59 protein-coding genes and 1 riboswitch (2 of these 60 cut by a window edge) are annotated in these 54,657 nt (G+C 68.0%); of the genes, 25 read left to right on the top strand and 34 right to left on the bottom strand.

Translation table 11 applies throughout. The features are described from left to right. Nucleotides 1–482, top strand: the 3' portion of a protein-coding gene (locus ACAG20_RS16655) for a hypothetical protein (protein WP_370493363.1). 553 nt of this gene lie to the left of the window's left edge; 482 of the gene's 1,035 nt are visible here — the last part of the coding sequence; its start codon lies off the left edge, out of view; its stop codon occupies nt 480–482. 4 nt (nt 483–486) lie between these two features. Here ACAG20_RS16655 and ACAG20_RS16650 read toward each other — a convergent pair whose 3' ends face one another. Both ACAG20_RS16650 and ACAG20_RS16645 read right to left on the bottom strand, forming a co-directional pair. Beyond that, nucleotides 487–633 (bottom strand): hypothetical protein, encoded by a 147-nt coding sequence (locus ACAG20_RS16650; RefSeq protein ID WP_013828086.1) that lies wholly within the window; start codon nt 631–633, stop codon nt 487–489. 24 nt (nt 634–657) lie between these two features. After that, the gene (locus ACAG20_RS16645; RefSeq protein WP_370493362.1) at nt 658–1,242 is read right to left on the bottom strand and encodes an HhH-GPD-type base excision DNA repair protein; all 585 of its coding nucleotides are present in this window, start codon (nt 1,240–1,242) and stop codon (nt 658–660) included. A gap of 223 nt (nt 1,243–1,465) precedes the next feature. On the opposite strand from ACAG20_RS16645, the gene ACAG20_RS16640 reads away from it, so the two are divergent. Both ACAG20_RS16640 and ACAG20_RS16635 read left to right on the top strand, forming a co-directional pair. Further along, nucleotides 1,466–1,729, top strand: a complete 264-nt coding sequence (locus ACAG20_RS16640; RefSeq protein ID WP_370493361.1) for a hypothetical protein — start codon at nt 1,466–1,468, stop codon at nt 1,727–1,729. A 139-nt stretch (nt 1,730–1,868) separates the two neighbouring features. Next, nucleotides 1,869–2,165, top strand: coding sequence for a DUF732 domain-containing protein (locus ACAG20_RS16635; protein WP_112687067.1), 297 nt, complete (start codon nt 1,869–1,871; stop codon nt 2,163–2,165). Here ACAG20_RS16635 and ACAG20_RS16630 read toward each other — a convergent pair whose 3' ends face one another. Beyond that, on the bottom strand, nt 2,166–2,339 hold the full coding sequence (locus ACAG20_RS16630; protein WP_013828083.1) for a DUF5302 domain-containing protein: 174 nt from the start codon (nt 2,337–2,339) through the stop codon (nt 2,166–2,168). Between the two features lie 46 nt (nt 2,340–2,385). Next, the gene (locus tag ACAG20_RS16625) at nt 2,386–2,829 is read right to left on the bottom strand and encodes a PPOX class F420-dependent oxidoreductase (RefSeq protein ID WP_112687065.1); all 444 of its coding nucleotides are present in this window, start codon (nt 2,827–2,829) and stop codon (nt 2,386–2,388) included. Nucleotides 2,830–2,881: 52 nt separating this feature from the next. Between ACAG20_RS16625 and ACAG20_RS16620 the strand changes: the two genes are divergently transcribed. Both ACAG20_RS16620 and ACAG20_RS16615 read left to right on the top strand, forming a co-directional pair. Further along, the gene (locus ACAG20_RS16620) at nt 2,882–3,400 is read left to right on the top strand and encodes a DUF1697 domain-containing protein (protein WP_370493360.1); all 519 of its coding nucleotides are present in this window, start codon (nt 2,882–2,884) and stop codon (nt 3,398–3,400) included. A 24-nt stretch (nt 3,401–3,424) separates the two neighbouring features. Further along, a complete protein-coding gene (locus ACAG20_RS16615) occupies nt 3,425–4,246 on the top strand; it encodes a class I SAM-dependent methyltransferase (protein WP_370493359.1) in 822 nt (273 codons plus the stop codon). Here ACAG20_RS16615 and ACAG20_RS16610 read toward each other — a convergent pair. Further along, on the bottom strand, nt 4,243–4,626 hold the full coding sequence (locus ACAG20_RS16610) for a GntR family transcriptional regulator (RefSeq protein WP_112687061.1): 384 nt from the start codon (nt 4,624–4,626) through the stop codon (nt 4,243–4,245). The genes ACAG20_RS16615 and ACAG20_RS16610 overlap by 4 nt on opposite strands. Before the next feature lie 28 nt (nt 4,627–4,654). On the opposite strand from ACAG20_RS16610, the gene ACAG20_RS16605 reads away from it, so the two are divergent. Continuing rightward, entirely contained in the window at nt 4,655–5,374 is a 720-nt protein-coding gene (locus ACAG20_RS16605) for an NAD-dependent deacylase (RefSeq protein WP_112687059.1), read from the top strand. Nucleotides 5,375–5,402: 28 nt separating this feature from the next. On the opposite strand, the gene ACAG20_RS16600 is transcribed toward ACAG20_RS16605, so the two are convergent. Beyond that, the gene (locus ACAG20_RS16600) at nt 5,403–6,041 is read right to left on the bottom strand and encodes a class I SAM-dependent methyltransferase (protein ID WP_370493358.1); all 639 of its coding nucleotides are present in this window, start codon (nt 6,039–6,041) and stop codon (nt 5,403–5,405) included. Nucleotides 6,042–6,307: 266 nt separating this feature from the next. Here ACAG20_RS16600 and ACAG20_RS16595 point away from each other — a divergent pair, with 266 nt between their 5' ends. Next, entirely contained in the window at nt 6,308–6,433 is a 126-nt protein-coding gene (locus ACAG20_RS16595; protein WP_272937721.1) for a hypothetical protein, read from the top strand. 260 nt (nt 6,434–6,693) lie between these two features. Here the strand turns inward: ACAG20_RS16595 and ACAG20_RS16590 are convergent, their stop codons facing one another. Genes ACAG20_RS16590 through ACAG20_RS16580 form a run of 3 tightly spaced genes read right to left on the bottom strand, consistent with a single transcriptional unit; the run spans nt 6,694 to nt 9,612 of the window. Further along, nucleotides 6,694–7,692 carry a nitronate monooxygenase family protein gene (locus ACAG20_RS16590; RefSeq protein ID WP_112687055.1) on the bottom strand — a complete coding sequence of 333 codons (999 nt, stop codon included), beginning with the start codon at nt 7,690–7,692 and terminating at the stop codon, nt 6,694–6,696. A gap of 41 nt (nt 7,693–7,733) precedes the next feature. After that, nucleotides 7,734–8,486 carry a 3-hydroxyacyl-CoA dehydrogenase gene (locus ACAG20_RS16585; protein WP_370493357.1) on the bottom strand — a complete coding sequence of 251 codons (753 nt, stop codon included), beginning with the start codon at nt 8,484–8,486 and terminating at the stop codon, nt 7,734–7,736. 40 nt (nt 8,487–8,526) lie between these two features. Beyond that, complete coding sequence (locus ACAG20_RS16580) at nt 8,527–9,612, bottom strand: CaiB/BaiF CoA transferase family protein (RefSeq protein ID WP_370493356.1); 1,086 nt, start codon at nt 9,610–9,612, stop codon at nt 8,527–8,529. Between the two features lie 51 nt (nt 9,613–9,663). Between ACAG20_RS16580 and ACAG20_RS16575 the strand changes: the two genes are divergently transcribed. Beyond that, nucleotides 9,664–10,473, top strand: coding sequence for an enoyl-CoA hydratase (locus tag ACAG20_RS16575; RefSeq protein ID WP_112687051.1), 810 nt, complete (start codon nt 9,664–9,666; stop codon nt 10,471–10,473). An 89-nt stretch (nt 10,474–10,562) separates the two neighbouring features. Here ACAG20_RS16575 and ACAG20_RS16570 read toward each other — a convergent pair whose 3' ends face one another. From ACAG20_RS16570 to ACAG20_RS16555, 4 genes are read right to left on the bottom strand one after another with little or no spacing between them, the layout of a single operon-like run. Next, entirely contained in the window at nt 10,563–11,282 is a 720-nt protein-coding gene (locus ACAG20_RS16570) for a lysostaphin resistance A-like protein (RefSeq protein ID WP_370493355.1), read from the bottom strand. Between the two features lie 46 nt (nt 11,283–11,328). Next, nucleotides 11,329–11,847 carry a gamma carbonic anhydrase family protein gene (locus tag ACAG20_RS16565; protein ID WP_112687075.1) on the bottom strand — a complete coding sequence of 173 codons (519 nt, stop codon included), beginning with the start codon at nt 11,845–11,847 and terminating at the stop codon, nt 11,329–11,331. 5 nt (nt 11,848–11,852) lie between these two features. After that, a complete protein-coding gene (locus ACAG20_RS16560; protein ID WP_112687047.1) occupies nt 11,853–12,644 on the bottom strand; it encodes a crotonase/enoyl-CoA hydratase family protein in 792 nt (263 codons plus the stop codon). Further along, nucleotides 12,641–13,786: an acetyl-CoA C-acyltransferase gene (locus ACAG20_RS16555; RefSeq protein ID WP_370493354.1), complete on the bottom strand. Its 1,146-nt coding sequence runs from the start codon at nt 13,784–13,786 to the stop codon at nt 12,641–12,643. The genes ACAG20_RS16560 and ACAG20_RS16555 overlap by 4 nt, the downstream gene beginning before the upstream one ends. 106 nt (nt 13,787–13,892) lie before the next feature. On the opposite strand from ACAG20_RS16555, the gene ACAG20_RS16550 reads away from it, so the two are divergent. From ACAG20_RS16550 to ACAG20_RS16535, 4 genes are all read left to right on the top strand, one after another. Beyond that, complete coding sequence (locus ACAG20_RS16550; protein ID WP_370493353.1) at nt 13,893–14,543, top strand: SDR family oxidoreductase; 651 nt, start codon at nt 13,893–13,895, stop codon at nt 14,541–14,543. A gap of 54 nt (nt 14,544–14,597) precedes the next feature. Beyond that, nucleotides 14,598–14,795: riboswitch (cobalamin riboswitch) on the top strand. Nucleotides 14,796–14,912: 117 nt separating this feature from the next. Continuing rightward, nucleotides 14,913–17,207 (top strand): 5-methyltetrahydropteroyltriglutamate--homocysteine S-methyltransferase, encoded by a 2,295-nt coding sequence (metE, locus tag ACAG20_RS16545; RefSeq protein WP_370493352.1) that lies wholly within the window; start codon nt 14,913–14,915, stop codon nt 17,205–17,207. A gap of 92 nt (nt 17,208–17,299) precedes the next feature. Next, nucleotides 17,300–18,178 (top strand): crotonase/enoyl-CoA hydratase family protein, encoded by an 879-nt coding sequence (locus ACAG20_RS16540; RefSeq protein WP_370493351.1) that lies wholly within the window; start codon nt 17,300–17,302, stop codon nt 18,176–18,178. A 291-nt stretch (nt 18,179–18,469) separates the two neighbouring features. Continuing rightward, nucleotides 18,470–22,477, top strand: coding sequence for an HAD-IC family P-type ATPase (locus tag ACAG20_RS16535; protein WP_370493350.1), 4,008 nt, complete (start codon nt 18,470–18,472; stop codon nt 22,475–22,477). 5 nt (nt 22,478–22,482) lie between these two features. On the opposite strand, the gene ACAG20_RS16530 is transcribed toward ACAG20_RS16535, so the two are convergent. From ACAG20_RS16530 to prpD, 5 genes are read right to left on the bottom strand one after another with little or no spacing between them, the layout of a single operon-like run. Continuing rightward, nucleotides 22,483–24,216 (bottom strand): DUF3556 domain-containing protein, encoded by a 1,734-nt coding sequence (locus ACAG20_RS16530; protein ID WP_370493349.1) that lies wholly within the window; start codon nt 24,214–24,216, stop codon nt 22,483–22,485. Nucleotides 24,217–24,265: 49 nt separating this feature from the next. Further along, the gene (locus ACAG20_RS16525; protein WP_370493348.1) at nt 24,266–25,426 is read right to left on the bottom strand and encodes an acyl-CoA dehydrogenase family protein; all 1,161 of its coding nucleotides are present in this window, start codon (nt 25,424–25,426) and stop codon (nt 24,266–24,268) included. A gap of 27 nt (nt 25,427–25,453) precedes the next feature. Beyond that, complete coding sequence (locus ACAG20_RS16520) at nt 25,454–26,572, bottom strand: bifunctional 2-methylcitrate synthase/citrate synthase (protein WP_370493347.1); 1,119 nt, start codon at nt 26,570–26,572, stop codon at nt 25,454–25,456. After that, nucleotides 26,569–27,486, bottom strand: coding sequence for a methylisocitrate lyase (gene prpB / locus ACAG20_RS16515; RefSeq protein ID WP_370493346.1), 918 nt, complete (start codon nt 27,484–27,486; stop codon nt 26,569–26,571). Before prpB ends, ACAG20_RS16520 begins: the two co-directional genes overlap by 4 nt. After that, entirely contained in the window at nt 27,483–28,988 is a 1,506-nt protein-coding gene (gene prpD / locus ACAG20_RS16510; protein WP_370493345.1) for a 2-methylcitrate dehydratase PrpD, read from the bottom strand. Before prpD ends, prpB begins: the two co-directional genes overlap by 4 nt. 119 nt (nt 28,989–29,107) lie before the next feature. Here prpD and ACAG20_RS16505 point away from each other — a divergent pair, with 119 nt between their 5' ends. Continuing rightward, complete coding sequence (locus ACAG20_RS16505) at nt 29,108–30,547, top strand: short-chain fatty acyl-CoA regulator family protein (protein ID WP_370493344.1); 1,440 nt, start codon at nt 29,108–29,110, stop codon at nt 30,545–30,547. On the opposite strand, the gene ACAG20_RS16500 is transcribed toward ACAG20_RS16505, so the two are convergent. From ACAG20_RS16500 to ACAG20_RS16480, 5 genes are read right to left on the bottom strand one after another with little or no spacing between them, the layout of a single operon-like run. Beyond that, on the bottom strand, nt 30,517–31,029 hold the full coding sequence (locus ACAG20_RS16500) for a DoxX family protein (protein ID WP_013828020.1): 513 nt from the start codon (nt 31,027–31,029) through the stop codon (nt 30,517–30,519). The two genes, ACAG20_RS16505 and ACAG20_RS16500, sit on opposite strands and share 31 nt — an antisense overlap. A gap of 10 nt (nt 31,030–31,039) precedes the next feature. Further along, a complete protein-coding gene (locus tag ACAG20_RS16495; protein WP_370493343.1) occupies nt 31,040–32,275 on the bottom strand; it encodes a DUF1298 domain-containing protein in 1,236 nt (411 codons plus the stop codon). A gap of 23 nt (nt 32,276–32,298) precedes the next feature. Then, nucleotides 32,299–33,189, bottom strand: a complete 891-nt coding sequence (locus ACAG20_RS16490; RefSeq protein ID WP_370493342.1) for an alpha/beta fold hydrolase — start codon at nt 33,187–33,189, stop codon at nt 32,299–32,301. Nucleotides 33,190–33,201: 12 nt separating this feature from the next. Then, the gene (locus ACAG20_RS16485; protein ID WP_370493341.1) at nt 33,202–33,675 is read right to left on the bottom strand and encodes a hypothetical protein; all 474 of its coding nucleotides are present in this window, start codon (nt 33,673–33,675) and stop codon (nt 33,202–33,204) included. Next, nucleotides 33,672–34,175, bottom strand: coding sequence for an Mce protein (locus ACAG20_RS16480; protein ID WP_370493340.1), 504 nt, complete (start codon nt 34,173–34,175; stop codon nt 33,672–33,674). Before ACAG20_RS16480 ends, ACAG20_RS16485 begins: the two co-directional genes overlap by 4 nt. A 25-nt stretch (nt 34,176–34,200) precedes the next feature. Between ACAG20_RS16480 and ACAG20_RS16475 the strand changes: the two genes are divergently transcribed. Next, nucleotides 34,201–35,046 carry an alpha/beta fold hydrolase gene (locus tag ACAG20_RS16475; protein ID WP_370493339.1) on the top strand — a complete coding sequence of 282 codons (846 nt, stop codon included), beginning with the start codon at nt 34,201–34,203 and terminating at the stop codon, nt 35,044–35,046. After that, complete coding sequence (locus ACAG20_RS16470) at nt 35,047–35,871, top strand: adenylate/guanylate cyclase domain-containing protein (protein ID WP_370493338.1); 825 nt, start codon at nt 35,047–35,049, stop codon at nt 35,869–35,871. Here the strand turns inward: ACAG20_RS16470 and ACAG20_RS16465 are convergent. After that, complete coding sequence (locus tag ACAG20_RS16465; protein WP_370493337.1) at nt 35,868–36,026, bottom strand: hypothetical protein; 159 nt, start codon at nt 36,024–36,026, stop codon at nt 35,868–35,870. The genes ACAG20_RS16470 and ACAG20_RS16465 overlap by 4 nt on opposite strands. 22 nt (nt 36,027–36,048) lie before the next feature. Here ACAG20_RS16465 and ACAG20_RS16460 point away from each other — a divergent pair, with 22 nt between their 5' ends. Beyond that, the gene (locus ACAG20_RS16460; protein WP_370493336.1) at nt 36,049–36,741 is read left to right on the top strand and encodes a guanylate cyclase; all 693 of its coding nucleotides are present in this window, start codon (nt 36,049–36,051) and stop codon (nt 36,739–36,741) included. 9 nt (nt 36,742–36,750) lie between these two features. Here the strand turns inward: ACAG20_RS16460 and ACAG20_RS16455 are convergent, their stop codons facing one another. Beyond that, nucleotides 36,751–37,074, bottom strand: coding sequence for a putative quinol monooxygenase (locus ACAG20_RS16455; protein WP_370493335.1), 324 nt, complete (start codon nt 37,072–37,074; stop codon nt 36,751–36,753). After that, nucleotides 37,071–37,592 (bottom strand): OsmC family protein, encoded by a 522-nt coding sequence (locus ACAG20_RS16450; protein WP_370493334.1) that lies wholly within the window; start codon nt 37,590–37,592, stop codon nt 37,071–37,073. Before ACAG20_RS16450 ends, ACAG20_RS16455 begins: the two co-directional genes overlap by 4 nt. Before the next feature lie 85 nt (nt 37,593–37,677). On the opposite strand from ACAG20_RS16450, the gene ACAG20_RS16445 reads away from it, so the two are divergent. Next, nucleotides 37,678–38,031: a Fe-S protein gene (locus tag ACAG20_RS16445; protein ID WP_370493333.1), complete on the top strand. Its 354-nt coding sequence runs from the start codon at nt 37,678–37,680 to the stop codon at nt 38,029–38,031. A gap of 25 nt (nt 38,032–38,056) precedes the next feature. On the opposite strand, the gene ACAG20_RS16440 is transcribed toward ACAG20_RS16445, so the two are convergent. Next, entirely contained in the window at nt 38,057–38,455 is a 399-nt protein-coding gene (locus ACAG20_RS16440; protein WP_370493332.1) for a VOC family protein, read from the bottom strand. A 154-nt stretch (nt 38,456–38,609) separates the two neighbouring features. On the opposite strand from ACAG20_RS16440, the gene arr reads away from it, so the two are divergent. Further along, a complete protein-coding gene (arr, locus tag ACAG20_RS16435) occupies nt 38,610–39,020 on the top strand; it encodes an NAD(+)--rifampin ADP-ribosyltransferase (protein ID WP_370493331.1) in 411 nt (136 codons plus the stop codon). Here the strand turns inward: arr and ACAG20_RS16430 are convergent. After that, nucleotides 39,013–39,270: a hypothetical protein gene (locus tag ACAG20_RS16430; RefSeq protein ID WP_370493330.1), complete on the bottom strand. Its 258-nt coding sequence runs from the start codon at nt 39,268–39,270 to the stop codon at nt 39,013–39,015. The two genes, arr and ACAG20_RS16430, sit on opposite strands and share 8 nt — an antisense overlap. A gap of 232 nt (nt 39,271–39,502) precedes the next feature. Then, nucleotides 39,503–40,576 (bottom strand): redox-regulated ATPase YchF, encoded by a 1,074-nt coding sequence (gene ychF, locus ACAG20_RS16425; protein WP_370493329.1) that lies wholly within the window; start codon nt 40,574–40,576, stop codon nt 39,503–39,505. 64 nt (nt 40,577–40,640) lie between these two features. Here ychF and ACAG20_RS16420 point away from each other — a divergent pair, with 64 nt between their 5' ends. Next, a complete protein-coding gene (locus ACAG20_RS16420; protein ID WP_370493328.1) occupies nt 40,641–41,753 on the top strand; it encodes a DUF6542 domain-containing protein in 1,113 nt (370 codons plus the stop codon). A 34-nt stretch (nt 41,754–41,787) separates the two neighbouring features. Here the strand turns inward: ACAG20_RS16420 and ACAG20_RS16415 are convergent, their stop codons facing one another. Next, nucleotides 41,788–42,792: a 4-hydroxy-3-methylbut-2-enyl diphosphate reductase gene (locus tag ACAG20_RS16415; RefSeq protein WP_370493327.1), complete on the bottom strand. Its 1,005-nt coding sequence runs from the start codon at nt 42,790–42,792 to the stop codon at nt 41,788–41,790. A 97-nt stretch (nt 42,793–42,889) separates the two neighbouring features. Between ACAG20_RS16415 and ACAG20_RS16410 the strand changes: the two genes are divergently transcribed. From ACAG20_RS16410 to ACAG20_RS16390, 5 genes are all read left to right on the top strand, one after another. After that, nucleotides 42,890–43,510, top strand: a complete 621-nt coding sequence (locus tag ACAG20_RS16410; protein ID WP_370493326.1) for a lipid droplet-associated protein — start codon at nt 42,890–42,892, stop codon at nt 43,508–43,510. Beyond that, nucleotides 43,507–44,748 (top strand): exodeoxyribonuclease VII large subunit, encoded by a 1,242-nt coding sequence (gene xseA / locus ACAG20_RS16405; protein WP_370493325.1) that lies wholly within the window; start codon nt 43,507–43,509, stop codon nt 44,746–44,748. Before ACAG20_RS16410 ends, xseA begins: the two co-directional genes overlap by 4 nt. Beyond that, complete coding sequence (locus tag ACAG20_RS16400; RefSeq protein ID WP_370493324.1) at nt 44,738–44,980, top strand: exodeoxyribonuclease VII small subunit; 243 nt, start codon at nt 44,738–44,740, stop codon at nt 44,978–44,980. The genes xseA and ACAG20_RS16400 overlap by 11 nt, the downstream gene beginning before the upstream one ends. Before the next feature lie 53 nt (nt 44,981–45,033). Next, nucleotides 45,034–46,143 (top strand): NAD-dependent epimerase/dehydratase family protein, encoded by a 1,110-nt coding sequence (locus ACAG20_RS16395; RefSeq protein WP_370493323.1) that lies wholly within the window; start codon nt 45,034–45,036, stop codon nt 46,141–46,143. Nucleotides 46,144–46,216: 73 nt separating this feature from the next. After that, nucleotides 46,217–49,441, top strand: coding sequence for an adenylate/guanylate cyclase domain-containing protein (locus ACAG20_RS16390; protein WP_370493322.1), 3,225 nt, complete (start codon nt 46,217–46,219; stop codon nt 49,439–49,441). Here ACAG20_RS16390 and ACAG20_RS16385 read toward each other — a convergent pair. Both ACAG20_RS16385 and ACAG20_RS16380 read right to left on the bottom strand, forming a co-directional pair. Then, nucleotides 49,438–50,985: a PE-PPE domain-containing protein gene (locus tag ACAG20_RS16385; RefSeq protein WP_370493321.1), complete on the bottom strand. Its 1,548-nt coding sequence runs from the start codon at nt 50,983–50,985 to the stop codon at nt 49,438–49,440. The genes ACAG20_RS16390 and ACAG20_RS16385 overlap by 4 nt on opposite strands. 52 nt (nt 50,986–51,037) lie before the next feature. Then, nucleotides 51,038–51,688: a hypothetical protein gene (locus tag ACAG20_RS16380; RefSeq protein WP_370493320.1), complete on the bottom strand. Its 651-nt coding sequence runs from the start codon at nt 51,686–51,688 to the stop codon at nt 51,038–51,040. A 122-nt stretch (nt 51,689–51,810) separates the two neighbouring features. Here ACAG20_RS16380 and ACAG20_RS16375 point away from each other — a divergent pair, with 122 nt between their 5' ends. Next, entirely contained in the window at nt 51,811–51,996 is a 186-nt protein-coding gene (locus ACAG20_RS16375) for a hypothetical protein (protein WP_370493319.1), read from the top strand. A gap of 213 nt (nt 51,997–52,209) precedes the next feature. On the opposite strand, the gene ACAG20_RS16370 is transcribed toward ACAG20_RS16375, so the two are convergent. Together ACAG20_RS16370 and ACAG20_RS16365 are read right to left on the bottom strand one after the other, a co-directional pair. Then, the gene (locus ACAG20_RS16370) at nt 52,210–52,371 is read right to left on the bottom strand and encodes a hypothetical protein (RefSeq protein WP_370493318.1); all 162 of its coding nucleotides are present in this window, start codon (nt 52,369–52,371) and stop codon (nt 52,210–52,212) included. Between the two features lie 119 nt (nt 52,372–52,490). Beyond that, nucleotides 52,491–54,657, bottom strand: the 3' portion of a protein-coding gene (locus ACAG20_RS16365; protein WP_370493409.1) for a LuxR C-terminal-related transcriptional regulator. Its footprint extends 452 nt past the window's final position; the window shows 2,167 of its 2,619 coding nt (coding positions 453–2,619); the start codon falls outside the window, past its right edge; the stop codon is at nt 52,491–52,493.

Here is a 54,657-nt window from a genome sequence, read left to right as displayed (position 1 = left end):
CCGAAGCCGTCCCGGCCGATGCTGCCGCGCCCGAGGCGTCCCCGGCCGCCACCAATCCGGGATTCGGGCCGGACGCGCCGCCGACCCAGGACTTCATGTATCCGTCCATCGGCCAGAACTGCCTGGCCGACGGCGGCAACGTCATCGCCACCGCGTTGTCGGTGGCCGGCCCGGCCACCATTCCGACCCCGGGCCCCAAGGCCGGTCAGACCGCTTACGTGTTCACCGCGGTCGGCACGCCCGGGCCCGCCGAGATCCAGAAGCTGCCGTTGAACGTCACCTGGGTGAATCTGACCACCGGTAAGTCCGGCAGCGCGACCCTGCAACCTCGCTCAGACATCAACGCCGAGGGGCCGACGACGCTGACCGCGATCGTCGACACCGGCTCGGGCAGCATCATGTCGACGATCTTCGGGCAGGTCAGCACCAAGGATCACCAGTGCAACTTCCTGCCCACCATCGGTTCGACGGTGGTGCCCTGAGCCGTCAGTAGGCCATGAACAAGATGGCGTCCCGGTCGTAGCTCATCCCGGGGTGCGCATCGGCGAGATGCTTCTGGGCCAGGTCGACCAGGTCGTCTTCGTCCTTGCCGACGATGGCCTCGCCACACGGGCAGTTCAGGTGGGTCTTCATTGTCGCCGCCTTTCCGTTGCGTTCTCAGCTGTCCCGGGCTTGCTTTGCAGCCTGCTTCTGGGCCTTCTTGGTGGACCGCACCTGTTGCAACGACGCCTCGTCGACGACGTCGGCGATCGACAGATGAGTGCCCGCCTCACCGTAAGCTCCTGCGGCGTCCCGCCAGCCCGGCGGGGTCACGCCGTACTGCTTGCCGAGCAGCGCCAGGAAGATCCGCGCCTTCTGCTCGCCGAAGCCGGGCAAGGCCTTGAGCCGTTTGAGCACCTCGGCCCCATCGGGCTCACCGGCCGTCCACAGCGCGGTGGTGTCGCCGCCGTACTGGTCGACGACCGCGCGGGCCAGGGCCTGGATCCGGCCCGCCATGGATCCCGGAAACCGGTGCACCGCAGGTTTTTCCGCGCACAGTGCGGCGAACTCCTCGGGGTCGCGGCCGGCGACGTCGTGCGGGTCCAGCCCACCCATCCGCTCGGCGATCTTCCGCGGGCCGGCGAACGCGACCTCCATGGGTATCTGCTGGTCGAGCAGCATGCCCGTGAGCAGGGCGAACGGATCCATCGAGAGGAGTTCGTCGGCCTCGGGGTCTTGAGCGAGGCAGAGTTTCGGCGTCATTGAGCCTCCTCTCTGCCGAAGCGGGCGATGCCAGCGCCCGCGTTACACCCACTGCGGAGAGCGTAACCCGTGATGCCCCGCGGGCCGATGGCCGGAGCCGCCCGCCAGTGCGGCCATCGGATCAAACTCCCGACCGAGTTCGTTCTCGAAGCGATCTCAGCCAGTTGTCGGCCCAAGAGTGGAGAATCAACCCGTGCACTCGAGAGCGAAAGAGACCCGCCAGATGCTTAAGGCGATCGCAGCCCTGTTGTTCACCGTTGGGGGCCTGGTGATTGTGCCGGCCCCGCGCGCCGACGCGGTGCCGTGTCTCCACCGAGGCCGGCAGCATGTCGTGCAGCACATGAACGGCAACCTCGACGCCGACTCTCGGTGGCACGTGCTGCGGGGAGAACAACCGACGTGCGACACCGCCGGCGGTTCCAAGAGCACCGAGGACACCTGGGAGCGTCGTCAGGAAGCCATAGACCGGGAGCGTCACCGGTGGTGATCTACACGTCGCGACCGCGGGGCCGGCTGCGGCTTCGGCACGAGTGCCCGTGTAGAACGAACCCGATTCTGCGGTGCCTACGTCTGTGTCGGTGGACTGTGGAACGGTATTAACGACAACCGACTTGCAGGAGGCAGCCATGAGACGTGTAGTGACAGCTCTCATCGGAGCGATGGTTACCGCGCTCGCCTTTGCCGCCACGGCCGGCGCGATACCGGACCAGGGCACGCCCGAGTTCGACACCTACATGCAGGGCCTGGAACGCAACGGGTTCAACTTGAATCCCGATACGGCATGGCGTGTCGCCCATCAGGCGTGCGAAGGCGGCCTTCCCGGCTTGATCGGATGGGAACTGGTCGCTCAGGGCGTCATCGGCCCGGGCGCGGACCAGCGCCTGATGGATGTGGCCCGCAAGTACGCCTGCCCCGTGCAGTAACTACCCGCTCTTACGACGGAACTCCCGGCGGCTCTCCAACGGACCGTGCGACCGGGACTGCTTGGCACCGGCGTCCTTGTGCTCAGAACCCCCCGCCGATTTTGCGTTCTTGCGCTCCAATGCTTCGCGGAACTTGCGCTTGTTCTCGGCTGCGGCGGAATCTGATTCGGGCATGCCCGGAGCCTAGCGCTCGCGGCGGATCGCTGTCGTCGAACCGGCGTCAGCGCATGCCCGGCGGCATGCCGTACAGGTGGGTGATCGGCAGCGTCAGCAACACGCGGCGATCGGTGACCATCGCCTGGCGGTATTCGTCCCAATCCGGGTGTTCGCCGGCGATGTTGCGGTACAGCGCAACGAGCGCCTCGACGGTGTCGTCGTCGGGAGCGGCCGCCGGCGGCGTCAACGCAGCGTCGCCTTCGGCGACGGCATAGGACCACCCGTCGTCGGAACTGACCAGAACCGACGCCCGCGGGTCACGCCGCAGGTTGCGGGTCTTGGCCCGCGGTTCGGTGACCGACACCTGCACCGCCACCGTGCGGGGATCGAAGTGATACTGCACGTTCGACAACTGAGGGCGGCCATCGCGTTTGATGGTGGCAAGCACGCCGAGCGAGTTTCCGCTGATCAATGCCAGCAACTTGTCGTCAAACACCCGGCGGCCCATCCCCGAAGCGTACCGATTGATGCGGGGGCGCGCCGTGGTTACGATCGCGCAGATGGCGGCGTACGCGGCGTTTCTGCGGGGAGTGAACGTCGGCGGAGTCAACCTCAAGATGGCCGACGTCGCCGCCGCGCTGACCCGAGCCGGATTCGTCGGGGTCCGCACCGTACTCGCCAGTGGCAACGTGCTACTCGAATCGCCGAACGACGCCCAGGCGGTGCGCGCCACCGCCGAAGCCGCGCTGCAGGAGCGTTTCGGCTACCCGGCCCGGGTGCTGGTCTACGACGTCGAGGCGGTGCGCGAGATCGTCGCCGCTTATCCGTTCGAACCGGAAGTGCCCGGGGTGCACTCCTATGTCACGTTCGTCGCCGACCCGGCGGTGCTGGCGGAGTTGTCCACGTCGGCCGGGCTCGGCCCGGACGAGAAGATCGCGCCCGGCGACGGGGTCATCTACTGGCAGATCCCCAAGGGCGACACGTTGGGGAGCACGTTGGGCAAGACGATGGGCGCCAAGCGGTACGCGTCCTCGACGACCACCCGCAATCTGCGCACCCTCCGCAAGGTGCTGCGCTGAGCTGCCAACGGTAAAGTCGCCCAGGTGAGCCAGGCGCAGAAAGTTTCCCTGACCGGTGTCTCCGAGACCGCGTTGCTGACGCTGAACGCACGGGCAACCGAAGCCCGCCGTCCCGACCGCATCCTCAACGATCCGATGGCGGTCCGGCTGGCGGATTCGATCGACTTCGACTTCGCGAAATTCGGCTCGACGCGCCAGGACATCGCCGTGCGCGCGCTGGGCATCGACGCCCAGGCCCAGCGCTTCCTTCGGCAACACCCGACGGGCACCGTGGTGGCGCTGGCCGAAGGCTTGCAGACCAGCTTCTGGCGACTCAGCGAAGCGGCGCCGGATCCGCAATTCCGGTGGCTCACAGTGGATCTTCCCCCGATCATCGAGATCCGCCGGCGACTGTTGCCGAAGGAGCCGCGGGTGTCGGTGTGCTCGCAATCGGCATTGGACTACAGCTGGATGGACCAGGTCGACAAGTCCGACGGCGTGTTCATCAGCGCCGAGGGCCTACTGATGTACCTGCAGCCCGAACAGTCGCTGGGGCTCATCGCCGAGTGCGCGCGCCGCTTTCCGGGCGGCCGGATGATCTTCGACCTGCCGCCGGCCTGGATAGGCTGGCTGATCCGCCACGGCGTGCCGACATCGCTGCGCTACCGGGCGCCGGCAATGCCGTTCACACTGTCTGCTGCCGACACCGCCAAGCTGGTGGACACCGTGCCGGGCATCCGGGCGGTCCACGACCTGCAACTGCCGCGCGGCCGCGGGTGGTTGTTCAACACCGTGCTGCCCAACGCCTACCGACTGCGATTCCTGGCCGATGCGCGGCCGTCGCTGACGCTGCTCGAATTCGGCTAACGACCACTTGTCTCGGCGTTGTCGAACGCCGCGTCGAGGTAGCGCAGCGCGTCGGCCTTGGCCAGGCCGACCGCGCGGGCCGCGGCGACGAAGGCAGCGGCGGCGGTCGTCATGGCCGCATCCGCCGGATCGCTGCTCGCCACGAAAGTGCCGAAACGGCCGCGAGTTTCGACGATGCCGGCGGCCTCGAGTTCCCGGTAGGCCCGCGCCACCGTATTGACCGCCAGACCGAGCTGCCCGGCCAGCTCCCGCACGGTCGGCAGTCTGGTTCCCGCCGGTAGGGCTCCCTGTCGGACCGCCTCGATCAGCTGAGTCCTGACCTGCTCGAACAGCGGCCCGCCCGGCCGCGTGTCGATCCGCAGCAGCTTGGTGAAGTCCATTCGCCCAGTATCCAGCTATGTTGGTGGCGTGCAGGTGGCGGTGTTCAGCGGTGCGGGGATCTCAGCGGAGAGCGGGGTGCCCACTTTTCGTGATGACGAGAAGGGGTTGTGGTCGCAGTACGACCCCTACGAGGTGTCCAGCATCGACGGCTGGAACCGGCAGCCGGAACTGGTCTGGGGCTGGTACCTGTGGCGCTGCCAGCTGGCCCGCCGCGTCGAACCGAACCTCGGTCATCGCGCCGTCGCCGACTGGGAGCAGCACGCCGAGGTCGACGTCATCACCCAGAACGTCGACAATCTGCATGAGCGCGGCGGCAGTTCCAGGGTCCACCACCTGCACGGCCGGATGTTCACCTTCCGTTGCGGGGATTGCGATCAGCCGCACGACCCGGAGGTGCCGGTGATGACCGAGCCGGTACTCGAGGTGGCGCCGCCGGTGTGCGAGTGTGGCGGATTGGTTCGCCCGGACGTCGTCTGGTTCGGCGAGAACCTGCCCGAGGAACCGTGGAACGCCGCGGTCGAGGCCATCGACAACGCCGACGTGCTGGTCGTGGTGGGCACCTCCGGCGTGGTCTATCCGGCAGCCGGCCTGCCCGAGCGGGCGTTGGAGCTCGGCAAAGTCGTCATCGAGGTCAACCCCGAGCCGACCCCGCTGTCGGAGCGGGCCACGGCGTATTTGCGCACCACCGCGTCGGCGGCGTTACCGGGGATGGTGCAGCGGTTGCCGTTCCTGCTGGGCCAGCGCTAGCGCGACTCCGGGTCGGTGTCAGCGCGGCTCAGGCCGGCCGGCTGGCGCAACCCAGCGCGAACTCCGAGACCGGCACCGGCGCCCACACCGGGAACTGATGCCCGCGCCGCGACGTGCCGACGGTGAAGCCGGCGGCGGTGATCATCGCCTCGGTGTCACGGTGGGTATGACAATTGCCGAACAGCCTCGGCCAGAAGGTGGCGTCGGCCAGCCGCTGCAGCCCGCCGCGTGCGCCCCTGCTGGCGACGTGCTCGAAGTAGCGCAGCTCGCCGCCGGGCTTGAGCAAGGTGTACAGCTGGCGCAGCACCTGCTCAGGCTGATCGACCGAGCACAGCACCAATGAGCAAACAATCGCGTCGAATTGTTCGGCGGCGTCCAGGGCCTCGACGGTGCTCGCGACGACCGTCACCGGCACCGGCGCGGCAGCGGCGGCCTCCCAGGCGGCCTCGCGCAGTCGCGACTCCGGCTCGGGGGCCACCACCTCGGTCACGGTGTCGGGGTAGAAACCGAAGTTGCTTCCGGTGCCGGCACCGACTTCCAGCACTCGCCCGGAAAGCCCCTCGAGGTTCTCCCGGCGCCGGTCACGCAGCCAGTCGGTCTCGCGGCTGGACATGAAGGTCCAGATTCGAGCGAACAGCGGGTTGTCCAGGGTTACCGGTGATGCCATGCGGCCACCATAGCGGTGATCGCGAGCGCGGCGGAGCCGGGCGAAGCGGGTCACCGCCACGGGCTCAGCGGTGATCGCGAGCGCGGCGGAGCGGTCACCGGCACCGGCCCACTACCGACCGATGTGACACCGATCACACCGCCAGTCAGCCAATCGGGCCGGTTTCAGCCGAAAAGTCTGGCAAACGCTACTCGTCAGTAGGATTGCCACCATTTCCCGAAACGTGACTCAAAGATCCCTTAATAGTTACCCATACGCTCAGGGTCATGTGGATCGACGACTCAAGTGCCGACGTGATCAAGGTTGACTTCGAGGCTCTCTACCACGGCGACCTTCTGGTCGAGGGCGACACCTCGGAGCAGCTCGAAGACTGGCGTCCGCTCGCCAGCTGACTGATCGGCGCCGCGTAACCGGCGCCTTTCACTAGCGCGCCCCTCCGCGACGGCGGCCGCCCGAATCCCGGCAGCCGCGATCCCCAACTCATCCTTTTCCTGCATTCAGCGTTGGGCCGCTGCATGCCCTCGGCAGCAACACCGGGCACCACAACGCCGAACGTGCAACCACCGCGAACGATCACCGAAAATTTCGCAGTGACTACACGCTCGGCGTGCGCCGTCGAACCCTCAGGCGGACGGGCCTGGCGCTATCGCGGTCAGGCGACGTTCTCCTCGTCCTCTTCCTCGAGCATGCCGGCCAGCCGACCGGAGATCAGCTCCTCGGCCTCGGACACGATCCGCGACACCAACTCCCCGACGGTCGGGATGTCGTTGATCAGCCCCATCGCGGTGCCCACCGACCAGATCCCGGCCTCGACGTCGCCGTCTTCGAAGACCTTGCGGCCCCGCACGCCGGCCACCAGCTCCTGCACGTCGGGGAACTGGCCGCCCTTGTCCAGGATCTCGACGACCTCACGCGAGACGGTGTTGGACGCCACCCGGGCGGTGTTGCGCAGCGGCCGGAAGATCAGCTCGGTGCCGCGCTCGTCGCCGGCGACGATGGCTTCCTTGACATTTTGGTGGATGCAGGACTCCACCGTGCACATGAACCGCGACCCCATGTTGATGCCGTCGGCGCCCAACGCCAGTGCGGCGACCAGGCCGCGGGCGTCGGCGAACCCGCCGGAGGCGATCATCGGGATCTCGATCTGGGCGGCCGCGGCCGGAATCAGCACCAGACCCGGGATGTCGTCCTCGCCGGGATGCCCGGCGCACTCGAAGCCGTCGATGCTGATGCCGTCGACCCCGAGGCTCTGCGCCTTGACCGCGTGGCGCACCGAGGTGCATTTGTGCAACACCTTGATGCCGTTGTCGTGAAACATCGGCAGGTGCGGCGCCGGGTTGGACCCGGCCGTCTCGACGATCTTGATACCGGCGTCAACGATCACCTGGCGGTACTCGTCATAAGGCGGCGGGTTGATCGTCGGCAGGATGGTCAGGTTCACCCCGAACGGCTTGTCGGTCAGATCCCGGGTCTTGGCGATCTCGTTGGCCAGATCCGCCGGGGTCGGCTGGGTGAGCGCCGTGAGAAACCCGAGTGCACCCGAGTTCGCCACCGCTGCAACGAGTTCCGCGCGGCCCACCCACTGCATCCCACCTTGGGCGATGGGATGCTCGACCCCGAAGACCTCGGTGAATTTCGTCGTGATGGTCATATCGGCTCCTTAGCTCTGCTCAAAACTCGTCGCGCACGCACTCATCGGGGCGCCATGCGGATCGCGCCGTCGAGGCGGATCACCTCGCCGTTGAGCATAGGGTTGCTGATGATGTGCTCGGCCAGCGCGCCGTACTCGTCGGGGTCGCCGAGGCGCGCCGGGTGCGGCACCTGCCCACCGAGCGAGCGCTGCGCCTCCTCGGGCAGCGAACCCAGCAGCGGGGTCTTGAACAGACCGGGCGCGATGGTGCAGACCCGGATCAGCTCGCGGGACAGATCGCGGGCGATCGGCAGCGTCATGCCGACCACGCCGCCCTTGGACGCCGAGTAGGCGGCCTGGCCGATCTGTCCTTCGAACGCGGCCACCGAGGCGGTGTTGATGATGACGCCGCGCTCCTCCCCGACCGGCTCGGTCTTGGCGATCCGCTCGGCGGCCAGCCGCACCACGTTGAACGTGCCGATCAGGTTGACCTGCACGACCTTGGTGAACTCCTCCAGCGGGAACGCACCGTTCTTGCTCAGCGTCTTGATCGCGTTGCCGATGCCGGCGCAGTTGACGTTGATGCGCAACGGGCCCAGCGATTCGGCGACGTCCAGGGCCGCGGTGACCGCCTCGGCGTCGGTGACGTTGGCCTCGGCGAACCGGGCCCGGTCACCGAGTTCCGCGACCACATCGGCGCCCCGTAGGTCGATCACCACCACCTGCGCACCGGCGTCGAGCAGGCGTTTCGTCGTCGCCAAGCCCAGCCCGGAAGCGCCTCCGGTGACTACTGCCACCGCATCCTTGATCTGCACGTGCCATCCCTTCGTCGACCAACCACCTAGTTGGTCGGGACTATACCCAGTCCCCCAGGATGGTGTCGTTGTCGGTCCCCAGTACCGCCGGCGGCGTCGGGACGTCGGGAACGCTGCGGGAGAACCGCGGCGCCGGCATGGGCTGCAGATAACCGTCGACGTCGTAGAAGGTGTCACGTTCGGCGATGTGCGAGTCGGCCAGCACCTCGCCGAACGCCAGCACCGGCGCCACGCAGGCATCGGAGGTGGCGAACACCTTCGCCCAGTGGTCACGGTCGTGCGCGGCGAACGCCTTGGTGAACACCTCGCGCAGTTCCGGCCAGCGGCTGGTGTCGTTCTGCGCGGGCAGCTCCGCCGGGTCCAGCCCCAGCTTGGCCAGGAGTTCGGCGAAGAACTGCGGCTCGATCGCGCCCACCGACATGTAGCGACCGTCGGAGCACTCGTAGGTGTCGTAGTAGGGAGCACCGGTGTCGAGCATGTTGACACCGCGCTCGTCGCTCCACAGGCCTTGCGCGCGGAAGCTCCACATCATCGCCCCGAGCATGCTGGAGCCGTCGACCATCGCCGCGTCGATCACCTGCCCCTTGCCCGAGCTCTGGCGCTCCCACAGCGCCGACAGGATCCCGACCAACAGGAACATCGATCCGCCGCCGAAGTCACCGGCCAGGTTCAGCGGCGGTACCGGGCGCTCGCCCTTGCGGCCGATCGCGTGCAGCGTGCCGTTGAGCGAGATGTAGTTGATGTCGTGGCCGGCCTGCAGCGCGCGGGGACCGGTCTGCCCCCAGCCGGTCATCCGGCCGTAGATCAGCTTGTCGTTGATCTTTGCGCAGTCCTCCGGCCCCAGTCCGAGCCGCTCGGTGACGCCCGGACGGAAGCCCTCGATCAGCACGTCGGCCTTGGCGACCAGTTTGAGCACCAGGTCGCGGCCCTCCGGCGACTTGAGGTCGGCGGTCACCGAACGCCGATTGCGCAGCATGGTGTCCTTCGACGCCTCGGCGCCGAATTTGGGCTGCCGATCGACTCGCACCACGTCGGCTCCCAGATCACCGAGGATCATCGCCGCGTGCGGCCCCGGCCCGATCCCCGCCAGTTCGATGACCCGCAAGCCCGCCAGTGGTCCCGCCATAACCGCCTCCTCGTCGTCTGCGCCTGTGATGTGCATCCTAAGGTGACACCCATGACCACTATCGACTCCGGCATCGACACCCTGGCACCGGTGGAGGGGCTATCCGTGACCCTGGCCGACGGCGTGCTGTCGGTGACCATCGACCGCCCCGACAGCCTCAACTCGCTGACCACCGGTGTGCTGGCCGGCATCGCCGACGCCATGGAGGGCGCCGCGCGCGATCCCCGGGTGCGGGCGGTACGACTCGGCGGCGCCGGACGTGGCTTCAGCTCGGGCGCAGGGATCAGTGCCGAGGACGCCTCCGACGGGGTGCCGACGGAGATCATCGTCGAGGCCAATCGCGCGATCCGGGCGATCGTGGCGCTGCCGCGGCCGGTGGTGGCCGTGGTCCAAGGCCCGGCCGCCGGCGTCGGGGTGTCGCTGGCCCTGGCCTGCGACCTGGTGCTGGCCTCCGACAAGGCGTTTTTTCTGTTGGCGTTCACCAAGATCGGGCTGATGCCCGACGGCGGCGCCTCGGCTCTGGTCGCCGCGGCGGTCGGCCGGATCCGGGCGATGCGGCTGGCGCTGTTGGCCGAACGGCTGTCGGCCGCCGACGCCCTCGATTGGGGACTGATCAGCGCGGTGTACCCGGCCGAGGATTTCGATGCCGAGGTCGACAAGGCACTGGCCGGGCTGCTGGCCGGGCCGGCGGCGGCGTTCGCCAAGACCAAGCACGCCATCAACGCCGCGACGCTGAGCGAGCTCGACGCGACGCTGGACCGCGAGTACGTCGGCCAGTCGATCCTGTTGAACGCCCACGACTTCCGGGAGGGCACCCGGGCGTTTCAGGACCGGCGCACGCCGAACTTCACCGACTCCTGAGGGACTCGGCGGCCCGCGAGCGTGCGCAAAAGCGGTGTCGCACACGGTGTGTCAACCGGGGACACGCACGCTCGCGCAAGGGGGCTGGGCTACATCCCGAAGATCGACGGCAGCGCGAGCACCATCATCAGTCCCCACACCAGATGCGTCAGCACCGGCGCCAATACCCCGCCGGTGGCGCGGCGCTCGATGGCGCAGACCGTGCCGAGCACCAGCGCGGCGACCCCGATCATCAGATTGCCGGCGGCCATCATCGCCGCAATGTAGAGCAGCGTGGAGAACACCAGCGGGTAGCGGCGGCCGAAAGCACTGAAAAGCGCACCGCGGAAGAACATCTCCTCGGCGATCGCATTGACGATGGCGATCAGCACCACCAGCCGCCAGGAGACCTGGGTGGTGTAGTCCAGGATCGCGATCACCTGGTCGGCCAGCACCGGAATCTGCTGCACCGCCATCCCGGCCAGCAGGAACACCCCGCCGAGCACCAGGCCGACGCCGGTGCCGGTGAACACCGGCCGTTCGTTGCGGCCCCGGAACCGCACCGCGCCCAGGTGCAGCGGACCGGACACCACAGCGCCGACCGACCAGATCACTGCCAACGCCAGCGAGAGCTGGTAAAACGCCGCGTCACCGGGGTTTTTGGTGTGCATGAAAGCCAGCACCGCGGCGCCGAGCAGCACCACCACCGCGACGACGACACGACGCCGCTGCACCACGGCCCGTGACTCGTGGTACGGCGGGGAGACCTTGGACAAGATGTCGGTGAACTCGCGCAGCAGGCCGGGCCGGGCCGAACTGGTCTGGGTCATGCCCTCGAACGTAGCGGCCCAACACCGTTCGGTGGCCTGGATTGCGTCAGTTCGCCCGGTGGACTTCGATCAGCCGCCGATAGGCCGCGGCGTTGTGCCGGTTATTGCGGATCTCGGCCTCGCTGAGCTCCCGCCGCACCCGCCCCGGCACCCCCGACACCAGCGACCGCGGCGGCACCACCGTGCCCTGCGGGATGACCGCGCCGGCCGCGATCAGGGAGCCCGCACCCACCACAGCGCCGTTGAGGATGATGGCTCCCATCCCGATCAGCGAGTCGTCCTCGACGGTGCAACCGTGCAGCACCGCGTTGTGCCCGACGCTGACGCGGGCCCCGACCCGGACCGGGAACTCCTTGTCGACGTGGACGGTCACCCCATCCTGGATGTTGGTGTCGACGCCGATCTCGATCGGTTCCACCTCGGCGCGCAGCGTCGCCGAATACCAGACACTGGCCCGGGCGGCCAGGTGGACCTGCCCGATCAGGCTGGCATTCGGCGCCACCCACGACTCGGGGTGAAGCTGCGGGGCGCGACCACTAATGGGGATGATCAGCGGCTCGGGCACGTCGCTCAACGGGCCTTCCACACCGGTGCGCGCTTCTCGGCGAACGCCCGCGGCCCCTCCTTGGCATCCTCGGACTTCAGCAACGCACTGAACTCACGGCCGGTCCGGGCCCAATCGGCCGCCTCGCCGGCCATGACACCGTCGTCGACGCCGTAGGCGATCCGCTTGCTGGCCCGCACCGACAGCGGCGCGTTGCCGGTGATCCGTTCCGCCAGTTCCAGCGCGGCCTCCAGTGCCCCGCCGTCGGGAACCACCTGGTTCACCAGCCCCCACCGCGCGGCGTCGGCGGCCGACATCGGCTCCCCGGTGTAGAGCAGCTCCAGGGCGACCTTGCGGGGTAGCTGGTCGATGATGCGGAACACCCCGCCGGCGCCGGCGATCAGGCCCCGCTTGACCTCGGGCAGCCCGAACTGGGCGCGCTGCTCGGCGATCACCAGGTCGCTGGCCAGTGCGATCTCGGTGCCGCCGCCCAGCGCGGTGCCGTTGACCGCGGCGATGGTGGGCTTGTCGATGAAGTGCTGTACGTAGCCGGCGAAACCCCACTCCGGGTGTTCGGGGTGATAGATGTTCTCCCGGTTGGCGATCGCCTTGAGATCGGCGCCGGCGCTGAAGGATTTGTCCCCCGCACCGGTGAGCACCACCGCCCGCACCTCATCGTCGCTCTGGGCCTGCGCCAACGCGTCGCCGATCCCCGCGCTGACCGCGCCGTTGATGGCATTGCGGGCTTCGGGCCGGTTGATGGTGATCAGCAGTACGCCACCGTCGCGCCGCTCAACGAGAACGGCCGCGTCACTCACAGCAGCTCCAGGATGGTGGCGTTGGCCTGACCGCCGCCCTCGCACATGGTCTGCAGGCCGTAGCGGATCCCGTTGGCGCGCATGTGGTACAGCATGGTGGTCATGATCCGGGCGCCGGAACCGCCCAGCGGGTGGCCCAGCGCGATCGCCCCGCCGTTGGGGTTGAGCTTCTTCGCATCCGCGCCGATCTCGGCCAGCCAGGCCATCGGCACCGGGGCGAACGCCTCGTTGACCTCGAACACCCCGATGTCATCGACGCTGAGGCCGCTGCGCTGCAGCGCCTTCTGGGTGGCCGGGATCGGGGCGCTCAGCATCATCACCGGGTCGGCGCCGGCCAGCGTGGCGGTGTGCACCCGCGCCAGCGGGGTCAGCCCCAGCTCCTGCGCCTTGGCCGCCGACATGAACAGCAGCGCCGCCGAACCGTCGGAGATCTGGCTGGAGTTGCCGGCGTGGATGACGCCGTCTTCCTTGAACGCCGGCTTGAGCTGGGCCATCTTCTCGATAGTGGTTCCGCGGCGGATGCCCTCGTCGTCGCTGACGGCATTCCCCTCAGCATCCTTGATCGCGACGATCTCGTCTTTGAACGCGCCGGAATCCTGGGCAGCGGCGGCCTTCTCGTGCGAGGCCAGCGCGAACTCGTCGAGCGCGGTGCGGTCCAGGCCCCACTTCTCGGCCATCATCTCCGCGCCGATCCCCTGGTTGGGGGTCTGGCTGTAGCGGTTGCGGAACGCCTCCGGGTAGGGGTGTCCACCGTTGGCCAGCGATGAGCCCATCGGGGTCCGCGACATCGATTCGACGCCGCCGGCGACGACAACGTCGTAGTGCCCGGCGACCACACCGGCGGCGGCGAAGTGCACCGACTGCTGGCTGGATCCGCACTGGCGGTCCACCGTCACCCCCGGCACGGACTCGGGCCACCCGGCGGCCAGCACCGCGGTGCGCCCGATGTCGAGGGCCTGCTCGCCGGCCTGCATCACGCAACCCCAGATCACGTCGTCGACCAAGGCGGGGTCCACACCCGCCCGGGTGACCAACCCGTTGAGCACCTGGGCGGACAGTTCCGCCGGGTGGACCCCCGACAGACCGCCGTTGCGCTTGCCGATCGGCGAACGCACCGCTTCTACGATGACTGCTTCGGCCATGGGTGTTCTCCTTTGTTGCTTCGGGGCTGGTTGCCCTCGATTGTCAACCGCGGCGCTCGGCTGGTGTCAACGGGGGTCGCTCCACGCTTCGCGTACGGTCAAAGTCATGGCACGCGTCGTGATCTTCGGCGGCCACGGCAAGGTCGCCCTGCTGCTCAGCCCGATCCTGTCCGAGCGCGGCGATCAGGTGACATCGGTGTTCCGCAACCCCGACCACAGCGAAGAAGTGGCGGTGACCGGCGCGGTCCCGGTGGTGGCCGACATCGAACAGCTGGACACCGACGCCCTGGCGGAACTGGTCGCCGGGCACGACGCGGTGGTGTTCTCCGCCGGGGCCGGCGGCGGCAACCCCGCCCGGACCTACGCGGTGGACCGCGACGCCGCGATCCGGGTCATCGATGCCGCCGGGCAGGCCGGGGTGCGCCGATTCGTGATGGTGTCCTATTTCGGCGCCGGGCCAGGGCACGGCGTGCCCGAGGACGATGCGTTCTTCCCGTACGCGCAGGCCAAGGGCGCCGCCGACGCTCATCTGCGAGCGAGCGACCTCGACTGGACGGTGCTCGGCCCGAGCCGGCTCACCCTCGAACCGGCCACTGGCCGCATCGAGACGGGCGCCGCAACCGACAAGGGAACGGTCTCGCGAGCCAATGTCGCACAGGTGATCGCGGCCTGCCTGGTCGAGCCGTCAACGAGTCGCCGCACCATCGAGTTCAACGATGGCGAGACCCCCATCCTGGAGGCCCTGCAAGCCAGTTGACCAGGTAGTCTTGGCCACGCAACTGGTTTGCCGGTACCGCCGCAAGGTGGTGTCGGCATCGAGCACAACGTGGGTTTTCCGCGGTGTGCGAGAGGGAACCCGGTGAGAATCCGGGACTGTCCCGCAGCGGTATGCAGGAACGACCGCCGTCCAAGGCACTGGTCACGAAGTGACTGGGAAGCGACGGCCACTAGGAGCACCGTCGGTGCGCGCCTGCGAGTCCGAAGACCTGCCTGTTGTGCCGGGTGCGCCGCGCCCGGCGGATCACCGCCTCGCGGAATGGGCGTCTGGTTTTTGAGGGTTATAGTGCATTAAATGTGCACGGGACCGGATTGGCTGGACGACCGCCGGCGGTGACCCACCCTCCGATTGAAGGATCAGATCGTGACCGCTCAACCCTTTACCTGCACCATTCTCGGCTCACCGCGGATCGGTCCGCGCCGCGAACTCAAGCGCGCCACCGAGAGCTACTGGGCCGGCCGGATCGGCCAGGACGAACTGCGGAACGTCGGAGCCGGCCTGCGCCGCGACACCTGGGCGCAGTTGGCCGCCGCCGGGCTGGACTCGATACCGGTGAACACCTTCTCCTACTACGACCAGATGCTCGACACCGCGGTGCTGCTCGGCGCGCTGCCGGCTCGGGTCGCCGGGGTGGCCGACGAGCTGGACCGCTACTTCGCCGCGGCCCGGGGCAATGCCGAGATCGCCCCGCTGGAGATGACGAAGTGGTTCGACACCAACTATCACTACATCGTCCCGGAGATCGGCCCGGAGACCACGTTCGCACTCAACCCGGCCAAGGTGCTCGCCGAGCTGGCCGAGGCCAGGGAGCAGGGCTTCGGCGCAAACGTGGCCCGGCCGGTGATCATCGGACCCATCACGTTCCTGCTGCTGAGCAAGGCCGTCGACGGAGCACCCGCGCCCATCCACCGCCTCGATGAGCTGACCGACGTCTACGCCGAACTGCTGGGCAAGCTGGCAGACGCCGGGGCCGAATGGGTGCAGATCGACGAACCGGTGCTGGTGACCGACGTCTCCGCCGACGCCCCCGCGCTGGCCGAGCAGGTCTACGCCCGGCTGGGCGGGTTGAGCAACCGGCCGGCGATCTTCGTCGCGACCTACTTCGGCGACCCGGGTGCGGCGCTGCCGGCGCTGGCCCGCACCCCGGTCGAGGCGATCGGTGTCGACCTGGTCTACGGCCCGAACACCAAGATCGCGTCGGTGCCGGAGTTGGCCTCCAAGACCCTGGTCGCCGGTGTGGTCGACGGCCGCAACATCTGGCGCACCGACCTGCAGGCCGCACTGGCCAAGCTGGCGTCGCTGCTGGGTTCGGTCGGCTCGCTGGCCGTCTCGACATCCTGCTCGACGCTGCACGTGCCCTACACGCTCGACGGTGAGAGCGGGCTCGACGACGACCTGCGCAGCTGGCTGGCGTTCGGCGCGGAGAAGGTGAGCGAGGTGGCTACCCTGGCGCGCGCGCTGCGTGAGGGCCGCGATGCCATCGGCGACGAGATCGGCGCGTCCAACGCCGCCGTCGCCTCCCGCAAGGCCGATCCGCGGCTGAACAACGCCGACGTCCGCGACCGGATCGCGACCATCACCGCGTCCGGCGCGCGCCGCGGCAGCGCCGAGGCACGCCGCGCCGCGCAAGCCGAACGACTGCACCTGCCGCCGCTGCCCACCACCACCATCGGGTCGTTCCCGCAGACCGTCGACATCCGCAAGGCCCGGGCCGCGCTGGTCGCCGGCGAGATCGACAGGGACGAGTACACCCGCCGGATGAAAGCCGAGATCGCCGCGGTGATCAAGCTGCAGGAGAGCCTCGACTTGGACGTGCTGGTACACGGCGAGCCGGAGCGCAACGACATGGTGCAGTACTTCGCCGAGCAGCTGGAGGGGTTCTTCGCCACCGCCAACGGCTGGGTGCAGTCCTACGGCAGCCGGTGCGTGCGTCCACCCGTGCTGTTCGGCGACGTCTCGCGGCCGCACCCGATGACGACTGAGTGGGCCACCTATGCGCAGTCGCTGACCGACAAGCCGGTCAAGGGCATGCTCACCGGGCCGGTGACCATCCTGGCGTGGTCGTTCGTCCGCGACGACCAGCCGCTGGCCGACACCGCCAACCAGGTGGCGCTGGCGATCCGCGACGAGACGGTGGATCTGGAGTCCGTCGGCATCGCGGTGATCCAGGTCGACGAGCCGGCGCTGCGGGAGTTGCTGCCGCTGCGCAAGGCCGACCAGGAGGCCTACCTGACGTGGGCGGTCGGCGCGTTCCGGCTGGCGACGTCGGGGGTGTCGGATGCGACCCAGATCCACACCCACCTGTGCTACTCGGAGTTCGGCGAGGTGATCGGGGCCATCGCCGACCTGGATGCCGACGTCACCTCGATCGAGGCCGCCCGCTCGCACATGGAGGTGCTCGACGACCTCAATGCGATCGGGTTCTCCAACGGGGTGGGGCCGGGCGTCTATGACATCCACTCCCCGCGGGTGCCATCCACCGACGAGATGGCCACCTCATTGCGGGAAGCACTTGACGCCGTTCCGGCGCAGCGCTTGTGGGTCAACCCGGACTGCGGCTTGAAGACCCGCAAGACCGACGAGGTGACCGCCTCGCTGGCCAACCTGGTCGCCGCGGCGAAGCAGGCCCGCGCCAACGTGTAAGGCCTGACCCGCGTCGCCGAGCGTGCGCCTGCTGCGAAAGGATTGTGAAAATCTCGCAGTAGGTGCACGCTCGGCGCGCAGGAGGAGCAGATATGGACTTCACCACCATTCGTCATGAGGTCGAAGACGGCATTCTGACCCTTTACCTCGACCGCCCGGACAACCTCAACGCGTTCACCGTCGAGATGGCCGACGAGTTGGAGCGCACCTTCGTCGAGGTCAACGATGACGACGCGGTCCGCGCGGTGATCGTCACCGGGTCGGGACGCGCGTTCTGCGCGGGGATGGACCTGTCGGGTTCCGGCAACGTGTTCGGCCTCGATGAGACCAAGTCCCCGACGCTGGCCGACATGGCCGACCTCGATGACCCGGAGCTGGCCCGGGTACGCGACACCGGCGGGCAGGTCACGCTGGCGATCTATAACTGCCGCAAGCCGGTGATCGCCGCGGTCAACGGACCCGCGGTCGGGATCGGCGCCACCATGATGCTGGCGATGGACGCGCGATTGTTCTCCACCAAGGCGCGATTCGGTCTGGTGTTCGGCAAGCTGGGCATCACCCCGGAGGCATGTTCGACGTGGTTCCTGCCCCGGATCGTCGGGATGCCAACGGCATTGGATTTGCTATACCGTGCCGACATTCTGGATGCGCAAGCTGCGCAGGCCTGTGGGATCGCGCAATCCCTGCACGAACCCGAGGCGCTGCTGGCCGACGCCCGCGCGCTGGCCGACGCCTGGACCAAGGGCCGCTCCCCGGTGTCGTTCGCGTTGATACGCCAGATGCTCTACCGCAACTCCGCGCAGCCAGACCCGCATGCGGCGCACCGGGTGGACTCGCTGGCGATGTTCTACACCAGCATCGGCGACGGTGCCGACGGGGTGCGCGCCTTCCTGGAGAAGCGCGATCCGCAGTTCACCTCCCGGGCCTCGGCGATGCCGCCGTTCTACGATGAGTGGGTGCGCGAGCGGTAACCGGTGCCGCCGGCCGGCTGAAATCGACTGAGTTCACCCATATTTCAAGTGCGGTCTCGACTGCGTTCAGCCGCAGGCCGCCTAGCGCGGCTATCTTCGGTGGCGAAGGGGAGTAGTTCCTAACCGCCGCCAGGCGGATGTGAATGGTCGTCAGTACGGCGGGCCACCCCGCCCGGCCATTCAGCGGGCCTATCACTTTCCGTGAGCGAGACCTTCGGACGATGAACCGTGTCGACCGAGAGTTTTCGCCTGCTCGCCTAGGCATATTCGGTCGCCGAACGAAGGAGACCGATGCCCCCCTCGATAGCCGCTCTCATCGATGACACCGAACCGGAACTGGATTCGTTGTACGACGCGCTTGCCGCGGTCGAGAGCCAGCCGCCCAACGAGCACGACGAGGTGGCCGAGGGTGAGCAACCTCGCTCCGCCCCCGCTCCCGGCGATGGCTTGTTGGCCGTCAGCACCGCCGCGATGGCCGGTATCACCGCCGTCGGCCTGGGCATCTCGCTGGCCGGCCGCGCGCTGCGGTTCCCGCGGCTGCCGGCCAGCGTCCAAGGCGCCGTGGTCGCCTTGGACCATCAGCCGCGGCTGCGCCGACTGCTCGAGGAACGCATCGGCAAGCGCGCGACCGACACCGCGTTGGGGTTGGCATCCACCACCGCCAATGCGCTCGCCCTGGCACCGTCGATGCTGGCGGTGGATCTGGCGATCAACACGCTCAAAGCCGCCGAAACCCGCGCCGTGGCACGGGCGTGGTCGCGACGCGACCCGGCGTTGGCCGACATGGCCGCGCAGCCGGCCGACGAGTCGCCGGCGCGCACGGTGCCGCCGCCGGCCGGTCCCGTCGAACGACACCTGGAGCGCGGCACCTGGATTCAGGCGTTCGGTGCCGCGGTGGTCGGCGCCGTCAGCCGCGACCCGAACCTGGCCGGCACCGCCGCGTTGGTGGCCGTGCCGAAGGCCGCCCGCTCCACCCTGGAATCGTTCGCGGCGACGTTGAGCCGCGGCCTGGCCGACAAGAACGAGGCGCTGCAGCTGCGCCCGGACGGGTTGCGCCGACTGGACCGGGTCGATGTGGTGATCCTCGACCCGCGGGTGCTGCGCAGCGACGACTTGCGCCTGGTACGGCTTCGCGGCGCCGGCGAGAAGGACCTGGCCGTGTGGGAGCGCGCCCAGGCGATGCTGACAAACGACGCGCTGCGGGCCGGATGGCACGCGGTGCCCGACGGGCGCCGCCGCAACGGGCGGGCCCGCACCGAAGCGTTTTTCGCGCCGGCGCATCATCCGCTGGCGGCCGCGACACTCGCGGAGACCCAGCGGGCCGAGGTGCAGGTGGTGTCCGTCGATGACCCCGACGGATTGGGGGAATTGCGACCGGCGTTCGACGAGATCGCTCCGCTGACCGGAAGTTCGATCGACGACGCACTGCTCGACACACTGGTCCGCTACCAGGAGGACGGCCACACCGTCGCGGTGATCTCCTCGACTGCCACCCGGGCGCTGTCGTCCGCCGATCTCGGGGTGGCCATCTTGGCCGAGGGCGACGGCCGGCCACAGCCACTGGGCGCGGACCTGATCGTCGACGATCTGGCCGGCGTGTGGCGGGTACTGCATGCGCTGCCCGCGGCCAAGGCGGCCAGTCGCCGGGGTGTCCAGCTGTCCATCGGAGCGTCGGCGATGGGCGCGCTGCTGCTGATACCGACCGTTCGGGGCCGCGGTCCCGGGCCGGTCGTGCTGGGCGCGGCGTCGGGGGTGTTCTCGGGATACCAGATGGCGCGCAAGGTGGTCAACGCACCCTTGCCACGACCGGTTCCCGTCGATGAGTTCCACGCCATGTCGGTCGAACAGGTTCGGGCCGTGTTGGCGTCGGTTTCCGCATCCGCGTCGCCCACTGCCGAACCCAGCCAACGTCACACGCTGTGGCAGTTTGTCGACGCGGTGCGTGACGAGTTGTCCGACCCGCTGACCCCGGTACTGGGATTGGGCGCCACGGCCACTGCGATATTGGGCTCGCCGCTGGATGCCCTGCTGGTCGGCTCGGTGCTGGCCAGCAACGCCGTGCTGGCCGCTGGACAGCGGCTCAGTGCCGAGCTGCGGCTCAATCGGCTACTCGCCGACCAGATCCCGCCGGCATGGAAGATCACGATCCGGCCCGACGGCACCCGCGAACGGGTTCAGCTGCTCCCCGATCAGTTACAGCGCGGCGATCTGATCGAGGTGGGGCCCGACGACGTGGTGCCCGCCGATGCCCGCGTGGTCGAACACGAGAAGCTGGAAGTCGACGAAGCGTCGCTGACCGGTGAGTCGCTGCCGGTGACCAAGCAGACCGACGCCACCCCGGGCGCGGAAGTGGCCGAACGGCGCTGCATGCTCTTCGCCGGCACCACCGTCGCGGCCGGGCGGGGCCTCGCGCTGGTGACCGCGGTGGGTCCTGACACCGAGGTGCGCCGGGCAGCCGACATGGTCGCCAGCCGCCATGGCGACATCGGGCTGGGCCATCAGCTCGGCCAGATCACCGACCGGATATGGCCGCTGAGCCTGATGACCGGCGGGTTGGTCAGCCTGCTCGGGGTGCTACGCGCCACCAGGCTGCAAGACGCGGTGGCCCAAGGTGTCTCGGTCGCCGTCGCAGCCGTCCCCGAAGGCATGCCGGTGGTGGCGACGCTGGCCCAGCATGCCTCGGCACAACGGCTGACCAAATCCGGTGTGCTGGTGCGGGTGCCGCGTTCCGTGGAGGCACTCGGCCGGGTCGACGTGATCTGTTTCGACAAGACCGGCACGCTCAGTGAGAACCGGTTGCAGGTCACCGAGGTGCGCGCCGCCGCCGGCCATGCCCCCGACGAGGTGCTGCGCTGCGCGATACAGGCGACACCGTCGGGCAGGGAAAGCCATGTCGACGCCACCGACGCCGCGATCATTGCAGCGGCCGAGCCGGTGATCGCCGACTGCCCGCCGGCTGCCGCCGATGTGCACCTGCCGTTCCGTTCCGGACGCCCGTTCGCGGCGTCGGTGACCGGGACCGAACTGAGCATCAAGGGTGCCCCCGAGGTGGTGCTCGCCGCCTGTGGCGACGTTGCGCCCGAGGTCTACGACCTGGTGGAGCAGTTGGCGCACGACGGCCTGCGGGTGCTCGCCGTGGCCCGGCGCGAGCTCAGCGCCGAGCAGGCACAGTCACTTTCGGCCTCCGCCGACCCCGAGGATCAACTGACCGCCATGGCCCGGCAGTGCGCCCACGGGCTGGCGCTGGTCGGCTTCGTCGGTATCGCCGATACCCCGCGCGCCGGGTCGGCCGGCCTGCTGGCCGAGCTGCACCGCCGCGAGGTGCCGGTTCGGATGATCACCGGCGATCACCCGACCACCGGGCGCGCGATCGCCCGCAAGATGGGTCTGCCGGTGACCGAGGAGCAGGTCATCACCGGCACCGAATGGGAGAGCCTGTCGGGCAAGGAGCAGGAGCGCGCCGTCGCCGAGCGCGTGGTGTTCGCCCGGATGTCACCGGCGAACAAGGTGCAGGTGGTGCAGGCACTGGAACGTAGCGGCAAGGTGTCGGCGATGGTCGGCGACGGCGCCAACGATGCCGCCGCCATCCGCGCGGCCACCGTCGGCATCGGGATCGTCGCCCAGGGCAGCGACGCCGCCCACACCGCCGCGGACGTGGTGCTGCTCGACGGGCGTATCGAGACCCTGTTGGACGCCCTCAACGAGGGCAGTCAGCTGTGGCAGCGGGTGCAGGCCGCGGTGGCGGTGCTGCTGGGCGGCAACGCCAGCGGCGCGGTGTTCGCCATCATCGGCAGCGCCCTGACCGGTCAGGCGCCGCTGAACACCCGGCAGCTGCTGCTGGTGAACATCGTGACCGACGCGTTCCCCGCGACCGCGCTGGCGATGAGCCAACCCCGGCGGCCGATGCCCTTCAGCGGGCGCGGACCCGACGAAAAGGCGCTGCTGCGCGCGGTGGCACTGCGTGGTACCACCACCGCCGGCGCCACACTCGCGGCGTGGTTCATGGCGCGATTCACCGGCTTCCCGCGCCGCGCCGCCACGGTGGCCCTGGTCGCGCTGGTGACCACCCAGTTGAGCCAGACCCTGCTGGAGTCACGTTCCCCGCTGGTGGCGGTCACCGCGGCCGGCTCGTTCGCGGCGATGGCGCTGCTGATCAGCACCCCGGGTGTCAGCCAATTCATGGGTTGCACGCCGCTCGGCCCGATCGGCTGGGCGCAGGCACTGAGCTCGACTGCGGTCGCCACAACCGCGGCGGCCATCGCGCCCCGCTTCCTGTCGCGTACCCCGGAGGCGGCCTGAGCCGGTCAGCGAGATCCGTTCTCGTCGACATAAACCGGCAGATCGTCGTCCCAGGGCTGACGGGCCACCATGTCGGCCACCTTGACATGGCCGCGCTCGAACACCCCGGTGGCGGCGTCCACCAGCCGGTAGGTCTGGGTCTGCCGGTGGATCGGCTGCGCGTCGAGGATCACCACCCGCACCTCCCCCGGTTCGAAGCCGCAGCGCTGCTGCAGCGCCTCGATCAGCTGCTCGTTGGTCATGTGGCCGTCGCCGAAGTTCCAGCCGACCGCTGTCGAGCAGATCCGCTCCCCGTCGGTGAGGGCGTAGTCGCTCTCATCCTGGCCGGCCATTGCCCGGTGCGCCAGAGTGAACAACGCCCGGCCGTGGGTGTTGAAGCCGCGGAACGCATATCCCATGTAGATGGGGATCTGGGCGGCCTCGGGGCTGCCGTAGAAGCGCTCCAGCTGGGCGGCGGGCATGCTGGCGATGGCCACGATCCCGCGGGCGATCTTCTCGTCGGCCGACGGCTTCAAACACCACAGCGTGGTGTCCCAGTTGCCGGCGTAGTACCGCATCCCGGGCAGGAATGACACCTTGCGCGGGAACAGGTTTCCCAGTACCACGGTGCCGGCACTGATCGCGAACAGCAGCGCCACCGCCCAGGCGTTGTTGACATCGCGCAACCCGAGATTGGCGTGCGCGACGAACAGCGACAGCACGCCGAAGATCATGAACACATTCCACTCCAGCGGCACCCCCATCGGGATCGCCGCCAGGATGCCCAGGTGGAAGCAGACCATGACGGAGGCCGCGATCGCGGTCGGCCAGCCGCCGTGGGAGAAGAACAGCACCAGCGGAACGAGCATCTCGATCGCCGTGCTCAGGTGCGCCAGCGCCTTCGACGGACCGCCGGGACGCAGGTCGTCGGGGAAGTTCTTGAAGAACCGGCGCTTGAGCGCCTTCGGCCGGATCAGCGGGTTGTTGCTCATCATCGTCGAGATCACGAACGGGAAGTGCCGGTTGAGTTTCGACGTCGCCGCGCCCAGCCAGATCACCATGAAGATGGCCTTGGCCGCGACGATCATGTCGACCCCGGTGAACAGGAACGCTGCAGCCAGCGGCGCGTAGACCTCACCGCGGGCGGCCAGGAAGATCACCTTGTCCCGCAGGCCGCTCAGCGCCAGGATCCCCAGGATCGTCAGGATCTGCCAGTGCGGCAGCACCCCGATTTCGGTGTCCAGCGCGGCGATGGGACCCGTCCCGTCGGACACCAAGGCGACCAGCAGCATCACCAGCAAGGCCGCGTACAACGCGGCGTCCAGCGGGGTGCGGCCGGTTCCGGCGGTCAGCGGAATGCACCGCGGCCAGGGCGGCAGCCGGATGGTGCCCGGCCGCAACCAATACAGGATCGATCCCATCGGCGGGAAGAAGCGGTTGTTGAGCGGGCCGAAGCCGCAGCCCAGGCCGATCACCTCGAACAACATCGTGTAGAGCACGACCTTCTCGAAGACGATCGGTTCGCTCCACCATTCCCGCACTTGCGTGAAGCCATCGATACCGGCGGTGCTCAACGCGAACAGCCACGCACCCAGGATGTAGAGACCGATCTTGAGCACGTAGAACAGGTGCAGCGCCACCGGCGTGCCGAAACCCACCTCGGCCCAGTGCCGGGCCATCGGCCGGATCTTCTCGCTGCGCGTGCCCTTGCTCCATTCGGCGAAGTCGACAACGGGCAGTTCAGGTTTGAGAAATCCCATGACTCTCAGACTAGAACGTGTTCTAGGTCTGTGCGGCGAAACCGGGAGCTCACAGCGATCGGCTGATGATCTCCTTCATGATCTCGCTGGTACCGCCGTAGATCCGGTTCACCCGCGAGCCGGTGTACATGTTGGCGATCGGGTATTCGGCCATGTAACCGTAGCCGCCGAAGATCTGCAGGCACTTGTCGACGACCTGGTCGGATTTCTCCGCGGCGAACAGTTTGGCCATCGAGGCGGTCATCGGGTCGTTCTTGCCGTCGACGTATTGGCTGATCGCGTAGTCGACCAGGGTCTTGATCGCGAGCGTCTCCGTCTTGCATTCGGCCAGCACGAATTTCGTGTGCTGAAAATTGCCGATGGGCCGGCCGAACGCCTCGCGTTCCTTGGAGTACCGGATGGCCTCCAGCACGGCGGCCTCGGCCAGCGCCGCGCACAGCGTCCCGATGATCAGCCGCTCGCGGGCCAGCTGCTCCATCAGCTGGTAGAAGCCCAGCCCCTCCTTCTCCCCGAGCAGGTTGGCGACCGGCACCCGCATGTCGGTGAAGAACAGCTCCCGGGTGTCCTGGCCGTGCTGGCCGATCTTGGCCAGCACCCGGCCACGTTCGAAACCGGCCAGCCCGTCGGTCTCGGCGACGATCAGCGACACCCCGGCGGCCCCCTGGGACGGGTCGGTCTTGGCCACGATCACCACCAGGTCGCAGTGGGTTCCGTTGGAGATGAACGTCTTCGAGCCGTTGATGACGTAGTGGTCGCCGTCGCGCACCGCAGTGGTGCGCACCGCTTGCAGATCCGATCCGGTACCCGGTTCGGTCATCGCGATCGCCAGCACCGCCTCGCCGCTGATGACCTTGGGCAGCCAGCGTTTGCGTTGCTCGTCGTTGCCATAGGCATACAGGTAGTGCGCCACGATCGGCGAGTGCACCGAGAAGCCGAAGCACTGGTCGTGGGCGTAGACGAGTTCTTCCTGCACCACGCAGTGCAAGGCGTAGTCGCCGCCGGCTCCGCCGAACTCCTCGGGCAGATCCAGTCCCAGCAGCCCGGCGTCACCGGCCTTGTTCCAGAATTCGCGGTCCACCCCGTGCTGGGCGACCCAACGCTCCTGGTGCGGGGTGGCCTCCTTGCGCAGGAACGCCGCGGCGTGCTTGCGCAGTTCGCGATGCTGGTCGGTCTCCCAGAGTGGGCGGTAATCGGGGAACAGTTGCGACATGTCCCGAATGCTAGCCCCGGCTCTGCGTCAGACCGCCTTGAGAACGCGCTGGGGGCTTCCCGAGTAGGCACTCAGCGGGCGGATCAACGCGTTGGACGCGGTCTGCTCGATGATGTGCGCGGTCCACCCGGTGATGCGGCTCATCACGAACAGCGGGGTGAACATCGGGATGTCGAAGCCCATCAGGTAGTAGGCCGGCCCGGTCGGGAAGTCCAGGTTGGGCTTGAGCCCGGTGGCGGCGAACATCTCGGCCTCCAGCACCTGGTAGATGTCCACCCAGCGCCGGCCGCCGCGGACCGCCGCGACACGTTCCAACGCGGCCTTCATGGTCGGTACCCGGGAGTCACCGTGCTTGTAGACGCGGTGACCGAATCCCATCACCTTGTCCTTGCGGGACAGCTTGCCGTGCAGCCATTCTGCGGCCCGCTCCGGCTCGCCGATCTCGATCATGTCGTGCATGACCGCCTCGTTGGCGCCGCCGTGCAGCGAGCCCTTGAGCGCGCCAATGGCCGCGGTCACCGCGCTGTAGATGTCGGACTGGGTGGAGGTGACCACCCGCGCGGCGAAGGTGGACGCGTTGAAGCTGTGCTCGGCGTACAGCGTCATGGACTGCTCGAATGCTGACACGATCACCGGCTCGGGCACCTCACCGAAGCACATCCGCAGGAAGTTCTCGGCGTAGCCGAGGTGACTGTGCGGCGCTATCGGCGCCAGACCACGCCGGCGGCGCAGGTCCGCGGCGACGATCGTCGGCAGCACCGCGAACATCCGCAGCGCCTTGATGAAGTTCGCTGACTCCGCCGGGTCATCCTCGGCGGGGTCCTCGGCACCCAGGTAGCTGATCGCGGTGCGCACCACATCCATCGGATGGCAGTTGTCGGGGAGCTTTTCCACCAGCGACAACAGCGACCGGTCCACCCGCCGGGCGGCCCGCTCCCGCTGGCAGAACAACGCCAGCTCGGCGTCGGTCGGCAGCTCACCGTGCCACAACAGATAGGCGACCTGCTCGAAGCTCACACGCGCGGCCAGGTCCTGCACCGGGTAGCCGCGGTAGGTCAGCGAGTTGGTCTCCGGCACCACCTTGGAGATGGCGGTGGTGTCGACGACCACCCCGGCGAGTCCTTTGCGAATCTCGGCAGTGGTCACCGCTGTCCTCCCTCTGACGTGAAGTTGAAGATGTCGTCATCGAACCGGTTGTACTCGGCGTAGCGCAGCAGCTCATAGAGCCGACTGCGGTGCTGCATCTGGTCCAGTAGCCCGGATTGCGTTCCGGCCGTGTCGATCTCCCGCAGCCCCACTTCGACGGCGAACATCGCCAGCCGCAGCGTGGTCACCGGGTAGATGACGGCGTTGTAGCCGAGGTCGGTCAGTTGGGCAGCGGTTAGCAGCTCCGATTTTCCGAACTCGGTCATGTTGGCCAGCAGCGGGACATCGACTGCGGCGCGGAACCGTTCGAAATCGGCCTGCCCGCTCAGGGCTTCGGTGAAGATCAGGTCCGCGCCGGCGTCGGCGTAGGCCTTCGCCCGGTCGATCGCAGCGCTCAGGCCTTCGATCCCGGCGGCATCGGTGCGCGCGCAGATGATGAAGTTCGGGTCCCGGCGGGCGGCGATTGCGGCGCGCAACCGTTTGACCATGTCGGCGGTCGGCACCACGGACTTGCCGTCGAGGTGCCCGCACCGCTTGGGGTTGACCTGGTCCTCGAGATGACACCCGGCCAACCCGGAGTCTTCGAGCACCGTGACGGTGCGCGCGGCGTTCATCGGCTCACCGAAGCCGGTGTCGGCGTCGATCAGCGTGGGCAGGTCGGTGGCGGCGGCGATCTGCGCGCCGCGCCCGGCCACCTCGGTCAACGTGGTCAGACCGATGTCGGGCAGCCCCAGGTCGGCGGAGAGCACCGCACCGGAGACGTAGACGCCGTCGAACCCGATCTCGGCGACCAGCTTGGCGACCAGAGGTGAGAAGGCGCCCGGGATCCGTTGCAGCTGACCCGATTGCAGACCGAACCGGAATGCCGCGCGCTTTTCCGAGGCGGTCACGGCTGCGCCGAGCAGCCCACTCACCGGAAGATCCCGTCGGGAGTCGCCGGCGCCTGATCCAACAGCGCCGGCTCGACCACGATGTTCAGTGCATGCAGCTCAGCACCGGACAGTTCCGCAAGGCCTTCTGCGGCGGCGAGGAACCGCTCCTGTTCGCCGACGGTCACCACGCCCTCGGCGAGCTCGGTGAACTTGCCGATGTACTGCTTGCGCTCGAACGGCCGGGCACCCAGCGGGTGCGCGTCGGCGATCGCGAGCTCATCGGCGATGACTTCGCCGCTGCGCAGCGTGATCTCGGCGCGCGCCCCGAAGGCCTTCTCATTCGGGTCGGTCGAGTGGTAACGCCGGGTCCACTCCGGGTCCTCGACGGTGGAGATCTTGCGCCACAACGCAATGGTGTCGGGCCGGTGGGCGCGTTCCGGCGCATAGGAACGTTCGTGGTGCCAGCTGCCATCCTGCAGCGCGACGGCGAAGATGTACATCACCGAGTGGTCCAGGGTCTCCCGCGAGGCGTCCGGGTCGAACTTCTGCGGGTCACCCGAGCCGGTGCCGATCACGTAGTGGGTGTGGTGGCTGGTGTGCAACGTGATGGTGGCAACCTGGCTCAGGTCGCCGATTCGCTCCCGCAGCCGCTTGGCCAGGTCGATCAGCGCCTGGCTCTGGTACTCGGCGGAGTACTCCTTGGTGTAGGTGTCCAGGATGGCGCGCTTGGCCTCGCCGGGGCCGGGCAGCGGAACCTGGTAGGTGTGATCAGGTCCGGACAGCAGCCAGGCGATCACGCCGTCCTCGCCCTCCCAGATCGGAGCCGGTGCGCCTTCACCGCGCATCGCCCGGTCGACGGCCTCGATGCCGACTTTGCCGGCCCAGGCGGGCGCGTAGGCCTTCCAGCTGGAGATCAGCCCCTTGCGGGACTGGCGGGTGGCCGTAGTCAGGTGTAGCGCCTGACCGATCGCCTGGTAGATCACCTCGGGGTCCAGCTTCAGCATGGTGCCGATTCCGGCGGCCACCGAGGGTCCCAGGTGGGCGACGTGGTCGATTTTGTGCTCGTGCAGACAGATCCCCTTGACCAGGTCGACCTGGATCTCATAGGCGGTGGCCAGACCGCGGATCAGGTCGGCCCCGGACACCCCGAGTTGTTGGGCGACGGCCACCAGCGGCGGGATGTTGTCGCCGGGGTGCGAGTAGTCGGCCGCCAGGAAGGTGTCGTGGAAGTCCAGTTCCCGCACTGCGGTGCCGTTGGCCCAGGCGGCCCACTCGGCCGAGTAGCTGCCTTCGACGCCGAACACGGCAGCGCCCGGGGCCGACGGGTGGGCCTGGGCTTGCCGGCGGGCAACCGTCACCGGCCGGCGCAGCACCGCGGCCGCACTGACGGCAGCGTTGTCGATGATCCGGTTGATCACCATCGCCGCGGTGTCGTCGGGCACGGCCACCGGGTCCGCGGCCACCTGCGCGATCTTGGCGGCGAGATGCTCGGAGCGGGGAAAGTCTTCGGCGCTGCGGCGGGATTTGACGTCGTGTAGCTGCATAATCCACAGCCTACGCACGCTTTCTATCTGCCGAAACATACCGTAAATGTGTATTAATGCATCCTTGCCCCACCCTTTTTGCAAACCTTGCGAATAACCGGCGGGCTAAGCTGCGGCACATGGCACCCTCGACCACCCGGACGTTCGCCGGGGCTCGGCTGCGACGCCTGCGCCAGGAGCGCGGCTTGACCCAGGTTGCGCTGGCGCGTGCGCTGAACCTGTCGACCAGCTACGTCAACCAGCTGGAGAACGACCAGCGGCCGATCACCGTTCCGGTGCTGCTGGCGCTCACCGACCGGTTCAGCCTGCCCGCCCAGTATTTCTCCGGCGACTCCGATGCCCGGCTGGTCGCCGACCTGCGTGACATGTTCACCGCCACCGCCGGCGAACACGCCGCCAGTGACAGCCAGATCGAGGAACTGGTCGCTCGGATGCCGGATATCGGCAACAGCCTGCTGACCATGCACCGCCAACTACGCGGCGCCACCGAGGAATTGGAATCTTACCGGTTACGAATGTCGGGCGACGCGGCCCAGCCCGTGGCCCACCCCATGCCGTTCGAGGAAGTCCGGGACTTCTTCTACGATCGCAGCAACTACATCGCCGAACTCGACGACGCCGCCGAGAAGCTGTTCATCGATACCGGAATGCGTTTCGGCGGCTTGGATATTCAGCTGTCAACCCTGCTGGCCGAACACTTCGGCATCACGGTCGCCATCGTCGACGACCTCCCGGCGGGAACCAAACGGGTCTTCGACCCGGTCACCCGGGTGCTGCGCATCGCGCACTGGCTGCTGGCGGGCCAGCGCGCCTTCCAGATCGCCACCCAACTGGCCTTGCTGACGCAAGCCGAGCTGCTGTCCGACATCGTGGCGCAAGACCAGTCGTTGAGCCCGGAGTCTCGCGGGGTGGCCCGGATCGGGCTGGCCAACTACTTCGCCGGCGCTTTTCTGCTGCCGTACCGGCAGTTTCACCGGTCGGCGACCGAGTTGCGCTATGACATCGACCTGCTGGGACGCCGCTTCGAGGTCGGCTTCGAGACGGTGTGTCACCGACTCTCGACGCTGCAGCGTCCCGGCCGGCGCGGGGTGCCGTTCATCTTCGTCCGGACCGACAAAGCCGGCAACATCTCGAAACGGCAGTCGGCCACCGCGTTTCACTTCAGCCGAGTCGGCGGCAGCTGTCCGCTGTGGGTGGTGCACGATGCGTTCAGCCAACCGGGCCGGATCATCACCCAGGTCGCGCAGATGCCCGACGGGCGCAAGTACTTCTGGATCGCGACCACTACGCCGCCCGAGGGACGCGGCTACCTGGGGCAGCACAAGACTTTCGCGGTCGGGTTGGGCTGCGATCTGGCGCACGCCGACAAACTGGTGTATTCCACCGGTGTCGCCCTGGATGATGAGGCCACGGTGGTGCCGATCGGGGCGGGATGCAAGATCTGCGACCGCGAAGCCTGCCCGCAGCGTGCGTTCCCGTTCCTGGGCCGGCGGGTAGTGGTCGATGAGAACGCCGGCAGCGGACTGCCTTACTCGCCGGTGACCGCCGGCGGCCGGTAGAAGAGCAGCAGCTGACCGATCGCACCGGCCAGCCCCAGTCCGACCGAGATCAGCAGCCCCGTCCAGCCGTTGAGCCAACAGCGACAGAAGATCTGGTGGTCCAGGCTGAGTCGCCCGGGTCCGAGCATCGCCACCACGACGGCACCGGTGGCCAGCACCAGGTTGTACTCCCAGCCCTCGTTGAGCACGAAGAACCCGTTGGCGCGGTGCACGGTCCATACCGCGACCGACATCAGCGCCACGAATCCGGCGGCGGCGATCGGGGTGAGCAGACCGGCGGCCAATCCCAGCCCGGCCGCGATCTCAGCGGTGGCGGCAGTCACCGCCTGGAACTTGCCGAACTTCATCCCGATGCTCTCGAACCATCCCGCGGTGCCCGGGATACGTCCGCCGCCGAAGAACTTGTTGAAACCGTGCGCCGCCAGCGTCACACCCAGCACCAGACGCAGGATCAGCAACGCGACATCAGCAGCAGTGACCATGTGGCCAAACCTACAACGATGCATCCAGTAATCGTAGGTATACGTCGATTTCGCTGACTGCCGACTCGGCTGCGTGCACGCTGATCACCACGGTGTCGCCGATGCCGTGCACACCGTGGGTGAGGCCCATCGCCGGGGACAGCGCCGGAAACCCCGCGGTGAGCAACACCGGGGCCTCGCCGAAGCGCAGGTCGGCCGCGCCCCGGTACACACTGGACACCACGGTGTTGCCGGCCACCCGCACCGGCCGGGTCTGCGGGTCGAACTTAGCGACGCCCCAGCGCAACAGCGGCGCCGGTGTCGCCGCGAACGCCCGGTCGGCGGCGACCGACGCGGGATGGCCGCTGCGAAGCCGTCCGTTGGCGATGTCGGTGGCGATGGCCGCCATCCGGGCCGCCCGGTCGTAGCCCGGATACAGCCCGACCCGAATGTTGCCGAAGTGGTTGTTCGCCAGGCGAACACCGGCCTTGGCCAGCGGAACTTCGGCACCCAGCGAGTCGCACGGCTCGCCGAGATACTGCGACAGCGCCGCCGACACCGCCGACAGCACGGCCACGGTGACCGTGGGCCCGTTCAGTTCGGTTCGGCGTCGCACCAGCGTGCGCACCGCCCGCCGGCCCGCCGGCGGGTTGTTGGTGGCCAGCGGCGGCCGGTCGCCGACCGGGGGCGGCAGCAGCCCGGCTTGGGTGTCGAGGTCCCGGCGGCGGTGGGAGCGGGCCGCGACGACGGCGCGCCAGGGCAACAAAGCCGGCTGCAGTCGGGAGCTCGGTGTGGCTATTGCCGCGACCGGTGCGGCGCGGCCGAACAGCCACGCGGCCAGCGACGAGGCCCGCGCGCCGTCGGCGAGCGCATGGGCCACCTGCAGCACCGCGACCGTGCCGGCGCCGCGGTGGCCCGGGATACCGTGCACCGGCGCGAACACGTGCAGCCGCCAGGGCGCCGCCCGGACGTCGAGTTGGTCATCGGTGAGGCGCACCACCGCGTCCAGGCAGCCGGCCCAGCTGTCGTCGGGGGCACGGTGACGACGCGCGCCGATGTGGTCGAACGTCGGCACCCACCGCGGGTAGCCCAGCGCACCGGCGTCTTCGACCCGCTGGGCCAGGTCCGGGCTCTCCCGGGCGCGGTCGGCCAGCTGCGCGACGGCTCCGTCGAGGTCGGCCGGTATTCCGGCGAAGGCGTACAGCAGAAACTGGTCACTGGGGATCGCCGCCGACATCCAGTAGAACTGGGCATCAACCGCGGCCATCCGGTTCCCTCGCCGGCCGACCATCAGGTGAGGAAGTGCAGCACCCGGTCGGCGACCTCGTCGGGTTGCTCGAGTTGCAGGAAGTGCCCGGCGCGTTCGACCACGGCGACCGCGCTGCCGGCCGGCAGCGCCGGATCCACCCACCGTGTGAAGGCCGCTGTCATGCAGCCGTCGGTGCGCCCGTGCAGATACAGGCTGGGCAGCAGCGGCAGCTCCAGCCAGTGCCGGTGCAGCTCGGCGTAGCGATCGGGCACCCGGACGCTGCGCAGCGCCCGGTACGGTCCCAGCGCCGCCCGCCAGCCTTCGGGTGTTCCGATGGCAGCGTCGACGTGGCGCAGGTCCTCCTCGGCGGCATAGCCCGGCGACCATCGCCGCCACAGCCGCGGCAGTATCCAGGAGGAGGATCGCTCCGGCAGCCACGGCAGTTGGAAGTAGCCGATGTACCAGCTGCGCAACAGCTGCGCCGGCAGTTGACCGGCCATGACGATCCCATCCCCCGCCCCGACCGAGCGAAGCGCGGCCGGCGGGGGCACCGACATGATCACCGCCTTGGCGAACGGGCTGTCCGGCAACGCCGCCAGTCCGGTGGCCGCCATCGCGCCCCAGTCGTGGCCGATCACCACATCGCGACCCGTCGCGCCGACGGCGTCATACACCTGCAGCGCGTCGTGCATCAGCGCGCCGATGTGATAGCTGCCGTCGGTCGGAATCGACGTCGGGGCGTACCCCCGCATGAACGGTGCCACCACGTGCCAACCGGCCGCGACCAGCCGTGGCGCCACCCTGCGCCACCCGTAGGCGGTGTCGGGAAAACCATGCAGGCACAACGCCACCGGGTTACCCGGCTCTCCCCAACTCAGTGCCTTGATCGCCACCTCGGGCGCCGTCACGTCTATCCACCGTGGTTCACTCATGCGCCTACCCCTTTAGACCGGCTCGAAATCTGCGACCAGCCAGCGGCCGTCGACCTTCTCCAGTGCCACCCGGTAGCTCGACTCGACCTCGGCGGGCTCGTCCGAGCCGACGGTGATGGTGCGGTCGGCGAACACCAGCACCGCGGCGCGTCTCGGTGTGGCGAACACCGATGCCGCTGCGGGGACCTCGGCTACCGCGACGAGCTTGCGCGCCTTGGCATCGGGGATGATCAGCTCGCGCGCTCGCGCCGCAAAGCTCTCCCGAAAGCCGTCGGTCATCAACTGCTCGGCAGCGGACAGGTCACCTTTCACACTCTGGGGCTGAAACGACAGCACTGCGATCGTGAATTCACTTGCTTCCCTGATAGTTTCGTCACGAATGAGGTCGTCGAGCCGGAGCGAGCCGTCGTACCACTTCACCCACCCGGCAGCGATCGCCGCGACCAGGATCAGCCCCGGAAGCACGCCATAGACCAGCCGCCTCATGTGACGTACTCGATGTCGGAAACCTTGGCCTGCTTGCCCACCCGCTGCACCGTCAGCCGCATCCGCAGCTCATGCGGCCGCTCGCGCAGCCCACCCAGGTGGGTGGACGCGACGCTGACGACCACCAGCACCTGTGCCTCATCGTCCGACTGCCATTCCAGGCCGGCCTCACTCACCGCACTGACGGCCAGTGACCGCTCCCGGGTGACGGTCTCGATCAGCAACGGCGCCCGTTCGGCGAACCGTTGGTAGAACTCGCCGGTCGCCGAATCGAGGACGCGTTGCACATCGCCTTGGGCGTCTTGGTAGTCGACCGAGGTCAGGTTGATCGCCGTCCGGCGGGCGGCCTGCATGAACATCTCCCGCTGCGCAGCGGCGCTGTGGGCCTCGTCGGCGCGGAAACCGAGCCAGCCGAGCACGCCCGCCGTCATCAGCACCCCGATCAGCCCCGCGATCAGTGCGCGACGCTGACCGACGTCCGCGTTGTCATCACCCGCCATTATCCAAACTGTCTACCATCTCCTGATGAGCACAGCCCAGACCGTCGAATTCGACGGCGTCAACGGAGTCACGCTGGTCGCCGATGAATGGAACCGGGATGCCGCCGCCGCGACCCCGACGATCGTGATGCTGCACGGGGGCGGCCAGAATCGGCACTCCTGGCACAAGACCGGCCAGATCCTGGCCGACCGCGGCTATCACGTCGTCGCGCTCGACACCCGCGGCCACGGCGACAGCGACCGCGCGCCCGATGCCGACTACGCCATCGAGACGCTGACCGCCGACGCGCTGGCGGTGATCGACGCGATCGGCCGGCCGGTGGTGCTGATCGGGGCGAGCATGGGTGGCCTGACCGGAATACTGGTCGCCGAGCAGGCAGGGCCGCAGCGGGTGGTCAAGCTGGTGCTGGTCGATGTGGTGCCGCGCTACGAGAAGGACGGCAGCGCCCGAATCCGTGACTTCATGCTCAGCCACGTCGACGGCTTCGACTCGCTCGAGCAGGCCGCCGACGCGGTGGCCGAATACCTGCCGCACCGGACCAAGCCCCGCAGCCCCGAGGGGCTGAAGAAGAACCTCCGGTTCCGCGACGGGCGCTGGTACTGGCACTGGGATCCGGCGTTGATGACCAAGCCCGGCGACGACCCGGCGCTGCGCACCGAGAAGATGGAGTCGGCCGCCATCGCGCTGCGAATCCCGATCCTGCTCATCCGCGGCAAGCTGTCCGACGTGGTCAGTGCCGAGGGCGTGGCGGACTTCCTGGCCAAGGTTCCCGCTGCGCGCTTCGTCGAATTGTCCGGGGCCGGCCACACCGCGGCCGGTGACGACAACGATGCGTTCAGCGCGGCCGTCGTCGAGTTCGTGTCCGGCTGAATGTTCGGGATCGACTGGCTGACGCCGACGCTGCTGGCGGCCGGTGTGCTGGCAGCAGTGGTAGTCGCCGAAGCCGTCGCCTTGGTGGTGCTGACCGCACGATTACGGGCAACCCGGGCCGAGACCGAGGCACTGCGCCAACGGGTCGACACCCGGAACCTGCTGCTGTCGGGCGGACGCGAGGCCGTCAAAACGGTGTGGCAGACCGCGAATCTGGTGCGTAAGCAGGGGTTCGGCGCTGCGGTCCGCGGTTCGATCGAAGACCTCGCCGACTGGGCGGAGGTGGAACGCCCCGATCTGGCCCGTCTCACGCCGGACGGGCATGTGGTGATCCTGTTCACCGACATCGAGGAGTCCACTGCCCTCAATGAGCGGATCGGTGACCGAGCGTGGGTGAAGCTGATCGCCCGGCACGACGAGATGGTGCAGCGCACGGTGCATGAGCATCACGGGCATGTGGTCAAAAGCCAGGGTGATGGATACATGATCGCGTTCGCGCAACCGGAGCAGGCGGTGCGTTGCGCCATCGACATCCAACGCGGGTTGCAGCAGCGTCGCGGCCGCAAACCGCAGCACGCTATCCGGATCCGGATCGGCGTCCACATGGGCCGTTCGGTGCGCCGCGGCGACGACCTGTTCGGACGCAACGTCGCCATGGCCGCACGGGTGGCCGCCGCCGCCGACGGCGCCCAGATCCTGATCAGCGGACCGGTGCGTGACGCGGTCAAGGACTGCGACGACATCACCGTCGGGGCCGGCCGCGACGCCGAACTGAAGGGCTTCGCCGGCACCCACCGGCTCTACGCGGTCGAGATCGCGTCTTAGTCGTCGCCGGCTTCAGCCAGCCGCTCATGCAGCCGGGCGCGGATCTCCTCGGGCGTGTAGGCCCGCCGCCGTCGCTGATCGCGGGCCACCAGCACTCCCCCGGCAGCGACCCCGACCACACCCGCCAGGCCGATCCATTTCCAAATGCTGCGCACGCTCACACCTTATGGTGCTGTCGTGGACGAACACACGGTGTCGTTGGAACGTGTCCTGGCCGAGACCCGCACCGGTGACATCTGGTTGTTCCGTGGCCGCTCCGGTCCGGACCGCGCCATCCAAACCCTGTCCAACGCCCCGGTCAACCACGTCGGGATGACCGTGGCGCTCGACGACCTGCCGCCGCTGATCTGGCATGCCGAACTCGGTGACAAGCTGCTCGACTACTGGACGGGCACCAACCATCGCGGTGTGCAACTCAACGACGCCCGGGCCGCCGTCGAACAGTGGATGGGCCGCTACCAGCAGCGCTGCTGGTTCCGGCAGCTCAACGGAACCATCACGCGGAAACAGGAGGACCGGTTACTGCAGGTGATCGCGCGGATGGACGGCACCGCGTTTCCCACCACGGCGCGGCTCACCGGCCGCTGGTTGCGGGGCCGGCTGCCGACCGCGGGCGACTGGACCCGCGGAATTCCGTTCCTGGACCGCAAGGTTCGGGAGGTCAGCCAGCGACGCCGCGCCCGCAAGGGAAAGGTTGCGCTGCAAACCGCCTACTGCGCCGAGACGGTGGCCATCACCTACGAGGAGATGGGCCTGTTGTCGACGGACAAGAATGCGAACTGGTTCGACCCCGGGTCGTTCTGGAGCGGTGACATCCTGCCGCTGACCCCGGGCTATCAGCTGGGCCGGGAGATTGTCGTCGTGCCGTAGGCACCGGCGCTAGTCGACCGTCATCTCCCCCATCAGCGACCAGTCCGTGGCGTCGAGTTGCTGGCTGATGATCTTCGGTGTGGCCACCAGGGCCTGCGGCAGCTGCGCCATGGCCGTTTTGAAGTGGTCGCTGTTGACATGGGCGCTACCGGCGTCGCCGTCGCGGAATGCCTCGACCAGGACGTATTCGTCCGGGTTGTCCAGGCTGCGCGACCACTCGAACCACAGGTTGCCCGGTTCAGCGCGGGTGGCCGCGGTGAACTCCGCGACCAGCTGCGGCCAGCGCTCGGCCCACTCCGGCTTGGTGTGGAACTTGACGACGATGAAGATCACCGCTGCTCCCCGACTTCGAGACTGCTGCGCACCGGCGTGACATTGGTGGTCAGATCCAGTACCGGACAGTGCGATTCAACGACTCGGTGAAGTTCTTGGTAGCGCTCTTCGGTTTCCGGGCCGGTCACGGTGATGACGACCCGAACCTCGCTGAAGCCGGGGCGCACCGCATCGTCGAGGCCGAAAAAGCCGCGCACGTCCAGATCCCCCTCGGCGCGCCCGGTGATCCCGTCGACGGTGATGCCCAGTTTCTCGGCCCAGTACCGCCAGGTGACGATCTGGCACGACAGCAGCGAGCCCAGGTAGTACTCGACCGGATTGGGGGCGGTGTCCTCACCGCCGAGCGTCGGCGGTTCATCGACCTCGACGCTGTAACGGCCCATGGTGACGGTGCTGGCAACCGCGTCGTGGGCGACCGCGGAGGCCCGGAACACCACCTGGGAGGCGGCCGGATCGGCGGCGGCCGGGTCGCTGGTAGCGGCGACGACGTCAGCGAGGCGGGTGGTCGATGAGGTCATGCCGGTCAAGGGTAGCGGCGGGCGGGCACGGCAATGCGCCCGGATCGAATACCTTTTGCGCACGCCACGGGCTAACCTGGGCCTCGTGGATGTACTACGGCACGTAATAGTCCTGCTGCACATCATCGGGTTCGCGGTGATTTTCGGGGCCCTGACCGCTCAAGCCTTCGAGCGGCGTTTCCAGCTCACCCCGCTGATGGACTACGGCGTGGTGCTGTCGTTGCTGACCGGGCTCGCGCTGGCCGCGCCGTGGCCCGCCGACGTGGTGCTCAACTACCCGAAGATCGGCATCAAGCTGGTGATCCTGGTCGCGCTGGGCGCCGTGCTGGGGATCGGCCGGGCCCGGCAACGCCGCTCGGGCGGTGACGCTCCGCGGGCGCTGTTCTACGCCGCCATGGCATTGACTCTGACGGCCGCGGGGCTCGCGGTCATCTGGTAGCCGCGAAATTCCGGCTGACGAAATCTCACAGCCCGAACTTGGCTCGGGCCGCTTCGGTGACCGGAGTGAACAGGTTGACGAGGTTGCCGTCGGGATCCCGGAACAGTAGCGCCCGGTTCCCCCACGGCATGGTCGTCGGCGCGGTCACGATCTCCGCCAGGCGCTCACGGAGCCGCGCGTATTCGGCGTCCACGTCGTCGACAAGGAACTCGAGAATCGCGCTGCGATTGGCGCCCGATTCGGCGGACCCCGCGCCGAACAGCGGCACCGTCTTGTCACTGCCGATCGCCAAGGTGCCGGCCGGGGTGGGGATCTCGGCGAAAAGCTCGTTGCCCCACACCGCGGCGACGCCGGCGACCATCTCGTAGAAGTCGACCAGTCGCTTGACGTCGGCGGTGATGATGCGAGTAGATACGAACTTCATGTGGCTCCCGGTTCCGTGCGTGTGCGAGTGCACGGGGCACGCTAGCCGCATCCTCCGACAACGGCCCGGGCATCGCCTGATCAGCGCCCAACCGTCGAGCTGGTCGGCATTTTGGTGACCGCCCATTCTCGGCGCGGGCCGGTAACCTGACGCGATGGGTGCGACGCTCGACGAAGGCCCGTTCTTCCACGGCACCAAGGCCGAACTGCGGGCCGGAGACCTGCTCACCGCGGGCTTCCGCTCCAACTATCGGCCAGACATCATCATGAACCACATCTATTTCACCGCCGTGCGCGACGGCGCCGGGCTGGCGGCCGAGCTCGCGGCCGGCGACGGCACGCCGCGGGTGTATCTCGTCGAACCGACCGGGGCGTTCGAGAACGACCCGAACGTCACCGACAAGAAGTTCCCCGGCAACCCGACCCGGTCCTATCGCAGTTGCCAGCCGCTGCTGGTCGTCGAAGAGATCGACGATTGGCCGCGGTTGACGCCGGAGGCACTTCAGGGCTGGCGGGACCGATTGGCCGCGCTGCGCGCAGACGGGCTCGACGAGATCATCAACTGATCCGGCTCCGGTCATCCGATGCAAATTCACCGGCCAGCCGCCGGAGCATGGCGGCACCCCCACCTGCCACGGCGCGATATGGGCCGATAGCGCCCTCGACGAACACGCGCACACCGTCGATCCAGCCGTTCACCCGACGCCGCCTGGCACGGAGCTTGAGCATGTAGTGGCCGCCGATGCACCCTGCCACCACCACCACGAAAATCCACAGCAGCGCTGCCAGCAGATAAATCGCCTCGACCACCGTCATGACGAAAAGCCTCCCCTGCCGCCGTTGCGGTCAGGTCACCAGCGAGACACACGTCGGCGACTTATCCGTCCGGAACCCGACACCGGCGGCCTTGCGCAAGCGCGCTGCCAGCAACGCGGACTGGTGGCGACCGCGCCACCGCATTGCGCCTCCCCACAGCTAGGTACTACGCAACGTAGTACCTAGGGCGGCGTGTGGGAAGAGAGGCCGAAGGGACAGCGCTCACTTTTGGTCAGACGTTGAACCGGAACTCCACCACGTCCCCGTCGGCCATCACGTAGTCCTTGCCCTCCATGCGGACCTTGCCGGCGGCCTTGGCGGCGGCCATCGATCCGGCCTCGACCAAGTCGTCAAACGACACCACCTCGGCCTTGATGAAGCCCTTCTCGAAGTCGGTGTGGATCACCCCGGCCGCCTTGGGTGCGGTGTCGCCCTGACGGATGGTCCAGGCCCGGGCCTCCTTGGGGCCGGCGGTCAAGTAGGTCTGCAACTTCAGCGTGTGGAACCCGGCCCGCGCCAACGCATCCAGGCCGCGCTCGGTCTGCCCGATCGACTCCAGCAGCTCCATCGCCGACTCGTCGTCGAGTTCGGCCAGCTCGGCTTCGATCTTGGCGTCGAGGAACACCGCGTCGGCCGGCGCGACCAATTCACGCAACGCGGCCACCCGCGCGGAGTCGGTGAGCACCGACTCGTCGGCGTTGAACACATACAGGAACGGCTTGGTGGTCAGCAGGTTCAGCTCGCGCAGCGGCGCGGGGTCCACCCCGGCGGAGAACAGCGTCTTGCCGCTGTCGAGGATCTGTTGCGCGGCCACCGCCGCCTCCAGCACCGGCTTGCGGTCCTTGTTGTTGCGGGCTTCCTTCTCCAGGCGCGGCACCGCCTTCTCCAGGGTCTGCATGTCGGCCAGCATCAGCTCGGTGGCGATCACCTCGATGTCGGCTTCCGGATCGACCTTCCCGTCGACGTGCACCACATCGTCGTCGGAGAACACCCGTACCACCTGACAGATCGCATCGCACTCGCGGATGTTGGCCAGGAATTTGTTGCCCAGTCCGGCCCCTTCCGAGGCGCCCTTGACGATCCCGGCGATGTCGACGAAGGTCACCGGCGCCGGCAGGATCCGCTCGGAGCCGAAGATCTCCGCCAACTTGGCCAGCCGCGGGTCGGGTAGCGGCACCACGCCCTCGTTCGGTTCGATGGTGGCGAACGGGTAGTTGGCGGCCAGCACGTCATTGCGGGTCAGCGCATTGAACAGGGTCGACTTCCCGACGTTGGGCAACCCCACGATTCCCAGGCTCAAGCTCACAGGGAGCCAAGTGTAGAGCGTGCCACGATGCACGGCCGCTGACGCCAGCCGGTACCGTCAGTGTGTGGCAGCGCAGCGGAAGACGTCGGCAGTAGCGGCCGAGCACCGTTCGATCCTGCCCAATGCCGCCGGTTTGCCGTGGTGGGGCGCGGTGGCGGTGGCGGTGGTCGCGACCGCGGTCGGGTTGGCCTTCGACGCCGGCTCCGGCGACAAGGAACTGAGCATCGTCTTCTCCGCACTGTATGCCATGGGCTGCATCGCCGCGGTGCTCACCGTGCAGCAATCAGCGGTGTTCACGGCCGTCGTCCAGCCCCCGCTGATCCTGTTCTGCACGGTGCCGGCCGCCTACTGGCTGTTCCGCGGCGGCGGGTTCCCGGGCGTGAAGGCCATCCTCATCAACTGCGGATACCCGCTGATCGAGCGATTCCCGTTGATGCTGTTCACCGCCGCAACCGTGCTGTTACTCGGAATGGTCCGCTGGTATCTGGGAATGCTGAGCGGCGCGACGACACCCGCGTCCGACGACGATGCCGCCCCACGGCGACGGCCCGCGCTCGTCGAGAAGCTGAGCGCGTGGCTCACTGCGGCTCTCAGCCGCGACCCCGCCCACGCCATCGAGCCGTCGACGGCCCGCACCCCGCGCGAGCGGCGCCCCGGCGACCGTCCGCGGCGGGCCACCCCCGAAGCGCGGCGCGCCGCTCGAAAGACCACATCGGGCCGTCCGGCCGCCCGCTCCGGCGAGCGTCGTCGGGGGGCGAACGGAGCTGTCCCGTCGCGCTCGCGCCACGTGCGGCCCCCGATGGACGACGTACCGGTAACCGAACGCCCGCGCCGGCGGCGCCCGGCACCCGACCTGCGCGATGAGTCGCTGCCGCGGCGGCGGCCGGCGCCTGACTGGCAGGACGCGCCGCCGCGGCGACGCCCTGAACCGCGCTCGAGGGCCGACCGGGATCCGCGTGCGCGCGGCTATCGGCCCGCCGAGGCACCCGAGTCGCTACCCCGTCGGCGCCAGCCACCGCCGGCAGGCCGCGGCAACGGCGCCGGCAGCACCCACCATCCGGTCTCGCGGGTGCGCTACCGCAGCGGCGGCGGCAACGACGACAGTGGCAGGCAACCCCGCTCCCGATCCCGCCAGCCAGGCACCGGGGAATTCGACTCCTGGGAGTACGACATCTGAGCTGCGCCCATCCGGCGCGACCTAGCGAGCCACGCTAGCGACGGTCGGGCCGGATCTCTCGGGGCAGCGCGAAGACCAGCGTCTCGTTGGCAGTCGTCACCGGATACACGGTTTCGTAGCCGTACCCGGCCAACCACTCCAGCACGCCGCGGACCAGGATCTCGGGCACCGAAGCCCCGGAGGTGACCCCGACGCTCTCCACCCCGTCCAGCCACGACGGGTCGATGTCCTCGGCGTAGTCGACCAGATGGGCGGCGCCGGCGCCGGCGCCCAGCGCCACCTCCACCAGCCGGTTGGAGTTCGACGAGTTGCGCGATCCGACGACGATCACCAGCTCGCACTCCGGGGCCATCGCCTTGACCGCGGTCTGCCGGTTCTGGGTGGCATAACAGATGTCGTCGCTGGGCGGGTCCTGCAGCTTCGGGAACCGCTCGCGCAGCTTGACCACGGTCTGCATCGTCTCGTCGACGCTCAGCGTGGTCTGTGACAGCCACACCACCTTGTTCTCGTCACGGACGGTCACCGCGGCGACAGCATCTAAACCGTCGACCAGCTGGACGTCGTCGGGGGCCTCACCGATGATCCCGACGACCTCCTCGTGGCCGGCGTGGCCGATCAGCAGAATGTCGTAGCCGTCCCGGGCGAACCGTTTGGCCTCGTTGTGCACCTTGTTCACCAGCGGGCAGGTCGCGTCGATGACGCGCAGGCCCCGGTCGGCCGCCAAGTCGTGCACGCTGGGTGCGACGCCGTGCGCGGAGAACACCACCATCGCGCCTTCGGGCACCTCGTCGGCCTCGTGGACGAAGACCACGCCCTTGTTGGTCAGCGTGTCCACCACGTGCTTGTTGTGCACGATCTCGTGGCGGACATACACCGGTGCACCGTGCTTCTCCAGCGCCCGCTCCACCGTCTCGACGGCCCGGTCGACACCCGCGCAGTAGCCGCGGGGTTCGGCCAACAGCACCCGCTTCCCACGGGGGGCGGCGCTGGTCAGCGCCCCGGCACTGGCGGAGATCTGCACGTCGAGGGTGGGGGACATGGCACCCAGGGTACGGGCTGGCGTCACGGGACCGCCAGCTCACGCCCACCCCCCTCGGTACTTGGCGATGAACGGCAGGTAAGGCAGTCTGGTGGCCATGGCTACTGCACCCTTTGGCGTCCGGCTTCTGGTCGGCGCGGCAACCGTCGCCGTCGAGGAGACGATGAAGCTGCCGCAAACCATCCTGACCTACCCCATGACACTGGCCAGCCAGGCCGCGCACGCCGTGATGCGCTGGCAGCAGAACATCGCTGAGCTGGTCAACAAGGGCGACTCCACCCTCGAGTCACTGTTCCCGCCGAGGGACGAGCAGCCGGAGTGGGCCACCTTCGACGAAGACACCGAGGACGGCGCCAACGGCGCTGATTTCGCCGACACGGCGCCTTTCGACGGTTTCGATGACGCCGATTCCGGCCCGCGCACCGAGGGGCGCTTCGCGCTCTACTCGTTCAGCGAGGGCGGCGATGAGCGGCCGGCGCCGCGCGGCGAGACGGACGCCACGCCGGGCGGGCGCAAGGCGGACGCTCCCGTGCCCACACCGGACCTGGTCGACGAGCTCGACTACGGCAACCTGACCCTGGCCCAGCTGCGGGCCCGGCTGGCCTCGCTCAGCGTCGACGAGCTGGAGACCCTGCTCGGCTACGAAGAGGCCACCAAGGCGCGCGCACCGTTCCAGACGCTGCTGGCCAACAGGATCACCCGCACCACCACGAAGTGAGCGCCCCCGCGCAGGGCAACTCCGCCGAGAACCCGTTTCCGGTCCGCGCGGTCGCGATCCGGGTCAAAGGCTGGATCGACCGGCTCGGGTCGGTATGGGTGGAAGGGCAGTTGACCCAGATCAACCTGCGCCCCGGGGTCCGCACGGTCTTCATGGTGTTGCGCGATCCTGCCGCCGACATGTCACTGACGGTGACGTGCACCCCCGAGCTGGTGGCCGGCGCTCCGGTCAAACTCACCGAGGGCACCCAGGTGGTGGTCTGCGGTAAGCCGAACTTCTACACCGCGCGGGGCACTTTCAGCTTGCGGCTCAGCGAGATTCGCGCTGTCGGAATCGGCGAGCTGCTGGCCCGCATCGAACGGCTGCGCCGACTGCTCGACGCCGAGGGGCTGTTCGACCCACGACTCAAACGGCCCCTGCCGTTCCTGCCGGCCACGATCGGCCTGATCACCGGCCGGGCCAGTGCCGCCGAGCGGGACGTGATGACGGTCGCCGGCACGCGGTGGCCGGCGGTGCGTTTCGCGGTGCGCAACACCGCCGTGCAGGGACCCAATGCGGTGGCCCAGATCGTCGAGGCACTGCGCGACTTGGACGCCGATCCGGAGGTGGAGGTGATCGTGCTGGCCCGAGGCGGCGGCAGCGTGGAGGATCTACTGCCGTTCTCCGATGAGACGCTGTGCCGGGCGATCTCGGCCTGTCGCACCCCGGTGGTGAGCGCGGTCGGCCACGAACCCGACAACCCGCTGTGCGACCTGGTCGCCGACCTGCGCGCAGCCACTCCCACCGACGCGGCGAAGAAGATCGTGCCGGACGCGTCCGCCGAGCAGGCACTGGTCGATGACCTGCGCCGGCGCAGCGCGCAGGCCGTGCGCAACTGGGTGGTGCGCGAGGAGCGCGTGCTGGCCCAGTTGCGCAGTCGCCCGGTGCTCGCCGATCCGCTGCGGGCGCTGACCGAGCGTGCCGAGGAGGTGGGGCGCGCCCTGGCCGCGGTGCGCCGCGACATCACCCGGTTGATCGCCGCACAGACCGAGCGGGTCGGGCACCTCTCGGCGCGGCTGGCTACCCTGGGCCCGGCCGCCACCCTGGCCCGCGGCTATGCGGTCGTCCAGACGGTGGAGGGCGACCGGGCGCACGTCCTGCGGTCGGTCCAGGACGCACCCGCCGGAACCGCCCTGCGGATCCGGGTCGCCGACGGAGCGATCGCCGCTACCAGTGAAGGGCACCACGATGGCAACTGAGCAACCCGCGTCCATGAAGCCTGTTAGTGACCTCGGTTATGAGCATTGCCGCGATGAGCTGATCGAGGTGGTGCAGCGACTGGAGCAGGGCGGGCTGGACCTCGACGCTTCGCTGAGCCTCTGGGAAAGAGGCGAACAGCTGGCCAAGCGATGTGAGGAGCACTTGGCCGGCGCCCGCAAGCGGGTGCAGGACGTGCTGGCCGGCGAGACCGGCGAGGACGAAGGGACATGAGCTGCGCGCGGGAAACCCCGAGGAACTGAAACACGTTCAGCTATGCTCTCCCGATGGGTGATCCATCGCTGACGACCGAGCTCGGCCGGATTCTGGTCACCGGGGGCTCCGGATTCGTCGGGACCAATTTCGTCAAGACGCTGCTTGACCAGGGCTACCAGGTGCGGTCCTTCGACCGGGCACCCTCGCCGCTGCCCGACCACCCCGGCCTGCAGAAGCTCGAAGGCGACATCTGCGACACGCAGACCGTCGCCCAGGCGGTCGCCGACATCGACACCGTCTTCCACACCGCCGCCATCATCGATCTGCAGGGCGGCGCCAAGGTCACCGACGAGATCCGGCGACGCAGCTTCGCGGTCAACGTCGACGGCACCAAGAACCTGGTGCAGGCCGGGCAGCGAGCCGGGGTGAAACGGTTCGTCTACACCGCGTCCAACAGTGTCGTGATGGGCGGTAAAGCCATCTCCGGCGGCGACGAGAACATGGCCTACACCACCAAGTTCAACGACCTCTACACCGAGACCAAGGTGGTCGCCGAGAAGTTCGTGCTGGGCGAGAACGGCGGTCAGGGCATGCTGACGTGCTCGATCCGCCCGTCGGGCATCTGGGGCAACGGCGACCAGACCATGTTCCGCAAGCTGTTCGAAAGCGTCGTGGCCGGTCACGTCAAGGTCTTGATCGGCAGCAAGAACGCCAAGCTCGACAACTCCTACGTGCACAACCTGATTCACGGATTCATTTTGGCCGCACAACATCTTGTCCCGGGTGGAACGGCGCCCGGCCAGGCTTACTTCATCAACGACGGCGAACCGATCAACATGTTCGAGTTCGCCCGACCGGTCATGGAGGCGTGCGGCGAGCGCTGGCCCCGGCTCCGGGTTTCCGGGCGGATGGTGCGCGACGTGATGTTCGCCTGGCAGTGGCTTCACTTCCGGTTCGGACTGCCCGAACCGCTGTTGGAACCCGGTGCGGTGGAACGGCTTTACCTGAACAACTATTTCTCGATCGACAAGGCCCGCCGCGACCTGGGCTACCAGCCGCTGTTCACCACCGAGCAGGCGATGGCCGACTGCCTGCCCTACTACCAGGAGCTCTTCGAGCGGGTCAAGGCCGAAGCGCATCCGCACCTGGCGACGGTGGTGGCGGAGCCGCATCCGGAATAGCGCTGTTCATTGCTGGGGAGGTTCTTCAGCGAAGGCGCTATCCAGCTACGGTCAGCGGTGACACGATAACGACGTGAACGGCGTTGAGCCGCCATCCGACCTGCCCGCGGCAGCCTTGCTGTGCAGTTCCTGCGGCACTGGGCTGCCCGCGAGCTTCAAGTTCTGCCATGAGTGCGGAACGGCGGTAGTCACTGCCGCGCCACCGGCCGAATACAAACAGGTGACGGTGCTGTTCGCCGACGTGGTGCACTCGATGGACATCGCCGCGGCGGTGGGCGCGGAACGGTTGCGCGAGATCATGGCCGACCTCGCCGATCGCTGTGCGGCAGTGGTGCGGCGCTACGGCAGCACGGTCACACAGTGGACGGGCGACGGGATCATGGCGGTGTTCGGCGCCCCGGTCGCATTGGAAGACCACGCCATGCGGGCTTGTCTGGCGGCCTTGGATATTCAAGAGGAGACAACGCGGGTTGCTATCGATATCGCCGAACTCGACGGCATCGAACTGCGGTTGCGGGTCGGGCTGAACTCCGGTGAGGTGATCGCCGGCGGGATCGGCTCGGGACAGTTTGGCTACGCCGCCGTGGGCGAGCAGGTCGGGATGGCCCAGCGGATGGAGTCGGTCGCGCCGCCGGGCGGAATCATGCTGAGCGTTTCGACAGCCCGACTCGTCGAGGGTGCGGCTGCCCTGGGTGCGCTTGAGTTGGTTCAGATCAAGGGTGCCTCCGAACCCGTGCCCGCCCGCCGGCTGTTGGGCATGGCCGACCGCCCTCGCGCCGGCCGCCGTGCTGAGTCGAGGCTCATCGGCCGGCGCGCGGAGTTGGCCGCCGTCGAGACGGTGGTGGACCGCGCGATCGACGGTCGCGGCGGTGTGGTCAATGTGGTGGGATCCCCGGGCGTCGGGAAGAGCCGGATGGCCCGGGAGGCGGCGGCGACCGCCGCCGGTCGCGGGTTCGAGGTGGTATGGACCTTCTGCGATTCGCACGCCGGCGACATTCCGTTCCACGCCGTGTCGAGGCTGCTGCGGGCCAGCATCGGTGTGGGCGAACGGCGCGGCGAGGACGCCCGCGACCGGGTCCGGGAACGATTTACGGACGCCGATCCGCAGGATCTGCTGCTGCTCGACGATCTGCTGGGCATCGCCGACGCAGGCGTGACACTGCCCCAGTTCGACGCGGATACGCGCCGGCAGCGGCTGACCGCGCTGATCAACACCGCATCGTTGGCCCGCACCGAACCAACGCTGTTCATCATCGAGGATGCACACTGGATCGATATGGTCAGCGAATCGCTGATCGCCGACTTCTTGGCGGTGACCCCGCGCACGCCGTCGATGGTCCTCATCACCTATCGCCCCGAATACCGCGGCGCACTGACACGGATACCCGGCGCCCAAACGATAGCCCTTGCCCCACTGGGTGATTCGGATAGCGCGGTGCTGATCGGTGAACTCTTGGGGTCGCATCCGTCGGTCCGCGAGCTGGCTGTGATCATCGCCGGGCGGGCTGCCGGGAATCCGTTCTTCGCCGAGGAGATGGTGCGCGAGTTGGCCCAGCGCGGGACGCTGGCCGGCGAGCACGGCGGCTACGTCTGCCATACCAGGGCGGCGGACGTCGCGGTGCCGGTCACGGTGCAGGCGGCCATCGAGGCACGCATCGACCAGCTCAACAGCAAAGCCAAACGGACATTGAGCGCGGCCTCGGTGATCGGGGCGCGGTTCGACGCGGAGCTGCTGTCCGCGCTGAGCGTCGATACGGCCGTCGACGAGCTACTCGACGCCGAGCTGGTCGACCAGGTGCGTTTCACCCCAAGTGCCGAGTACGCCTTCCGGCATCCGCTGATCCACGCGGTGGCCTACGAATCGCAGCTCAAGTCCGATCGTGCCCAGTGGCACCGCAAGCTGGCCACCGCGATCCAACAACGTGCTCCCGGATCGGTGGAGGACAACGCCGCGCTGATAGCCGAACATCTCCAGGCTGCGGGCGACCTGCACGTGGCATATGCCTGGCACATGCGCGCCGGCGCGTGGTCCACCAACCGCGATCTCGTCGCCGCCCGGGGCAGCTGGGAGCGGGCACGCCGCATCGCCGACGCACTGCCTGGCGACGCCCCAGAGCAACTGTCAATGCGCATCGCCCCGCGGACCATGCTGTGTGCCACCGACTGGCAAGCCCGGGAAGTCCAGGAAAGCCGGAGCCGATTCGAAGAGCTACGAGAGTTGTGCAGCGCGGCCGGCGACAAGGTGTCGCTGGCCATCGGGATGACCGCGCTGGCCACCGAGCTCCTCTACGCGGGCCGTTCCCGTGAGGGCTCGCAGCTGGCATCCCAACAGATGGCGCTGCTCGAGTCGACTGGCGATCCCAGCTTGACCATGGGGTTGACGTTCATCGCGTTCACCAACTGGCTCTGTGCCGGCGAATTCGGCGAGATCTTGCGATGGTCGCAGACCGTCATCGATCTGGCCGCCGGTGACCCCGCCAAGGGCGCCGCCTTCGGTATCGGATCACCGCTGGCGATCGCGTCAGCATGGCGCGGCACTGCTCGGTGGTGGCTGGGCCGTCCCCGTTGGCACCAAGACCTCTACGACGCCGTTGCAATGGCCCGACGCAGCAACACAGAAACCCTCGCCGCTGCCGTCGCCTGGACCTACGGTTTCGCGGTGCAGTATGGGGCGCTTCGGCCCAGTGACTCCGCGGAACGCGCGACCGAGGAAGCGGTGCGGTCCGCCCAACGGGCCAGCAGCGATCGCGCGCTGGGCCTGGCCGGGTACGCGTTGGCCGTCGTGCTGCTCAATCGCGACAACGCAGCCGACCGTCATCGGGGACTTGAACTGATGATGCAGTCCCGCGACATATGGCTACGCAAGCGCGGTCTGTTCCTCATCCCGGTCACCGACATCTGGGCCGCCCGGGAAACGGCGCGCGGCGGCGACCGCGACGCTGCCATCGCGGTGATGCGCTATGCTGTCGACGACTTGCGCCGCGCCGAAAACATCTTCTACGGCGTCTGGGGCACCGGCGTCCTGGTGGAGACACTGCTGGCGCGCGGCGCCGAGAGCGATCTGGCCGACGCCGAAGAAGCGATCCACTGGTTGGCGGGCCTCCAGGCCGACCAAGGCTCGGCGATGTGCGAGATCACCCTGCTGCGGCTGAAGACGCTGCTATCCCGTGCTCGCGGTGATGAGGTCGGCTACCGGGAATTGGTGGGTCGCTACCGCACCATGGCGGAATCGCTTGGCTTCGAACGTCATATCGACTGGGCCGAGGCCATGGTGCGCACATGCGGTGGCGCGGGCTAGGAGAACAGCTCCATGAAATTGTCCGCAGTGCCCAAGACCGCGAACAGCGCTGGTGCGGCCCCGAGGAGGGCGTCGAATGGGACCAGTCCTGTGTAAGCCGCCAGCGGAAGCCCGATCGCGTCGAGGAGGTTTCCCGCCTCAAGCTGATCGACGAAGATGTTCGCGGCGTATGCGGGAAGACTGGTGAAGAGCGCATTGATCGCGTCGGCAGCCGGCAGCAACGCCGAATAGTCGTAGGCGAGAGTGCTGCTGATCATGTTGATGATGTCTGCCGGCGGCGAACTCAGCGTCACGTCCGAAACCGGGAAACCGCCCCACTTGAGCATCCCCTCGATCACGTCGTCAAACGACGGGTTTTCGGGGGCAAAGCCATGGGTGTACCACGCGTCCGCAAACGGCAACCACGGCGCGATCTGGTCTTCGTAGCTGACCGGGTTCCCAATAGCGTTGAGGGCGCCGGTGATTCCCTGCTGCCAGCCGTTGCTCAGCGCTTCGGAAAGCTGCGTTTGATCGATCTCCGGGAACAACCCGAAGGTGGTGGGGACATTCGCCGGCCCCTGGTTCCAGCCTTCGGTGATGCTGCCGTAGCCCAGGTTCACCATGATCCGGGTGACAGGTTCCAGCAGATCGTAGAGCGGCTTTCCGACCCCCGGAATGAACAACAGTGGCATCAGCAACGGCAGGTTCTCGTTCGGAATCATGTAGTAGTCGGTCAGCCCTTCGCCGGAGAGGGCCTCAGATCCCGGCAAGAGAATCGCACTGTCGACCTGATCGGGCGTGAGATTCGCATAAATGAAGTGCACGGCAAACATTCCCAGCACGGCGTTGAGGTCCGCCAGCAGATTGGCCGGGTAGTGCGGGAAGTCGACGAAACCGTCGTATTCCATGGTGTAGATGTCGGTCGGGTAGAGGTCCGATGGTGTCGGGGGTCCGAAGGGGAGATCGAAGGGGGCGAAGGCATCGGTGTTACCGGCCGGAAAATCGAACGTGTCGAAGAAGCCGCCGTTGGGGTTATACGGATCACCGACCAGCACGAAGTGCACCGAATCACTCGGCACGCCCGCGTCGTGGAGTTGCTGCATGATCAGCGATGCGGCCCCGGAGCTCTGGGAGTAGCCGAAAACCGTGACGGGATTTTCGGGGCTGACTCCTCCGGCGGCCAGTTGGGTTTCCACGTCGGAAAGCATGAATTGCTGGCCTAGGGCTAGCGACGTACCCCCACCCAGGCTGTGGAGACCGGTAAGCGGATACGCCTGATTGGGTAGAAGCCCGGATTGGGCGGTGCCGGTGAAGCCGCGCGGTTGCAGGTACAACGCGTCGATGGCATCGACATACTGCGGGGGCGGTGTCGGACCACCGGCGCCGTCGTAGACCAATGCCACTCCCCCGCCGAGTGGCGAGTCCGCAGTGCCACCAACGGTGAGCTGAATTCCGCTAATCTGCCACGTTGGCTGTGCCGCCACTGCGGGAACGGCGATCAGGCTGCTGCCGGTAACGACGACGCCAATGGTGAACACCGCAACTGATGAATTCTGTGCACTCATCGTCGTTCCCCTACCTGTGTTGTCGCAACGTGGTATTCACCGCTGACCCGGTTCAAGAGATCAGGCTGCTCACCAGTGCGCCGATGTCCGCCAGGCCGGCGTCATCGAACACCGGGGTGGTATCGGCTATCGCACTGAAATCGAAACCCGTGCCCAGATCTCCGATCAGATCGGCAAATTCGCTGGGCCCGGCGGTGCCACTGAACAGCGAGGTGATGTCCCCCAGGACTGTGCTGAGTTCAGTGGCCAGGGCAGGGTCAGCTCCCGCGGCGTCGATATCGGGCATGGTCGTTCCCACGGACTCCATGGCGGAAGACGGGTCCAACCCGAAAATTCCGGCAACCCAGTTATAGGCATCCAGAAAGAACTGCGCCACGTTGACCCATAGGCCGCCAAATATGAATAGTCCGAAAAGTTCTGCTAGCCCAACGTAGTTCACGATCAGTAGCCAGAAATCAGAGAGAGGATCGGCATCCGCTAGACCGGCGTCTACGCTGACCGCACTCGCCAGTTCCGGTAGTTGGCCGTCCAGTGTTCCAGCGCCACCAAGGCCATCGACCATCGCCGTGAACGGGCTCGCCAGATCGATGATGTCACCGGCGGCCGTGAGCTCCACCGCGTGGTGTTCGACATCAGGTTCGACTGCCGGCGGAATGGCGATCAGGCAGGCCCCGATCACGGCGCCCCCAACCAGTACTCTCATGACTTCTCCTACTCGCCGATCGGTGATCTCAAGCTGCGATAGGAATCGTCACAGGTATCCGCTAGAACGCCTTCAGTAATGCAACACTGCACTTTCAGCCCGACATGGGAAGGGATTACTGAATGACCGAAATCGGCAGCAAGCGTGCCAAGCTCGACAACGTGCGGCGGGCACTGCCCCAACCGCTGTTCACCACCGAGCAGGCGACAGCCGCCTGCCTGCCGTGCTACGTCGAGTTGTTTCAACAGGTCAAGGCCGAAGCCCATCCGAAGCTGGCCACGGTGATAGCCGAGCCGCACCCCGAGTAACCAGAGGCGGCCATCGCGATTCGTGACTCTGCCCCTGCGCCCACCGCGCCTCAGCGCGATGGGTGTCCTCGTCCGAACCCCTCAACTGTCGAATCACCCGCAGACTCTGGTCGTAATGCGTGGCAACCCAGCCGAAGCCGCGTTCGAGGTCGACACGAAGCAGGGTGCCGTCGTTGGCCCATTCGTGTCCGGTGGCATGTAACGGGATCATGGTCACAACCGGTACATTTCTCGGTCCAACGCAGCCGACTCGACGATGTCGTTGAGCAGGGGCGGATAGTGCAGCGACGCCGGCCGTTCTCCCCGAGATGAACCGTGGAACAGCGCACGCAAGACACCCCAGAGATCGACGGGTGCCGTGGCAAGTGTGGACATGTTGCGTGTCCTTCCAAACACTGTGACCTGAGAAATCGTCACCGGTTAATCGTCACCGGCGTTCGGTGCGCCGCCTGCCGTAGCGCACCACTGCAATCTCGCCCGCAGCCGCGGCGGCGCTACTGAGTGCGGTCGTGATGTGGCCGCAGGGCTGCCAGTTCGTCGCGGTTGGCGGTACCCGTTTTCAACATGGCCCGGTAAATATGGCTTTCGACGGTGCGGACGGACAGCGTCAGTCGCTCGGCAAGGGCACGGTTGGACAACCCTTCACCGATCAGCATCACGATCTCACGCTCACGATCTGTCAGCGGCAAGGGATCGGAGGCTTGGCGAAGCGCCGGAGTATCGACGCCTCCGCATCGTTCGGCCAGGGCGGCGGCGCGCGTGGCACATGTCAACGCCGTGCCCCGCCGGTCTTGGCGGCGGTAGGCGAGCGCAGCCTGCGCGCTGGCATCGACCGCGGCGACGAGATCGCCGATGTCGTCGAAATCCTGCGACACCGCGGTCAACTCCGCCCCATCGCCTTCGCGCAGCGCCGTGGCGAACCTCGCCGCGATACCGACGCGCGGCCCCTCGACGATCGCTTCGAGCTCACGCAAACGCGCTGCGCCAGAGCCGTCCCCGAACTGTGCCGCAGCCTGCAGACAGAGCACCTCAGCCGCGAATTGCCCATTATTCCTGGCACGTTCGGCCGCAGATGATGCCAGGGTTATCGCCTCACTGACGGCGCCCTGCCCTGCGGCCACCCACGAGCGGGCCAGGCTCCCCTCGTAGTCGAGCAACCTGAAGGGACGACGCAGGCCGTCGAGCGTCTCGAGAGCGGCCGCAGCCTCGGCGGTTGAGCCGCGCATTGCCAGGGCCGTGATACGCGGAATGAGATATCGGTATCCCCAGCCCGTGGCGTGCTCGCGGTCGACGAAGGCCGCGGCAGCCTGGTCAAGCAGGAGACATGCCGCGTCCAGGCAGCCGGCGGCGAGGGCGGCTCGGCCCGCCACCGCGGCACCCAGTGGCTGCGCCGCTCCCGGCAGGTCGACTGCCTGCCGACGCATCCGTTCAGCCACGTCAAGGGCGTGCCTCACCTGACCTGCCAGCAGCAGTGCGCTGACGTGCGCGTCGGCGATGTTGAACATCATGTGCGGGGCGTCCAAGGAGCGAGCCACCACGGAATACCCCGCGTTCGCGGCGGCCAGCGCCTCGGCCGTGCGTCCACTGTCCGCTGCGACGACGGCACGCACCCAGGCGATCTCAGCTCCGACGACCGGAGGAAGATCATCCAGGTCAAGACCCTCAGAAGCCCGCCTTGCCGCATCCAGCTCATCGGTCGCGAACCAGTACACCGCCAGAAAGGCATCGATGTAGTTGCGGGCCGGCGGCGACACGGTGCGCGCGGCGTCATCGATGAGCTGTCTCGCGCGGACGGGATCACCAATCGCCCAGAGCATGTTGCTGGCCCGCAAGAATGCCAGCCTGGCCCGGTCAGCGTCACTCAAGTCGTCGATGTGGACCTCGGCGAGCACCGCGTCGGCCTCCTCACCCCGGCCCAGCCACGACAGTGCATGGGCCCGAACGAAACTCGGCTCCGGACCCGCTCCGGCACGGATGGCCGCCTGCGCCAGTCGGTCCGCCAGAACCAGATCCGCCAGCCAAACCGCCCCGCGTGCGGCTCTGGCGAACAGATCGGCGTCGGGTGCAAGGTCCGACGCGAGGCTCAGGGTGGCGCGGCGCACCATCACTTGGATGTCGTCTCCGTCCTGCGCGGTGGCGAGTTCTGCGGCGACCAGCCCACGCAACCGCCGTAGCCGGGTGGACGCGACCCGGCCACGACGGACCTCGCCGTAGAGCGGATGCGCCAGCCGCACCGTTGCACCCTCCTCGACGGGCTCGAGGGTGATCAGACCGCGGATATCGGCCTCTTCGACCGCGGCAGGATCGGTGATACGCGTCAGGGTCGCCAGGTCGATCGGTTCGCCGACGGCCAGCACGTCGATCACATCGCCGACCGGCCCGGGCAACGACCCGATACGGGATTCGATAAGCCCGATGAGACCGGGCGGGATGATCGGATCCCCGATCCAGCGCCAGTACCCGTGTTGTCGCACGATTCGGCCGTCGGAGACCTCGTGTTCGACGATGTTGCGAAGATACAAGACATTGCCGCGGGTGAGCTCCCACAGCCGTTGCGCCGCACCGGAATCTATCGGGCCGCCCAGCGCCTCAGACAGCAGATCGGTGGTCTCGCCGAGCGACAGCGGCTGCAGGTCGAGCCGTTCAAACCGGCCGGCCGAC

Source organism: Mycobacterium sp. pW045, from assembly GCF_041287085.1.
GTDB classification, from domain to species: Bacteria; Actinomycetota; Actinomycetes; order Mycobacteriales; family Mycobacteriaceae; genus Mycobacterium; species Mycobacterium algericum_A.
Note: the sequence above shows the minus strand (reverse complement) of the source record. Positions and strands in the feature narration are given on the sequence as shown.

Bases quoted from the DNA above. Each gene is read 5' to 3' on its own strand.
- ACAG20_RS16375 (WP_370493319.1), top strand. From the start codon at position 51,811: ATGACCGAAATCGGCAGCAAGCGTGCCAAGCTCGACAACGTGCGGCGG.
- ACAG20_RS16500 (WP_013828020.1), bottom strand. From the start codon at position 31,029: ATGGTCACTGCTGCTGATGTCGCGTTGCTGATCCTGCGTCTGGTGCTG.
- ACAG20_RS16580 (WP_370493356.1), bottom strand. From the start codon at position 9,612: ATGGCGGGACCACTGGCGGGCTTGCGGGTCATCGAACTGGCGGGGATC.
- ACAG20_RS16640 (WP_370493361.1), top strand. From the start codon at position 1,466: ATGCTTAAGGCGATCGCAGCCCTGTTGTTCACCGTTGGGGGCCTGGTG.
- ACAG20_RS16495 (WP_370493343.1), bottom strand. From the start codon at position 32,275: ATGGCCGCGGTTGATGCCCAGTTCTACTGGATGTCGGCGGCGATCCCC.
- ACAG20_RS16590 (WP_112687055.1), bottom strand. From the start codon at position 7,692: ATGACCATCACGACGAAATTCACCGAGGTCTTCGGGGTCGAGCATCCC.
- ACAG20_RS16400 (WP_370493324.1), top strand. From the start codon at position 44,738: ATGGCAACTGAGCAACCCGCGTCCATGAAGCCTGTTAGTGACCTCGGT.
- ACAG20_RS16370 (WP_370493318.1), bottom strand. From the start codon at position 52,371: ATGTCCACACTTGCCACGGCACCCGTCGATCTCTGGGGTGTCTTGCGT.
- ACAG20_RS16610 (WP_112687061.1), bottom strand. From the start codon at position 4,626: ATGGACTTCACCAAGCTGCTGCGGATCGACACGCGGCCGGGCGGGCCG.
- ACAG20_RS16570 (WP_370493355.1), bottom strand. From the start codon at position 11,282: ATGACCCAGACCAGTTCGGCCCGGCCCGGCCTGCTGCGCGAGTTCACC.
- ACAG20_RS16555 (WP_370493354.1), bottom strand. From the start codon at position 13,786: ATGGCCGAAGCAGTCATCGTAGAAGCGGTGCGTTCGCCGATCGGCAAG.
- ACAG20_RS16485 (WP_370493341.1), bottom strand. From the start codon at position 33,675: ATGAGGCGGCTGGTCTATGGCGTGCTTCCGGGGCTGATCCTGGTCGCG.
- ACAG20_RS16635 (WP_112687067.1), top strand. From the start codon at position 1,869: ATGAGACGTGTAGTGACAGCTCTCATCGGAGCGATGGTTACCGCGCTC.
- ACAG20_RS16650 (WP_013828086.1), bottom strand. From the start codon at position 633: ATGAAGACCCACCTGAACTGCCCGTGTGGCGAGGCCATCGTCGGCAAG.
- ACAG20_RS16525 (WP_370493348.1), bottom strand. From the start codon at position 25,426: ATGTCGCAACTGTTCCCCGATTACCGCCCACTCTGGGAGACCGACCAG.
- ACAG20_RS16630 (WP_013828083.1), bottom strand. From the start codon at position 2,339: ATGCCCGAATCAGATTCCGCCGCAGCCGAGAACAAGCGCAAGTTCCGC.
- ACAG20_RS16395 (WP_370493323.1), top strand. From the start codon at position 45,034: ATGGGTGATCCATCGCTGACGACCGAGCTCGGCCGGATTCTGGTCACC.
- ACAG20_RS16595 (WP_272937721.1), top strand. From the start codon at position 6,308: ATGTGGATCGACGACTCAAGTGCCGACGTGATCAAGGTTGACTTCGAG.
- ACAG20_RS16505 (WP_370493344.1), top strand. From the start codon at position 29,108: ATGGCACCCTCGACCACCCGGACGTTCGCCGGGGCTCGGCTGCGACGC.
- ACAG20_RS16415 (WP_370493327.1), bottom strand. From the start codon at position 42,792: ATGTCCCCCACCCTCGACGTGCAGATCTCCGCCAGTGCCGGGGCGCTG.
- prpD (WP_370493345.1), bottom strand. From the start codon at position 28,988: ATGCAGCTACACGACGTCAAATCCCGCCGCAGCGCCGAAGACTTTCCC.
- ACAG20_RS16645 (WP_370493362.1), bottom strand. From the start codon at position 1,242: ATGACGCCGAAACTCTGCCTCGCTCAAGACCCCGAGGCCGACGAACTC.
- ACAG20_RS16470 (WP_370493338.1), top strand. From the start codon at position 35,047: ATGTTCGGGATCGACTGGCTGACGCCGACGCTGCTGGCGGCCGGTGTG.
- ACAG20_RS16550 (WP_370493353.1), top strand. From the start codon at position 13,893: ATGGCACGCGTCGTGATCTTCGGCGGCCACGGCAAGGTCGCCCTGCTG.
- ACAG20_RS16480 (WP_370493340.1), bottom strand. From the start codon at position 34,175: ATGGCGGGTGATGACAACGCGGACGTCGGTCAGCGTCGCGCACTGATC.
- ACAG20_RS16430 (WP_370493330.1), bottom strand. From the start codon at position 39,270: ATGACGGTGGTCGAGGCGATTTATCTGCTGGCAGCGCTGCTGTGGATT.
- arr (WP_370493331.1), top strand. From the start codon at position 38,610: ATGGGTGCGACGCTCGACGAAGGCCCGTTCTTCCACGGCACCAAGGCC.
- ACAG20_RS16450 (WP_370493334.1), bottom strand. From the start codon at position 37,592: ATGACCTCATCGACCACCCGCCTCGCTGACGTCGTCGCCGCTACCAGC.
- ACAG20_RS16625 (WP_112687065.1), bottom strand. From the start codon at position 2,829: ATGGGCCGCCGGGTGTTTGACGACAAGTTGCTGGCATTGATCAGCGGA.
- ACAG20_RS16385 (WP_370493321.1), bottom strand. From the start codon at position 50,985: ATGAGTGCACAGAATTCATCAGTTGCGGTGTTCACCATTGGCGTCGTC.
- ACAG20_RS16380 (WP_370493320.1), bottom strand. From the start codon at position 51,688: ATGAGAGTACTGGTTGGGGGCGCCGTGATCGGGGCCTGCCTGATCGCC.
- ACAG20_RS16600 (WP_370493358.1), bottom strand. From the start codon at position 6,041: ATGGCATCACCGGTAACCCTGGACAACCCGCTGTTCGCTCGAATCTGG.
- ACAG20_RS16530 (WP_370493349.1), bottom strand. From the start codon at position 24,216: ATGGGATTTCTCAAACCTGAACTGCCCGTTGTCGACTTCGCCGAATGG.
- ACAG20_RS16490 (WP_370493342.1), bottom strand. From the start codon at position 33,189: ATGAGTGAACCACGGTGGATAGACGTGACGGCGCCCGAGGTGGCGATC.
- ACAG20_RS16575 (WP_112687051.1), top strand. From the start codon at position 9,664: ATGACCACTATCGACTCCGGCATCGACACCCTGGCACCGGTGGAGGGG.
- ACAG20_RS16540 (WP_370493351.1), top strand. From the start codon at position 17,300: ATGGACTTCACCACCATTCGTCATGAGGTCGAAGACGGCATTCTGACC.
- ACAG20_RS16410 (WP_370493326.1), top strand. From the start codon at position 42,890: ATGGCTACTGCACCCTTTGGCGTCCGGCTTCTGGTCGGCGCGGCAACC.
- ACAG20_RS16440 (WP_370493332.1), bottom strand. From the start codon at position 38,455: ATGAAGTTCGTATCTACTCGCATCATCACCGCCGACGTCAAGCGACTG.
- ACAG20_RS16535 (WP_370493350.1), top strand. From the start codon at position 18,470: ATGCCCCCCTCGATAGCCGCTCTCATCGATGACACCGAACCGGAACTG.
- ACAG20_RS16475 (WP_370493339.1), top strand. From the start codon at position 34,201: ATGAGCACAGCCCAGACCGTCGAATTCGACGGCGTCAACGGAGTCACG.
- ACAG20_RS16620 (WP_370493360.1), top strand. From the start codon at position 2,882: ATGGCGGCGTACGCGGCGTTTCTGCGGGGAGTGAACGTCGGCGGAGTC.